This window comes from Brachybacterium horti (genome assembly GCF_054777615.1).
In genome coordinates this window covers 222,871-278,562 of record NZ_BAAHAM010000003.1, presented here as the reverse complement: position 1 = coordinate 278,562, position 55,692 = coordinate 222,871, and the positions used below count along the sequence as shown (strand labels likewise).

General features: G+C 73.8%; 50 protein-coding genes and 1 pseudogene (2 of these 51 cut by a window edge). 31 read left to right on the top strand and 20 right to left on the bottom strand.

Annotated features, from left to right (window positions below):
• From ACYVAP_RS10685 to ACYVAP_RS10665, 5 genes are all read left to right on the top strand, one after another.
• On the top strand, positions 1-469 hold the final stretch of the coding sequence (locus ACYVAP_RS10685) for an ABC transporter permease (protein ID WP_498860624.1). The gene continues 485 nt to the left of window position 1, outside the view; only the last 469 of its 954 coding nucleotides appear in the window; its start codon lies beyond the left edge, outside the window; it ends in the stop codon at positions 467-469.
• A complete protein-coding gene (locus tag ACYVAP_RS10680) occupies positions 466-2,298 on the top strand; it encodes an ABC transporter ATP-binding protein (protein WP_498860623.1) in 1,833 nt (610 codons plus the stop codon). The genes ACYVAP_RS10685 and ACYVAP_RS10680 overlap by 4 nt, the downstream gene beginning before the upstream one ends.
• A 162-nt stretch (positions 2,299-2,460) precedes the next feature.
• A complete protein-coding gene (gene typA, locus ACYVAP_RS10675; RefSeq protein ID WP_264450430.1) occupies positions 2,461-4,377 on the top strand; it encodes a translational GTPase TypA in 1,917 nt (638 codons plus the stop codon).
• Positions 4,374-4,826, top strand: coding sequence for a hypothetical protein (locus ACYVAP_RS10670; protein ID WP_498860622.1), 453 nt, complete (start codon positions 4,374-4,376; stop codon positions 4,824-4,826). Before typA ends, ACYVAP_RS10670 begins: the two co-directional genes overlap by 4 nt.
• A complete protein-coding gene (locus tag ACYVAP_RS10665; RefSeq protein WP_498860621.1) occupies positions 4,823-5,407 on the top strand; it encodes a CDP-alcohol phosphatidyltransferase family protein in 585 nt (194 codons plus the stop codon). Before ACYVAP_RS10670 ends, ACYVAP_RS10665 begins: the two co-directional genes overlap by 4 nt.
• Here the strand turns inward: ACYVAP_RS10665 and ACYVAP_RS10660 are convergent.
• Positions 5,346-5,606 carry an acetyltransferase gene (locus ACYVAP_RS10660; protein ID WP_498860620.1) on the bottom strand — a complete coding sequence of 87 codons (261 nt, stop codon included), beginning with the start codon at positions 5,604-5,606 and terminating at the stop codon, positions 5,346-5,348. The genes ACYVAP_RS10665 and ACYVAP_RS10660 overlap by 62 nt on opposite strands.
• A gap of 140 nt (positions 5,607-5,746) precedes the next feature.
• Here ACYVAP_RS10660 and fdxA point away from each other — a divergent pair, with 140 nt between their 5' ends.
• Genes fdxA through ACYVAP_RS10645 form a run of 3 tightly spaced genes read left to right on the top strand, consistent with a single transcriptional unit; the run spans position 5,747 to position 8,663 of the window.
• Entirely contained in the window at positions 5,747-6,076 is a 330-nt protein-coding gene (fdxA, locus tag ACYVAP_RS10655) for a ferredoxin (RefSeq protein WP_264450403.1), read from the top strand.
• A complete protein-coding gene (gene dapC / locus ACYVAP_RS10650) occupies positions 6,076-7,236 on the top strand; it encodes a succinyldiaminopimelate transaminase (protein WP_498860619.1) in 1,161 nt (386 codons plus the stop codon). The genes fdxA and dapC overlap by 1 nt, the downstream gene beginning before the upstream one ends.
• A gap of 29 nt (positions 7,237-7,265) precedes the next feature.
• Positions 7,266-8,663: a type II citrate synthase gene (locus tag ACYVAP_RS10645; RefSeq protein WP_498860618.1), complete on the top strand. Its 1,398-nt coding sequence runs from the start codon at positions 7,266-7,268 to the stop codon at positions 8,661-8,663.
• Between the two features lie 199 nt (positions 8,664-8,862).
• Here the strand turns inward: ACYVAP_RS10645 and ACYVAP_RS10640 are convergent, their stop codons facing one another.
• From ACYVAP_RS10640 to ACYVAP_RS10625, 4 genes and pseudogenes are all read right to left on the bottom strand, one after another.
• Positions 8,863-9,798: a hypothetical protein gene (locus ACYVAP_RS10640; protein ID WP_498860617.1), complete on the bottom strand. Its 936-nt coding sequence runs from the start codon at positions 9,796-9,798 to the stop codon at positions 8,863-8,865.
• Between the two features lies 1 nt (position 9,799).
• Positions 9,800-10,777, bottom strand: coding sequence for a 2,3,4,5-tetrahydropyridine-2,6-dicarboxylate N-succinyltransferase (gene dapD, locus ACYVAP_RS10635; protein ID WP_498860616.1), 978 nt, complete (start codon positions 10,775-10,777; stop codon positions 9,800-9,802).
• 124 nt (positions 10,778-10,901) lie between these two features.
• Positions 10,902-11,000, bottom strand: a pseudogene (locus ACYVAP_RS10630) (alpha/beta fold hydrolase); the annotation flags it as partial.
• Positions 11,001-11,047: 47 nt separating this feature from the next.
• Positions 11,048-11,761, bottom strand: a complete 714-nt coding sequence (locus tag ACYVAP_RS10625) for a winged helix-turn-helix domain-containing protein (RefSeq protein ID WP_498860615.1) — start codon at positions 11,759-11,761, stop codon at positions 11,048-11,050.
• Positions 11,762-11,913: 152 nt separating this feature from the next.
• Here ACYVAP_RS10625 and ACYVAP_RS10620 point away from each other — a divergent pair, with 152 nt between their 5' ends.
• Positions 11,914-12,183, top strand: coding sequence for a hypothetical protein (locus ACYVAP_RS10620; protein ID WP_498860614.1), 270 nt, complete (start codon positions 11,914-11,916; stop codon positions 12,181-12,183).
• 57 nt (positions 12,184-12,240) lie between these two features.
• Positions 12,241-13,620 (top strand): APC family permease, encoded by a 1,380-nt coding sequence (locus ACYVAP_RS10615; protein WP_498860613.1) that lies wholly within the window; start codon positions 12,241-12,243, stop codon positions 13,618-13,620.
• A gap of 10 nt (positions 13,621-13,630) precedes the next feature.
• Here the strand turns inward: ACYVAP_RS10615 and ACYVAP_RS10610 are convergent, their stop codons facing one another.
• The gene (locus ACYVAP_RS10610; protein WP_498860612.1) at positions 13,631-14,584 is read right to left on the bottom strand and encodes a hypothetical protein; all 954 of its coding nucleotides are present in this window, start codon (positions 14,582-14,584) and stop codon (positions 13,631-13,633) included.
• Positions 14,585-14,632: 48 nt separating this feature from the next.
• On the opposite strand from ACYVAP_RS10610, the gene ACYVAP_RS10605 reads away from it, so the two are divergent.
• The 6 genes from ACYVAP_RS10605 (at position 14,633) to ACYVAP_RS10580 (ending at position 20,054) form a co-directional block, all read left to right on the top strand.
• Positions 14,633-16,414, top strand: a complete 1,782-nt coding sequence (locus tag ACYVAP_RS10605; protein WP_498860611.1) for an FAD/NAD(P)-binding protein — start codon at positions 14,633-14,635, stop codon at positions 16,412-16,414.
• Entirely contained in the window at positions 16,411-17,547 is a 1,137-nt protein-coding gene (gene dapE, locus ACYVAP_RS10600; RefSeq protein WP_498860610.1) for a succinyl-diaminopimelate desuccinylase, read from the top strand. The genes ACYVAP_RS10605 and dapE overlap by 4 nt, the downstream gene beginning before the upstream one ends.
• Positions 17,548-17,557: 10 nt before the next feature.
• Positions 17,558-18,856 carry a polysaccharide deacetylase family protein gene (locus ACYVAP_RS10595; RefSeq protein WP_498860609.1) on the top strand — a complete coding sequence of 433 codons (1,299 nt, stop codon included), beginning with the start codon at positions 17,558-17,560 and terminating at the stop codon, positions 18,854-18,856.
• A 23-nt stretch (positions 18,857-18,879) separates the two neighbouring features.
• Positions 18,880-19,635, top strand: a complete 756-nt coding sequence (locus ACYVAP_RS10590) for an LOG family protein (RefSeq protein WP_498860608.1) — start codon at positions 18,880-18,882, stop codon at positions 19,633-19,635.
• On the top strand, positions 19,632-19,805 hold the full coding sequence (locus ACYVAP_RS10585; RefSeq protein ID WP_168198113.1) for a hypothetical protein: 174 nt from the start codon (positions 19,632-19,634) through the stop codon (positions 19,803-19,805). Before ACYVAP_RS10590 ends, ACYVAP_RS10585 begins: the two co-directional genes overlap by 4 nt.
• A gap of 78 nt (positions 19,806-19,883) precedes the next feature.
• Positions 19,884-20,054 carry a DUF3117 domain-containing protein gene (locus ACYVAP_RS10580; RefSeq protein WP_137771188.1) on the top strand — a complete coding sequence of 57 codons (171 nt, stop codon included), beginning with the start codon at positions 19,884-19,886 and terminating at the stop codon, positions 20,052-20,054.
• Positions 20,055-20,128: 74 nt separating this feature from the next.
• On the opposite strand, the gene ACYVAP_RS10575 is transcribed toward ACYVAP_RS10580, so the two are convergent.
• Positions 20,129-20,782 carry an O-methyltransferase gene (locus ACYVAP_RS10575; RefSeq protein ID WP_137771187.1) on the bottom strand — a complete coding sequence of 218 codons (654 nt, stop codon included), beginning with the start codon at positions 20,780-20,782 and terminating at the stop codon, positions 20,129-20,131.
• Positions 20,783-20,928: 146 nt separating this feature from the next.
• Here ACYVAP_RS10575 and ACYVAP_RS10570 point away from each other — a divergent pair, with 146 nt between their 5' ends.
• A complete protein-coding gene (locus ACYVAP_RS10570) occupies positions 20,929-21,339 on the top strand; it encodes a twin-arginine translocase TatA/TatE family subunit (RefSeq protein ID WP_259360330.1) in 411 nt (136 codons plus the stop codon).
• Positions 21,340-21,373: 34 nt separating this feature from the next.
• Here the strand turns inward: ACYVAP_RS10570 and ACYVAP_RS10565 are convergent, their stop codons facing one another.
• The 4 genes from ACYVAP_RS10565 to ACYVAP_RS10550 are packed head-to-tail and all read right to left on the bottom strand — an operon-like array spanning position 21,374 to position 25,982.
• Positions 21,374-22,522 carry a P-loop NTPase gene (locus ACYVAP_RS10565; protein ID WP_498860607.1) on the bottom strand — a complete coding sequence of 383 codons (1,149 nt, stop codon included), beginning with the start codon at positions 22,520-22,522 and terminating at the stop codon, positions 21,374-21,376.
• Positions 22,519-23,133 (bottom strand): DUF1003 domain-containing protein, encoded by a 615-nt coding sequence (locus ACYVAP_RS10560; RefSeq protein WP_498860606.1) that lies wholly within the window; start codon positions 23,131-23,133, stop codon positions 22,519-22,521. The genes ACYVAP_RS10565 and ACYVAP_RS10560 overlap by 4 nt, the downstream gene beginning before the upstream one ends.
• Before the next feature lie 3 nt (positions 23,134-23,136).
• Entirely contained in the window at positions 23,137-24,444 is a 1,308-nt protein-coding gene (locus ACYVAP_RS10555) for a magnesium transporter MgtE N-terminal domain-containing protein (RefSeq protein WP_137771183.1), read from the bottom strand.
• Positions 24,441-25,982: an aminopeptidase P family protein gene (locus tag ACYVAP_RS10550; protein ID WP_498860605.1), complete on the bottom strand. Its 1,542-nt coding sequence runs from the start codon at positions 25,980-25,982 to the stop codon at positions 24,441-24,443. The genes ACYVAP_RS10555 and ACYVAP_RS10550 overlap by 4 nt, the downstream gene beginning before the upstream one ends.
• A gap of 37 nt (positions 25,983-26,019) precedes the next feature.
• Here ACYVAP_RS10550 and ACYVAP_RS10545 point away from each other — a divergent pair, with 37 nt between their 5' ends.
• Together ACYVAP_RS10545 and ACYVAP_RS10540 are read left to right on the top strand one after the other, a co-directional pair.
• Positions 26,020-26,916, top strand: coding sequence for a PHP domain-containing protein (locus tag ACYVAP_RS10545; RefSeq protein WP_498860604.1), 897 nt, complete (start codon positions 26,020-26,022; stop codon positions 26,914-26,916).
• A complete protein-coding gene (locus ACYVAP_RS10540) occupies positions 26,898-27,527 on the top strand; it encodes a MarC family protein (protein ID WP_137771180.1) in 630 nt (209 codons plus the stop codon). Before ACYVAP_RS10545 ends, ACYVAP_RS10540 begins: the two co-directional genes overlap by 19 nt.
• A 95-nt stretch (positions 27,528-27,622) precedes the next feature.
• Here the strand turns inward: ACYVAP_RS10540 and ACYVAP_RS10535 are convergent, their stop codons facing one another.
• From ACYVAP_RS10535 to ACYVAP_RS10520, 4 genes are read right to left on the bottom strand one after another with little or no spacing between them, the layout of a single operon-like run.
• Positions 27,623-29,437, bottom strand: coding sequence for a DEAD/DEAH box helicase (locus ACYVAP_RS10535; RefSeq protein WP_498860603.1), 1,815 nt, complete (start codon positions 29,435-29,437; stop codon positions 27,623-27,625).
• 1 nt (position 29,438) lies between these two features.
• On the bottom strand, positions 29,439-31,073 hold the full coding sequence (locus ACYVAP_RS10530; RefSeq protein ID WP_498860602.1) for a metallophosphoesterase: 1,635 nt from the start codon (positions 31,071-31,073) through the stop codon (positions 29,439-29,441).
• A 13-nt stretch (positions 31,074-31,086) separates the two neighbouring features.
• Positions 31,087-31,308 (bottom strand): DUF3107 domain-containing protein, encoded by a 222-nt coding sequence (locus ACYVAP_RS10525; protein WP_264450158.1) that lies wholly within the window; start codon positions 31,306-31,308, stop codon positions 31,087-31,089.
• Between the two features lie 47 nt (positions 31,309-31,355).
• Positions 31,356-31,970, bottom strand: coding sequence for a TetR/AcrR family transcriptional regulator (locus tag ACYVAP_RS10520; RefSeq protein WP_264450160.1), 615 nt, complete (start codon positions 31,968-31,970; stop codon positions 31,356-31,358).
• Positions 31,971-32,059: 89 nt separating this feature from the next.
• Between ACYVAP_RS10520 and ACYVAP_RS10515 the strand changes: the two genes are divergently transcribed.
• Together ACYVAP_RS10515 and ACYVAP_RS10510 are read left to right on the top strand one after the other, a co-directional pair.
• Positions 32,060-35,239 carry a PD-(D/E)XK nuclease family protein gene (locus ACYVAP_RS10515; RefSeq protein ID WP_498860601.1) on the top strand — a complete coding sequence of 1,060 codons (3,180 nt, stop codon included), beginning with the start codon at positions 32,060-32,062 and terminating at the stop codon, positions 35,237-35,239.
• Positions 35,236-38,493 (top strand): ATP-dependent helicase, encoded by a 3,258-nt coding sequence (locus ACYVAP_RS10510; RefSeq protein WP_498860600.1) that lies wholly within the window; start codon positions 35,236-35,238, stop codon positions 38,491-38,493. The genes ACYVAP_RS10515 and ACYVAP_RS10510 overlap by 4 nt, the downstream gene beginning before the upstream one ends.
• A gap of 26 nt (positions 38,494-38,519) precedes the next feature.
• On the opposite strand, the gene ACYVAP_RS10505 is transcribed toward ACYVAP_RS10510, so the two are convergent.
• A complete protein-coding gene (locus tag ACYVAP_RS10505; protein ID WP_498860599.1) occupies positions 38,520-39,572 on the bottom strand; it encodes a protein kinase family protein in 1,053 nt (350 codons plus the stop codon).
• Positions 39,573-39,621: 49 nt separating this feature from the next.
• Here ACYVAP_RS10505 and nudC point away from each other — a divergent pair, with 49 nt between their 5' ends.
• The 3 genes from nudC (at position 39,622) to ACYVAP_RS10490 (ending at position 43,274) form a co-directional block, all read left to right on the top strand.
• Positions 39,622-40,545: an NAD(+) diphosphatase gene (gene nudC / locus ACYVAP_RS10500; RefSeq protein ID WP_137771174.1), complete on the top strand. Its 924-nt coding sequence runs from the start codon at positions 39,622-39,624 to the stop codon at positions 40,543-40,545.
• Positions 40,545-42,635, top strand: a complete 2,091-nt coding sequence (locus tag ACYVAP_RS10495) for an ATP-dependent DNA helicase UvrD2 (RefSeq protein WP_137771173.1) — start codon at positions 40,545-40,547, stop codon at positions 42,633-42,635. Before nudC ends, ACYVAP_RS10495 begins: the two co-directional genes overlap by 1 nt.
• Before the next feature lie 351 nt (positions 42,636-42,986).
• A complete protein-coding gene (locus tag ACYVAP_RS10490) occupies positions 42,987-43,274 on the top strand; it encodes a WhiB family transcriptional regulator (protein WP_137771172.1) in 288 nt (95 codons plus the stop codon).
• A 144-nt stretch (positions 43,275-43,418) separates the two neighbouring features.
• Here the strand turns inward: ACYVAP_RS10490 and ACYVAP_RS10485 are convergent, their stop codons facing one another.
• Entirely contained in the window at positions 43,419-43,577 is a 159-nt protein-coding gene (locus tag ACYVAP_RS10485; RefSeq protein ID WP_137771171.1) for a DUF5679 domain-containing protein, read from the bottom strand.
• Positions 43,578-44,060: 483 nt separating this feature from the next.
• Between ACYVAP_RS10485 and ACYVAP_RS10480 the strand changes: the two genes are divergently transcribed.
• Positions 44,061-44,675, top strand: coding sequence for a M48 family metallopeptidase (locus tag ACYVAP_RS10480; RefSeq protein ID WP_137771170.1), 615 nt, complete (start codon positions 44,061-44,063; stop codon positions 44,673-44,675).
• On the opposite strand, the gene ACYVAP_RS10475 is transcribed toward ACYVAP_RS10480, so the two are convergent.
• Positions 44,654-45,280 (bottom strand): NUDIX hydrolase, encoded by a 627-nt coding sequence (locus ACYVAP_RS10475; protein ID WP_498860598.1) that lies wholly within the window; start codon positions 45,278-45,280, stop codon positions 44,654-44,656. The genes ACYVAP_RS10480 and ACYVAP_RS10475 overlap by 22 nt on opposite strands.
• Entirely contained in the window at positions 45,270-46,733 is a 1,464-nt protein-coding gene (locus tag ACYVAP_RS10470; RefSeq protein WP_498860597.1) for a zinc-dependent metalloprotease, read from the bottom strand. The genes ACYVAP_RS10475 and ACYVAP_RS10470 overlap by 11 nt, the downstream gene beginning before the upstream one ends.
• Positions 46,734-46,816: 83 nt before the next feature.
• Here ACYVAP_RS10470 and ACYVAP_RS10465 point away from each other — a divergent pair, with 83 nt between their 5' ends.
• The 5 genes from ACYVAP_RS10465 (at position 46,817) to ACYVAP_RS10445 (ending at position 54,559) form a co-directional block, all read left to right on the top strand.
• The gene (locus ACYVAP_RS10465) at positions 46,817-47,893 is read left to right on the top strand and encodes a YlbL family protein (protein WP_498860596.1); all 1,077 of its coding nucleotides are present in this window, start codon (positions 46,817-46,819) and stop codon (positions 47,891-47,893) included.
• Between the two features lie 10 nt (positions 47,894-47,903).
• Positions 47,904-48,590 carry an HAD family hydrolase gene (locus ACYVAP_RS10460; RefSeq protein WP_137771167.1) on the top strand — a complete coding sequence of 229 codons (687 nt, stop codon included), beginning with the start codon at positions 47,904-47,906 and terminating at the stop codon, positions 48,588-48,590.
• Between the two features lie 142 nt (positions 48,591-48,732).
• Positions 48,733-50,415, top strand: coding sequence for an energy-dependent translational throttle protein EttA (gene ettA, locus ACYVAP_RS10455; RefSeq protein WP_137771166.1), 1,683 nt, complete (start codon positions 48,733-48,735; stop codon positions 50,413-50,415).
• A gap of 224 nt (positions 50,416-50,639) precedes the next feature.
• Entirely contained in the window at positions 50,640-53,207 is a 2,568-nt protein-coding gene (glgP, locus tag ACYVAP_RS10450) for a glycosyltransferase family protein (RefSeq protein ID WP_498860595.1), read from the top strand.
• Between the two features lie 35 nt (positions 53,208-53,242).
• Positions 53,243-54,559: a type 2 periplasmic-binding domain-containing protein gene (locus ACYVAP_RS10445; RefSeq protein ID WP_498860594.1), complete on the top strand. Its 1,317-nt coding sequence runs from the start codon at positions 53,243-53,245 to the stop codon at positions 54,557-54,559.
• A gap of 79 nt (positions 54,560-54,638) precedes the next feature.
• On the opposite strand, the gene ACYVAP_RS10440 is transcribed toward ACYVAP_RS10445, so the two are convergent.
• Positions 54,639-55,586: an acyl-CoA thioesterase gene (locus tag ACYVAP_RS10440; protein WP_264450179.1), complete on the bottom strand. Its 948-nt coding sequence runs from the start codon at positions 55,584-55,586 to the stop codon at positions 54,639-54,641.
• A 41-nt stretch (positions 55,587-55,627) separates the two neighbouring features.
• Between ACYVAP_RS10440 and ACYVAP_RS10435 the strand changes: the two genes are divergently transcribed.
• A protein-coding gene (locus tag ACYVAP_RS10435) for an acyl-CoA thioesterase (RefSeq protein ID WP_498860593.1) crosses the window boundary here: on the top strand, positions 55,628-55,692 show its beginning. The gene runs 415 nt beyond the window's last position; only the first 65 of its 480 coding nucleotides appear in the window; the start codon lies at positions 55,628-55,630; its stop codon lies off the right edge, out of view.

Sequence of the window (55,692 nt, the reverse complement as noted above, 5' to 3'; positions counted from 1 at the left end):
CGTGCTCGGCGCGATCGTGGCCTTCACCGCCCTGAGCAACGGCGTCGGCACGATGACCATCGCCCTGGTCCTCGCGATCTTCGGCTGGACGAACATCGCCCGCATCACCCGCGGCGCGGTCATCTCCGTGAAGAACCAGGACTTCGTCACCGCCTCGACCGCCCTCGGCGCGAGCCGGCTCGGCATCCTCGCCAAGCACGTGCTCCCCAACGCGATCGCCCCGGTGATCGTGACCGCCACCGTGAACCTCGGCGTCTTCATCGTCGCCCAGTCCACGCTGGCCTACCTGGGCCTCGGCACCGGGACCGTCTCCTGGGGCGGGGACATCTCCGACGCCCAGCCGGCGCTGCGCACGAACCCGATGATGCTGTTCTACCCGTCCCTCGCGCTCGCGATCTGCGTGCTGAGCTTCATCATGCTCGGCGACGCGGTGCGTGACGCGCTGGACCCCAAGGCGAGGAAGCGATGAGCACGACCACCTCCCCCCGCACGGACGGCGGCGCCGTCGGCGCCGCGCAGCCCCTGCTCGAGATCCGTGATCTCGAGATCACCTTCCAGACCTCCGCGGGCCCCGTGAAGGGTGTCCGCAAGGCGGATCTCGAGGTGTACCCCGGCGAGACCGTCGCGATCGTCGGCGAGTCCGGCTCCGGCAAGTCGACGACCGCGATGAGCATCGCGCACCTGCTGCCCAAGAACGGCGGCATCACCCGAGGCCAGGTCATCTTCGAGGGGCGCGACATCACGCACGTCTCGGAGAAGCAGATCCGGGCCCTGCGCGGCGATCAGCTGGGCCTGGTCCCGCAGGACCCGATGAGCAACCTCAACCCGCTGTGGAAGGTCGGCTCGCAGATCACCGAGGCGCTCGCCGCGAACGGCGTCGCCACGGGCGCCGCCGCGAAGCAGCGCGCCGTGGAGCTCCTCGAGGAGGCGGGCCTGCCGGACGCGAAGCGCCGCGCCGGCCAGTACCCCCACGAGTACTCCGGCGGCATGAAGCAGCGCGCGCTCATCGCGATGGGTCTCGCCGCCCGCCCCAAGCTGCTCATCGCCGACGAGCCGACCTCCGCGCTCGACGTCACGGTGCAGCAGCAGATCCTCGACCACCTCGACACCCTCACGGGCGAGCTGGGCGTCGCGGTGCTGCTGATCACCCACGACCTGGGACTTGCCGCCGAGCGCGCCCAGCACCTCGTGGTCATGTACAAGGGGCAGGTCGTCGAGTCCGGTCCCGCCCTCGAGATCCTGCAGTCCCCGCAGCATCCGTACACCAAGCGCCTCATCGCGGCCGCGCCGAGCCTCGCCTCGCGCCGCCTGGTCTCCGCGACCGAGCGCGAGGAGGTGCGCGAGCAGGCGCAGGAGCACGCCGTCGGTCAGTCCTCGGAGCAGGCGCGCGGTCCGATCATCGAGGCCCGCAACCTGACCAAGGTGTTCCCGATCCGCGGCAGCGTCCCGTGGCGCACCACGCCGTTCACCGCCGTGGACGACATCTCCTTCTCCCTCGAGCGCGGCACCACCACCGCGATCGTCGGCGAGTCCGGCTCGGGCAAGTCGACCGTCGCGCAGATGGTGCTGAAGCTCCTCCAGCCCACCTCGGGCCGGGTGCTCTTCGAGGGCAAGGACGTCACCACCTACAAGGGGTCCGCGCTGAAGACGCTGCGCCGCCGCGTGCAGCCGATCTTCCAGAACCCCTACGGGACGCTCGACCCGATGTACTCGATCTTCAGCACGATCGAGGAGCCGATGCGCCTGCACGGCATCGGCGACGCGAAGAGCCGCGAGGCGAAGGTCCGCGACCTGCTCGACAAGGTCGCGCTGCCGGCGGCGATGATGCGCCGCTTCCCCAACGAGCTCTCCGGCGGCCAGCGCCAGCGCGTGGCGATCGCCCGCGCCCTCGCGCTGGACCCCGAGGTCGTCGTGTGCGACGAGGCGGTCTCCGCCCTCGACGTGCTCGTCCAGGACCAGGTGCTGCACCTGCTCAACGACCTCCAGGCCGAGCTCGGGCTGTCCTACCTCTTCATCACCCACGACCTCGCCGTGGTCCGCCAGATCGCGGACCGCACCCTGGTCATGGAGAAGGGGAAGCTCGTGGAGCAGGGGACGACCGACGAGGTCTTCCACTCCCCGCAGCAGGACTACACCCGGCGCCTGCTCGCCGCGATCCCCGGCGGCTCCATCCCGCTCGCGGGAGCGGAGACGATCGACGTCGAGGCGCCCGCCGGGCCGGCCGACGAGACCGGCGCGGAGCACGGCGACGGCCCGGAGGACATCATCGATCCCTTCTCCCAGGCCGGTCACGTCTGAGCCTTCAGCGCGGAGGGCGTCAAAGCTCTCATCCCTGACCCCTGAGGAATCCTGGGCCGGACCGTTAGAATCGGTCCGGCCCAGGAGCATGTCGTGCGGGGGACCCGCGACGTGAGCAGCTGGACCGTGCCCCGCACCTCCGTCAGAGACGAGCTCCCGCGCATGACCCTCCAGCACCGCAACGACCTGCGAAACGTCGCCATCGTCGCCCACGTCGACCACGGCAAGACCACCCTGGTCGACGCCATGCTCACCCAGGGCGGCGCCTTCGGCGACCACGACAAGCACGACGAGCGGGCGATGGACTCCGGCGAGCTCGAGCGCGAGAAGGGCATCACGATCCTCGCGAAGAACACCGCCATCCGCTACACCGGCCCCTCGGCCGAGGCGATCGGCGAGCCGGACGGCATCATCATCAACGTCATCGACACCCCCGGCCACGCCGACTTCGGCGGCGAGGTCGAGCGCGGCTTGTCGATGGTGGACGGCGTGGTGCTCCTCGTCGACGCCTCCGAGGGCCCGCTCCCGCAGACCCGCTTCGTGCTCCGCAAGGCGCTCGCGGCGAAGCTCCCCGTGATCCTCGTGGTCAACAAGGTGGACCGCCCCGATGCCCGCATCGACGAGGTCGTCGGCGAGGCCACCGACCTCCTCCTGGGCCTCGCCGAGGACCTCGCCGACGAGGTCCCCGACCTCGACCTCGACGCGCTCCTGGACGTGCCCGTCGTCTACGCCTCCGGCAAGGCCGGCCGCGCGAGCCTCACGAAGCCGGCCGACGGCGAGCTGCCCGACTCCGAGAACGTCGAGCCGCTGTTCAAGACGATCCTCGAGTCGATCCCCGCCCCGAGCTACGACGACGAGATGCCGCTGCAGGCCCACGTCACCAACCTCGACGCCTCCCCGTTCCTGGGCCGCCTCGCGCTGTTGCGCGTGAAGAACGGCGAGCTCACCAAGGGCCAGCAGGTCGCCTGGTGCACCCAGCACGGCACCACGAAGACCGTGAAGATCACCGAGCTGCTCGAGACCAAGGGCCTCGCCCGCGAGCAGATGACCCGCACCGCCCGCCCCGGTGACATCGTCGCCGTCGCCGGCATCCCCGAGATCATGATCGGCGAGACCCTCGCCGACGTCGAGGACCCGCAGCCGCTGCCGCTGATCACCGTCGACGAGCCGGCGATCTCCATGACCATCGGCATCAACACCTCCCCGCTCGCCGGCAAGAACGGCAAGGGCCACAAGCTCACCGCCCGCCAGGTGAAGGACCGCCTGGACCAGGAGCTCGTGGGCAACGTGTCCCTGCGCGTGGTCCCCACGGACCGCCCGGACTCCTGGGAGGTCCAGGGCCGCGGCGAGCTCGCGCTCGCGATCCTCGTCGAGCAGATGCGCCGCGAGGGCTTCGAGCTCACCGTCGGCAAGCCGACCGTGCTGACCCGCGAGATCGACGGCAAGACCCACGAGCCCGTCGAGCGGATGACGATCGACGTGCCCGACGAGTTCCTCGGCACCGTCACGCAGCTCATGGCGAGCCGCAAGGGCCGTATGGAGACCATGAGCAACCACGGCTCCGGCTGGGTGCGCATGGAGTTCGTGGTTCCCTCGCGCGGCCTCATCGGCTTCCGCACCCGCTTCATGACGGAGACCCGCGGCAACGGCATCGCCTCCTCCTACGCCGACGGCTACGAGCCGTGGATGGGCGCGATCGAGTTCCGGGCGACCGGCTCGCTCGTCGCGGACCGCCCGGGCGTCGTGACCCCCTACGCGATGATCAACCTCCAGGAGCGCGGTTCCTTCTTCGTGGAGCCCACGAGCGAGGTCTACGAGGGCCAGGTCGTCGGCGAGAACTCCCGCAACGAGGACATGGACGTCAACATCACGAAGGAGAAGAAGCTGACGAACATGCGTGCCGCCAGCGCCGACTCCTTCGAGAACCTCGTGCCGCCGCGCAAGCTCACGCTCGAGGAGTCCCTCGAGTTCACGGGCGAGGACGAGTGCGTCGAGGTCACCCCGGAGATCGTGCGGATCCGCAAGGTGATCCTCAACGCCGGGGAGCGGGCCCGCTCCCGTTCGCGCGCGAAGAAGTGAACATCCGTCGCACCGTCGGGCACGCGGCCTTCGCCGTGCTACCCACGGTGCTGTCGGTGCTCGTCCTGGTCACCGTGCACCGCCTGACGCTGGACCTGTTCGGGATCACGATCCCGGCCGGCCTGCTGCTGTGCACGGTGTACCAGGTGATGACCTGCGCGTTCCTCTGGGCCGTCACCGGGTCCCGGCTGCCGCTCGCGGTCTCCGGGGCGCTCTGGGGCATCGTCGCCACGCCGTTCCTCGGCAACGGGGCCGGTGGGGGAGTGCTCCTGCCCGGGGTGATCGGTGACCAGGCGCAGTACTCCGGCTGGATCGTGCAGGGTCTCGGCATGGGGATCCCGTTCCTCGCGGCGGGCCTGCTGAGCCTCCCCGCGGTGCGCCGCCTCGAGCAGGCGCGCACCCGTGCCCGGGAGGCCCGCGCCCGCGCGGAGGAGGCGCAGCGGTCATGAGCGCGGACGCGGCGGATCGCGGCTGGGCCACGCTGCCCAACGCCGTGACCCTGTTGCGGCTCGTCCTGCTCGCCCCCGTGTGCGTGCTGCTCGCGCGCGGCCCGGACACCCTCGCCGTGGTCCTGCTGCTGGTGTGGGCGAGCACCGACTGGGTCGACGGCCTGCTCGCCCGCACGCTCGGGCAGACCAGCCGGGTGGGGGAGATCATCGACCCGATCGCGGACCGGATCGGGCTGGTCGCGATCGTGCTGACGCTCGCCCTCGCCGGTCTGCTCCCGTGGGCGGCGCTCGTCGTGATCCTGCTCGTGGACCTCGCCGTCACGGCGCTCGCCTCGGGCGCCGCGCTCGGCGGCCGGATCCGCGTCTCCTGGCTCGGGAAGATCCGCACGGCGGTGCTCATGACCTCCGTGTTCCTGCTGGCCGCGGCCGCCGCGTGGGCCCCGGGGCTCGTGGGCGCCGTGCAGGTGCTGCTGTGGGTCGGCGTCGCGGTGCACGTGGTGAGCGGGGCCGGCTACGTGCTCAGCGCCCGCCGCTCCCGTCACGGCGCTCCGGCGGAGGCGGGACCTCCTTCGCGGCGATGACCAGGGGGCGCGGCACCCGCATCTCGCCGCGCCGGGTCATGACGGTCACCGCGCGCTCGTCCGTCGCGGTGATCGTGCCGAGCGCGTCGCTCATCCGCTCGCCGCGCGGAGCGGTCGCCGGATCGATTGCGTGGCGAAGTGTGACACGCCGTCCCACCTCGAGGAACGGTGCCCATCCGGGGCGGGTATCGCTGGTCATCCCCCGAACTTAGCGCCCGCCCCTCGGTGGCCGCGGTGTTCGACGGGTCACGTCTGCGCGGCATCCGGCGGTCGAGGCGCCGCCGCCCGCCCCGTCGGTGCGATGATGGTCCGGTCACCCCGTGGAAGGAAGCCGCCCTCATGACGTACGTCATCGCCCTGCCCTGCGTCGACGTCAAGGACCGTGCCTGCGTGGACGAGTGCCCCGTGGACTGCATCTACGAGGGGTCCCGCTCGCTGTACATCCAGCCCGACGAATGCGTGGACTGCGGCGCCTGCGAGCCCGTGTGCCCCGTCGAGGCGATCTACTACGAGGACGACCTCCCCGACCAGTGGGCGGAGTTCTACAAGGCCAACGTCGAGTTCTTCGACGAGCTCGGCGCCCCCGGCGGTGCCGCCAAGATGGGCGTGATCGACAAGGACCACGCGATCATCGAGGCGCTCCCGCCGCAGTCCGGCGCCGAGGGCTGATGCGCTCCCCGCGCCGCCCCCTCGCCGCCCGCCTCCCCGCCTTCCCGTGGGACGCGATCGCCGGGGCCAAGGAGCGCGCCGCCGCCCACGAGGACGGCATCGTCGACCTCTCGGTGGGCACGCCCGTGGACCCGACGCCCGTCTCCGTGCAGCAGGCGCTCGCCGCCGCCGCGGACAGCCACGGCTACCCGACGACCGTCGGCACCCCCGCGCTGCGCGCGGCGCTCGTGGACTTCGTGCGCCGGCACCGCGGCGCCCCCGGGACGATCGACGTGGACGGCGTGCTGCCCACCGTCGGCTCGAAGGAGCTCGTCGCGCACCTGCCGTTCCAGCTGGGCATCGGGCCGGAGGAGATCGTCGCCTTCCCTGCGATCGCCTACCCCACCTACGACATGGGCGCCCGGTTCGTGGGGGCGCAGTCCCTGCCGCTGGACCTCGTCGCCCTCGCCGAGCACGGCGACGCCGCGCTGCCGGACCCGGCCGCCGTCCCGCGGATCCGGCTGCTGTGGCTGAACTCGCCCTCGAACCCCACGGGCGACGTGCTGACGGTCCCGCAGATGGCCTCGCTCGTCACCTGGGCCCGGGAGCGGGGGATCGTCGTCGCCTCCGACGAGTGCTACGCCCTGCTGCCGTGGACCGTCGACGAGGTCCCCTCCGTGCTGGACCCGCGGGTGAACGGCGGCTCGCTCGACGGCGTGCTGTGCGTCTACTCGCTGTCCAAGCAGTCCAACCTCGCGGGCTACCGCGCGGCCTTCGTCGCGGGCGACCCCGCCCTCGTGGGGGAGCTGCTGGCGATCCGCAAGCAGGCCGGGATGATGATCCCCGGGCCCGTGCAGGCGGCGATGGCCACGGCGCTCGGCGACGACGACGCGGTGGCGGCCCAGCGTGAGATCTACCGCGCACGCCGCGAGATCCTCGCCCCGGCCCTGCGCGCCGCGGGCGGCGAGATCAGCGGCTCCCAGGCCGGCCTCTACCTGTGGACCTCCTTCGGGGAGGACGCGATGGTCACGGTCGAGCGTCTGGCAGGTGCCGGTGTGCTGGTCGCCCCGGGGATGTTCTATGGTGAGGGGGGCGGCTCCACCGTGCGCGTCGCGCTCACCGCGACGGACGAGCGGATCGCCGCCGCCGCCGGGCGCCTCGAGCACCTCGAGCGCCCCTGAAGGATCCGACAACGCACAACGGAGAGCCCATGGATCACGCGACGCCGACCTCACGCCTCGCCTACGGCGACCACACCCTCGACCTCCCCGTCGTCGACGCCGTGGAGGGGAACCCGGGCATCGCGATCGGTCCGCTGCGCAAGGAGACGGGGGCGGTCACCTTCGACCCCGGCTTCATGAACACCGCCAACACCACCTCGGCGATCACCTACATCGACGGCGACGAGGGCGTGCTGCGCTACCGCGGCTACCCGATCGAGCAGCTCGCGGAGAAGTCGACCTTCCTCGAGGTCGCCTACCTGCTCATCAACGGTGAGCTGCCCACCCAGGGCCAGCTGGAGAACTGGACCACGCAGGTGGAGCACCGCTCCATGCTCGACGAGCGCTTCAAGCGCATGTTCGAGGCGTACCCGCGCGACGCGCACCCGATGGCCGTGCTGCAGGCCGGCGTCTCCGCGCTGTCCACCTTCTACCAGGACTCGCTGGACCCGTTCGACGAGGAGCAGGTGCGCCTGTCCTCGGTGCGGCTGCTCGCGAAGGTGCCGACCATGGCCGCCTACGCGCACCGCATCGCGCAGGGCCACGCGCTGCTCTACCCGGACAACCGCCTCTCGCTGATCGAGAACTTCCTCCGCCTGACCTTCGGCTTCCCGGTCCAGGAGTACGTCGCGGACCCGGTCATCGCACGGGCGATGGAGCAGCTGCTGATCCTCCACGCCGACCACGAGCAGAACTGCTCGACGTCGGCCGTTCGGCTCGTCGGCTCCGCGCAGGCGAACCTGTTCACCTCGATCTCCGCGGGCATCGGCGCGCTCTCGGGCCCCGCCCACGGCGGCGCGAACGCCGCGGTGATGGACATGCTCGACACCATCAGCGCCGAGGGCATGGACCCCAAGGTGTTCATGGAGAAGGTGAAGAAGCGCGAGGACGGCATCCGCCTCATGGGCTTCGGTCACCGCGTCTACAAGAACTACGACCCGCGCGCGAAGTTCGTGAAGACCATCGCGGACGACGTCCTCGAGCGCCTCGGCGTGCAGGACGAGCGCCTCGAGCTCGCCATGAAGCTCGAGGAGATCGCCCTCAAGGACGACTACTTCATCGAGCGCAAGCTCTACCCGAACGTCGACTTCTACACGGGCATCATCTACAAGGCGATCGGCTTCCCGACGGAGATGTTCACCGTGCTCTTCGCGATCGGCCGGCTGCCCGGCTGGATCGCCCAGTGGCAGGAGATGGTGCACGACCCGGACACGAAGATCGGCCGCCCGCGCCAGATCTACACCGGTGAGCCGCGCCGCGAGTACGTCGACATGGCCGCCCGCACCGGCACGACCGAGCTGCGCCTCGAGCAGCTCCACGAGGAGCTCGCCGCGCAGCACCGCGAGCACCAGAAGAAGCTCGCCAAGGAGCGCCGCTTCGACCACTGAGGCCGGGTGGGCGGCGGCATCGCACCGCGCCCGCTGAGCGCCCATGCGAGAGGGGCCGGGGACGCACGTCCCCGGCCCCTCTCGCGTTCCCGGTCCGTGAGGTTCCGGCGTCACGGCTCAGCGGGACGACGGCGCCGTCGGCCGGGACCCGCACGTCGATCTCGACGGGGCTCCTGCGGGTCCTGTCATGTCAGGACCGTCAGCCCCCGGAGACCAGGATGACGACGCGGCCGTCGGCGGCGTCCTCCGCGGTGCCCCAGGAGGTCGCGTCCTTCCCGCGGGCGGAGCGGTCCCAGACCCGGCCGGCGTGCTCGACCCGCACGACGGCGTCGTCGGCGGCGCGCGCGACCGCCCAGTTCGCGACCGCCCAGCCGAGGGCCTCGTCGCCCCCGGTGTCGACGACGAGCGCGGTCGCTCCCGCGCCGGAGGGGACCTCGGCGCTCACGGAGCTCGCGGAGGACAGCGAGGTCGAGATCGTCCCGGCTCCGGTGAGCCGCGGGAACTGCCGCTCCAGCTCCCCGCGGACGGTCTCGGGGGAGGCGGTGCCGGTCGCGTCGTCGAGGGTGCACACGAGGTTCGCCTGGGAGCGGCCGGTGAGGGCGGAGGCGTAGATCCGTCCCTCGGTCTCGTGGTCGCGGTAGGCCTCGGGGTGCCCGCTGCGCTGGACCTTCTGGGCGACGTCGTTGATGTCGCCGCTCTCGTAGTCCGCGACCTTCTCGAGCGCGTCGTAGAAGGCGTTCGTGGAGTGGATCGGGTCGAGGATCTCCGCCTCGGTGCCCCATCCCTGGGAGGGGCGCTGCTGGAAGAGCCCCAGCGAGTCCCGGTCGCCGTGCTCGATGTTCCGCAGCTGCGACTCCTGGTAGGCGGTCGCGAGGGCGATCGACGCAGCGCGCGGCGGCATGCCCCGGTCCACGGCGATCGCGCTGATCAGGGCCGCGTTGGCGACCCTCTCGGTGGAGTATCGGTGGCTCGTGCCGAGGCCCGTGGCGACGCACGTGCCCGCATGCGCGGGGGAGCCGTATCGCTGCAGCGCGACGTAGGAGCCGCCGGCGATGCCGCCGAACAGCAGCAGCATCACCAGCGGGACCACGAGGCCGCGCCACGGCGAGCGGCGCGGGGAGCGGCCTCGTGCCATGTCAGTTCGCGTGTAGGGCGGCGTTGAGGGAGACCGTCTGCCCGGCGCGGGCGACGGCCTCGACGGCGCCGGTGAGGGAGTTGCGGCGGAAGAGCAGGTTGCTCACGCCGGAGAGCTCGCGCGCCTTGACCACGTGCGGGGCGTCCGCGTCCTTCTCGCCCACGAGCGTGACCTTGGTGCCGGCGGTGATGTAGAGGCCCGCCTCGACGACACAGTCGTCGCCGAGCGCGATGCCCACGCCGGCCTCCGCGCCCACGAGCGACCGCCTGCCGATGCGCACGCGCTCGGTGCCGCCGCCGGAGAGGGTGCCCATCGTGGAGGCGCCGCCGCCCACGTCGGAGCCGTCCTCGACGATGACGCCCTGGGAGATGCGGCCCTCGACCATGGAGGTGCCGAGGGTGCCCGCGTTGAAGTTCACGAAGCCCTCGTGCATGACGGTCGTGCCCTCGGCGAGGTGGGCGCCCAGCCGCACGCGGTCTGCGTCGCCGATGCGTACGCCGGCGGGGAGCACGTAGTCGACCATGCGGGGGAACTTGTCGACGCTGAGCACGGTGGGGGTGCGGCCGGCGGCGCGCAGGCGCAGGCGGGTCTCCTCGAAGCCGGTGACGGCGCAGGGGCCCTCGGTGGTCCACACGACGTTGGTCAGCGCGCCGAACAGCCCGTCGAGGTTCTGGGCGTTCGGCTCGACGAGGCGGTGCGAGAGCAGGTGGAGGCGCAGGTAGGCGTCGGAGGCGTCGGCCGGGGCGGCGGCGAGCTCGATCGCGCGCACCACGACCTCCTGGGTCGTGCCGCGCACGCCGTCCACGGCGGCGGCGGCCGCGAGCTGCGCGTGCAGCGGCTCCGCGGTCGGGTCCGCGGGGGCCTCGCCGAGCTGCGGGGCGGGGTACCAGGTGTCGAGGGTGGAGCCGTCGGCGGCGAGGGTCGCGAGGCCGATGCCCCAGGCGTGGGTGGCGGGCTCGGGCGTCGTCGTGGAAGTCATGGGGCCGAGTCTACGGAGCGACCTCGCCTGCGGGCTGTGAGGTCTGCAGGGCGGTGATGATCGTCGCGGCGAGATCGACAGGTCTCGTGAGCTGCGGCCAGTGCTCCGTGGGCAGGTCCACGATCAGCGCGTGCGTGCAGTGCCCGGCGGCCTCGAGCGGGCCGGTCACCTCCGCCCAGGAGTCGCCGTCGAGCCAGAAGCCGGGAACGAGGATGATGTCCATGGCCCCGGCGTGCGCTGTGGCGAGGACAGGACGTGTGCGCGAACGGGTCAGCCCCTCGACGGGCGGGGTGCGTGGGCGAGTGCGAAGAGCAGCTGGAAGGTCTCGAGGGGATCGTCCGGGTCCTGGTCGGTCTCGAGGTCGACGCCCTCGGCGTCACGGTTCATGTCCTTGAACCGGAGGATGGCCTCGTCGACGGTGCCGACGAGCTCCCGCGCCTGGGCCCGCGTCAGGCGGACGGTCGTGCCGAACAGCGAGCCGTCCCCGGGTCGGGCGAGCGGGTTCTCCTGGTGGTGGGCCATCTCCGCGATCCACGCCGAGCGCATCCAGTCGAACATGGCGAGGCTCGTGGCGCGGGAGGCGTCGAGGTAGGCCGGGTCGGTCGCGGCGGGGTCGTTCGCCGGAGCCGTGCGGAAGTCGTTCGTCGCGAGCTTCCAGACGCGGTCGCGGCGGTCCCGTGCCGCCTCCGGCGCCTCGACGACGACTCCGCCGCGCGCGAGGGTGCGCAGGTGGTAGCTCACGGAGTTCGGCGGGATGCCGAGGTCGGCGGCGAGGTCCGCGGCGCGCGCGGTGCCTCGTCGTCCGAGGGCCTCGGTGAGGGAGATGCGCAGCGGGTGGGCCATGGCCCGCAGCTGCTCGCGGGTCGCGTGCTCGGGTGCCGTCGGGGGGTCCGGCGGGGTGGGGGGCTCCGGGGCGACGGGCCGGGTCGGCGGAACGGGCGCGTCGGGTGCGCCGGTGGGGGCCGACGGGTCCGTGGAGCTCATGGGCACCTCCGTGGGGTGGTCGGGACAGGAGCGTCCGATGCCCGCACTCTACTCACCGTCTGTTGCGCAAGAACTATTGCGCAAAGAATGGTGCGGGACTATGGTCCGGAGGAGCGGGCGACCACCGCGCCGCCTCACGGAAGGAGAGGGCCATGGAGCGGACCCTGCGGACCTCGATCCCGGGACCGGGCGCCGACCTCACGGCTCCGGTGCCCGGCCTCCCGCTCGTCGTCGAGGAGGGGACGCCGGCCCGCCCGCCCGATCAGGCACCGCCGAGCACGGCGTTCGGCATCGTGCTGACGGCCCTGCGCGGCGGCCCCGGGGGCGCGGCGTCCCGCCGCCGCCGGCGTGCGCACCGCGAGCGCCAGGCGGCCGAGCAGGCGGAGCGCCTGCTGCGCGTCGGGCTCCACCGCCTGCGCTGAGCGCATTCCCCTCGAGGCTCGCGACGGGTCACCGGCGCGGAGCAGAATGGCCGCACCATGACTGCAGACCCCACCCCCGCACCCGCCGTCCCTGCCGCCGGGCAGTCGGCCCTGCGCCGCGAGATCGGCTTCGGCCAGCTCGTCGCCTACGGCCTCGTCTTCATCGGCCCCGCCGCGGCGGTGGGGGTCTTCGGGACCCTCGACGCCCACTCCGGCGGCGTCGTCCCCGTCGTCTACCTCGTCGCGACGCTCGCGATGGCGCTGACCGCCTCGAGCTACGTCGTCATGTCCCGCGCCGTGCCGCGGGCAGGATCCGTCTTCGCCTACGCGAGCGAGGGGATCGGCCCGCGCGTGGGGCACATGGCCGGCTGGATGATGCTGCTGGACTACCTGCTCATCCCCTCCGTCGCGTATCTCTTCTCGGGGATCGCGCTGAACTCGCTGATCCCCGCCGTGCCGATCTGGGTGTTCGTGCTCGCCGCGGTGGTCCTCACGACCGCGCTGAACCTCTCCGGCGTCAAGGTCACCGCCCGCGTCTCGATGGCCGTCGTGATCGTCGAGGTGGTCGTGCTGCTGATCGTCCTCGCCGCCGCGGCCGGGGTGCTCGCCACCGCCGGGCCCGTGCGCGGCTGGCTCGAGCCGTTCACGGGCGGCGCGGCCGGGATCTCCGTCGCCGCGGTGCTCGGCGCCGTCTCGATCGCGGTGCTGTCCTTCCTGGGCTTCGACGCGCTCGCGACCTTCGCGGAGGAGACCCGCGGGGACTCCCGGGCGATCGGCCGCGCGACCCTCGTGTGCCTCGTGATCATCGGCGTGCTGTTCATGGCGCAGACCTACGTGGGCGCCCTGCTCAGCCCCACGAGCGCCGAGGAGCTCGCCGCGCACCCCGAGCTGCAGGGCGACGCCTACTACGCGATGGTCGACTCCGCGCTCGGCTCCACGCTCCACGGTGCGCTCGCCGTCGCGAAGGCCGTGGGTGCCGCGTTCTCCGCCCTCGTGGGGCAGGCCGCCGCCTCCCGCGTGCTCATGGACATGGGCCGCTCCGGCTCGCTCCCGAAGGGCCTCGCGCGGGTCTCGCCGCGCACCGGCGCGCCGCTCGTGGGGACGCTCGTCGCCGCGGGCGGCAACGTCGCCGTCGCCCTGTGGGCGGCGACCCGGGCCGACGGCCTCGACCACGTCGTCTCCGTGGTCGACGTCGGCGCGCTGACCGGCTTCGTGGTCCTCCACGTCTCGGTGATCGGGTTCTTCGCGGTGCGGCGCCGGGGAGGGGGAGTCGACCCGCTGCGCCACGTCGTGATCCCCGTGCTCGGGGCGCTCGTGCTGCTCGCCGTGCTCGTGAGCGCCTCCGCGATCGCGCTGATCGTCGGCGGCCTGTGGGCGGTGATCGGGCTCGTGATCCTGCTCGTGCGGGGCGTCGGCCGCCGACGAGAGCCCGCCTGAGCGGGTCCGCTCAGACCGCCTCGTCACCGCCCGGCTCCCCGGCGGGGGGATCCTCGTCGAACCAGCCCTCGGCCCGCCACTCGATCGCCTGGCCCCGGCGCAGCAGCAGCTCGGTGCGCCGGGAGCGGAGGGCGCCGAGAGCGACCACCACGACCAGACCCACCGCTCCCGCGACGAGCAGGGTGAGCGTCGGGGCGAGGCCCAGCAGGCCCTCGCGCAGCAGCAGGTCCACGAGCAGCAGCGCGGCGCCCACGAACACCGAGAGCACCGAGGCGACCAGGAGCGCGCCGAGACCCAGCGAGATCGCGAGCTCGGTCGGGGCGGAGGCCCGCTGCAGGGGGTGGCGCACGGGCACGCCCCGGCCCAGCTGCCCGGGCCGGGCGACCGCCCAGTCGAGCATCGCCCTCGAGCGACGGTGCACGGCGAGCGAGGCCGCGACCGCCGCGACCACGAGCGCGAGGGCCGCAACCGCGAGCAGCGGCCCGATCCGCACGGCGAGCTCCGCGGGCGGTGCCGGGTCCCGCAGGACCGTCACCGCCGCGAGGACCACGAGCAGCAGCAGGGCGGTGACGGCCACGCCCTCGAGGACCCGCAGCCCCGTCTGCCGCGCGGCGTCCTCCGCGTGCGCGGCCGCGTCGATCTCGTCGCCGACGGGCTCCGCGCCCTCCTCGAGCACCACCCGCCGCTCCTCGGCGAGACGCGCCACGAACACGTCGAGGTCGCCGACGGCCCGCAGGCTCGGGGCGTACCGCTCGCGCTGAGCAGGGGAGAGCCAGGCGGCGAGCACGGTCGCGTCCGCCGCCGCGCGGTCCCGCGGCTGGGCGTCGGAGGCCGCCTCCGCGCGCAGCCGCGCCGTCTGCCGGCGCATGGCCGCGCCGAGCTCCGGCCCGCCGGCCGCGTGCCTGAGGTGCCGGGCCGATCCCGTCGGCCCCGTCGGATGCGTCGACCCCGTCGTCCCGCTCATGCGTCACATCGTCGCAGACCATCCGCCGATCCGCGCGATACTGGGCGGATGACCGCGAGCTCCGATTCCCCCGCCCCGCTCAGGACGGTGGCCGTCGTCGGCGCCGGGCCCCGGGGCACGGCGATCGTCGAGCGCCTCGTCGCCGCCTCGACGCTGCCCGACTGGCAGGGCCGCCTCACCGTCCACCTCATCGACCCGCACGTGGGCCTCGGCGGGGCGGTGTGGCGCCACGACCAGTCCGAGGTGCTGCTGATGAACACCGCGACCTGCCAGACCACGATGTACCCGGACCCGTCCTGCCACCCGCGGCTTCCCGTGCCCCGCAGCGAGACGCTCGCCGATCACCTCGCCGGCGAGGGCCTCGCCCCCGCGGACATCGCCTCCCGCGCCGCGCACGGCCGCTACCTCGCCCACGTGCTCGACACCGCCCAGGCCGACGCCGACCCCGCCCGGCTGCGGATCGTGCGCCACACGGCGGAGGCCGTCGACGTGACCGGTGCGCCCGACGGCCCCCAGCGGGTGCGCCTCGACGACGGTCGCGTGCTCGCCGCCGACGCCGTCGCCCTCCCGCTCGGCCACCTCTCCACGGCGCTCGGCCCCCGCTCCCAGCAGTACGCCGACGCCGCCGACCGCCACGGCCTCGTGCACGTGGGCCCCGCGAACCCGCTCGAGGTGGACTACCGGCGGCTGCTGGGCCGCGAGGCGATCGCCGTCGCCGGCATGGGCCTGAACTTCTACGACATGATCGGCATGCTCACCGAGACCGCGGGCGGCCGCTTCGTGCCCGATCCGGACTCCGCGGCGGGGCTCCGGTACGAGCGCGGCGGCGACGAGCCGCTGCTCGTCGTCGGCTCCCGCTCCGGCATGGTCTACCGGCCCAAGCCCGACCTCCGCCCCGCGCTGCCCGAGCCGTACACCCCGCAGGTGCTCACCTCCGAGCGCGTCCTCGAGCTCGCCGTCCGCAGCGCCGGCGTGGACCACGAGCGCGACGTCATGCCGCTCATCCTCGCCGAGCTGCGCCGCGCCCTCCAGGGCATCGGGGAGGACGAGCTCTCGACCGACGAGGCCCTCATCCACCTGCTGTTCCCCTTCGGCCGCCGCGGCGGGGTCACCGACGACGCGCACCGACGCACCCGGGACGCGCTCCGCGGGGCGCTCGCCGCGGCCGCCCGCCCCGACCCCGTCTGGCTGCTCGTCTTCCGCGTGCTCGTCGCGATGCGGGTGCAGGTCAACCGGCTCATCGACCTCGGCGCCTATACGACCGAGAGCCTGCGCCGCGACATCGACGGGCACCTGCGCAACGCCTTCGCCTCCTGGGCCTCCGGCCCGCCCGTGCTGCGCGTGCGCCAGCTCGTCGCCCTCGAGGAGACCGGGCTCGTGCGCTTCCTCGGTCCGCGCATGCACGTCGACATCGACGAGGAGGCCGGGCGCTTCGCGGTGCGCGGCGGTGAGAACCCGCCCGTGCTGTGCGACGGCGTGTTCGAGGCGCACCTGCCGCCCGTGGACCTGCCCGCCTATCGCAGCCCGCTCCTGGGCGCGTGGCGCGAGCGCGGCGAGGTGCGCAAGGACTCCTGGGCCTCGCGCGGCAGCGGCACCCGCGTGCTCACCGGCTCGATCGAGGTGGACGGCCTGTACTGCCCGATCGCCGTGGACGGCACCGTCCACGAGCGGCGCCTGCTCACCGGGGTGCCCGTCTCCACCGCGCAGCCGGGATCCGCGATCACCGCCGCTCCCGGCACCTCCCCGCAGCTGCTGCAGCACGCCGAGGCGGTCGCCCTGCGCCTCGCCGCGCACGCCGGCGCGCTCGAGGAGCCGCTCGTGGCACGATGACGGGCATGCCCGTCACCCCCGCCGCTCCCGCCCCCGTCCTCGACCCCTTCGCCGACATCGTCGACCTCACGGCCGCGATCGTCGACGTCCCCAGCGTCTCCGGCGACGAGAGGGCCCTCGCCGACGCCGTCGAGCAGGCGCTGCGCACGCACGCCCCGCACCTCGAGGTGATCCGCGACGGCGACACGGTCATCGCCCGCACCGACCGGGGCCTCGACCGCCGGGTGCTGCTCGCCGGCCACCTCGACACCGTCCCGATCGCGGACAACCTCCCCTCCCACCGACGGGAGCGGGACGGCCGCGAGGAGCTCGTGGGCCGCGGCAGCTGCGACATGAAGGGCGGGGTCGCCGTGCTGCTCGCCCTCGCCGTGCGCGCCGACGCCGCCCCCGTCGACCTCACCTGGGTCTTCTACGACCACGAGGAGGTCGCCGCGGCGGACAACTCCCTTACCCGCCTCGCCGCCGAGCGCCCCGAGCTGCTGCAGGCGGACTTCGCGATCCTCGGCGAGCCCACCTCCGCGGGCGTCGAGGGCGGCTGCAAGGGCACGATGAAGCTCGAGGTCACCGCCCGCGGCATCGCCGCCCACTCCGCGCGCGACTGGGTGGGCGACAACGCCATCCACCACCTCGCCCCCGTTCTCGGCCGGCTCGCCGGCTACGAGGCCCGCCGCGCGGTGATCGACGGCCTCGAGTACCGCGAGTGCCTCAACGTCGTCGCGATCTCCGGAGGCATCGCCGGGAACGTCATCCCCGACCGCGCGAGCGCGACCCTCAACTACCGCTTCGCCCCGGACACGAGCGTCGCGCAGGCGGAGGCCCACGTGCGCGAGGTGCTCTCCGGACTCGACGTCACCATCGAGGTGACCGATGCCGCCGCCGGCGCGCTGCCGGGGCTGGACACCCCCGCCGCCCGCGACTTCCTCGCCGCGATCGGGGAGGGGACGAGCGTCGCCGCGAAGCAGGGCTGGACCGACGTCGCCCGCTTCTCGGCGCTCGGCACGCCCGCCGTGAACTTCGGTCCCGGGGACCCGCTGCTCGCCCACACCGACGACGAGCACGTGCCCACTGCGGACCTCCGACACGCCCTCGCCGGGCTCGCGCGATTCCTCGGCACGGAGGTGCCCACCGCGTAGCGTGACGGGCATGAGAGCGCTGACCCGCCGCACGCTGACGACCTCTCTGATGGTGGCCGCGCTCGCCGGCTGCACCGACGGCTCCGGATCGGACCCCGGCTCCGGGTCCGACGCCGGCGGGGCCTCGGACTCCACGGCGGCGCCCGCCGCGGGCGGCGCCGCCCCCGATCCCGCGGCGAAGCTCGCCACCGCGACCCGCCAGGCCGACCAGTTCGACTACGACGCCGCCCTGGACACCGTGGACGGGGTCGACGGGAAGGACGCCGAGGACCTCCGCACCCGCTGCCACGAGGAGAAGGACGCCCTCGTCCCGTGGCCCGAGGGCGAGCCCGTCAGCCACCTCTTCTTCCACAGCCTGATCGTGGACCCCTCCCGCGCCTTCGACGGCGACGACAAGGAGCAGGGCTACGACGACTACATGTGCACGATCCCCGAGTTCACCGCCGTCATCGAGAGGATGCACGAGGACGGCTACGTCCTCATCAGCCCCCACGACCTCGCCGAGCCCGCCGAGGACGGCACCATGCGGCCGCGCGAGCTGCTGCTCCCCGAGGGCCGCACCCCGCTCGTGCTCTCGCAGGACGACGTCTCCTACTACGAGTACATGGACGGCGACGGCTTCGCCGCGGACCTCCACCTCGACGCCGACGGCGCCGTCCGCAGCCGCTACGTCGACGCCGACGGGACCGAGCACGAGGGCGCCTACGACATGGTCCCCCTGCTCGACGACTACCTCGAGCAGAACCCCGGCTTCTCCTACCGCGGCCGCAAGGGCATCATCGCGCTCACCGGCTACAACGGGATCCTCGGCTACCGCTCCTCGCCCCGCGAGTACGGCGAGGACCCCGACGCGCTCTCCGCGGCGCGGGACGCCGCCGCCGAGGTCGCGGGCGCGCTCACCGACTCCGGCTGGGAGATCGCGAGCCACACCTGGGGCCACATCGACATGGGGGAGAAGCCGCTCGAGAAGGTCGACGCGGACCTGCAGCGCTGGGACGAGGAGGTGGGCACCCTCGTGGGGGAGACGGACCTGCTCATCTACCCCTTCGGCGCTGACATCGCCGGCCCCGAGCAGTACGAGGAGGGCGACGTCCGCTACCGGCGCCTCCGCGACCATGGCTTCGCCTACTTCTTCACCGTCGACGGCTCCACCCTCGCCTGGCAGCAGCGCCACGGCGAGTACTTCCGCCAGGCGCGGATGAACATCGACGGCATCCGGCTGCGGGCCACGGCGGCGGGGGAGGAGCACGTGCTGGATCCCCTGCTCGACGCCGGCGCGATCCTGGATCCCGCCCGCCCCGGCCTCTAGGGTCCAGCCGCTACCCTCGGCCCATGAGCGCATCCGACGAGAACGCCCACCGCAAGGGCCCCATCACGCTGCGCGGGCGACAGCGTCCCGACCGCACCACCGACCAGCGCCTGCTCGAGGACTCGGGTCCGGGGGACTGGGTGCACGGCGACCCCTGGCGGGTGCTGCGCATCCAGTCCGAGTTCGTCGAGGGGTTCGGCGCGCTCGCCGAGCTCGGCCCCGCGGTCTCGATCTTCGGCTCCGCGCGCGTCGCGCCGGACCACCCGGACTACCGCTGCACCGGGGAAATCGCGCGCGGCCTCGTGGAGATGGGCTACGCCGTGATCACCGGCGGCGGGCCCGGGATCATGGAGGCCGGCAACCGCGGCGCCCGCGAGGCCGGCGGGGTGAGCGTGGGGCTCGGCATCGAGCTGCCCCACGAGCAGGGGATGAACGCCTATGTCGACCTCGGCGTCGACTTCCGCTACTTCTTCGCCCGCAAGACGATGTTCGTGAAGTACTCGAGCGGCTTCGTCGTCATGCCCGGCGGACTGGGCACCCTCGACGAGCTGTTCGAGGCCCTCTGCCTCATGCAGACCCACAAGATCTCGATGTTCCCCGTGGTGCTCGTGGGCCGCGCCTACTGGCAGGGCCTCATCGACTGGATCTCCACGACGCTCGTGGAGCGCGGCATGATCGCCCCGACCGACCCCGACCTGCTGCGGGTCGTGGACACGGCGGAGGAGGCGCTCGCCGTGCTGCGGGAGGCCTCCCGCCGCGAGGAGGAGTCCGGCCGATGACCGCCGCGAGCCCCATGGTGATCCTGCTGCTGCTCGTCGCGATCGGCGTCGCGGTGGCCTTCGTGGGCATCGCGACCGGCCGGTTCGGGGGCGGGATCGCCCTCCCGCCGAGGCCCCCGCGGCGCTCCCGACGGGCGCGGCGCACGACCAGTGGTCAGGACCTGAGATAATAGCCACCGTACCCGCGCTGCCCGAGGTCCCGTCCGGGGGATCGTACGAGAGGCAGCGACAGCACAAGGAGGCACGCCATGGCTGCTATGAAGCCGCGCACCGGTGACGGTCCGCTCGAGGTCGTCGAGGAGAGCCGCAGCATCATCATGCGCGTTCCGCTCGAGGGGGGCGGTCGCCTGGTCGTCGAGATCGCCGCGTCCGAGGCGGTCGAGCTGCGTGATGCGCTCGAGGGCGTCATCAAGGAGTGATCCCTGACGAAGGGGCCCCGCACCATCCGGTGCGGGGCCCCTTCGTCATGCCCGGCGGTGGGCGGTGAGGCGGCTCAGGGGCGCAGCACCGCGGCGAGCACGCCGTCGCCGCTGCCGGTGAGCGCGGTGACGAGATCCTCCGCCTCGGTGACGGCCTTCAGCAGCTCGCGCACCGCGCGGGTGCTCGCGTCGCGCGCGGCGGGATCCGCGACGCGGTCGTGGAACAGCGCGTGGGGGATGACGAGCACGCCGCCCGGGCGCAGCAGTCGGCGGGCGTGCTCGAGCAGGTCCAGGGCGTGCGGGGCGTGCGCGGGGAACGAGACGAGGTCGTAGGCGTGGTCGGTGAGACGGCCGACGACGTCCCGCGGGGCGCCGGCGATCGTGCGCACGCGCGGCCCGCGGATCCTCGCCTCCGCGAAGGACTCGCGCGCGGCGCGCTGGTTCTCGACCTCGGGATCGATCGTGGTGAGCACCCCGTCCGGGTGCATCCCCGCGAGGAGGTAGAGGGAGCCGACGCCGGCCCCGGTGCCGATCTCCACCGCGGAGCGCGCCTGCACCGCGGCCGCGAGCACGCGCATCAGCGCGCCGGCCCCCGGCAGGACGGGTGTCGCCCCGAGCTCCGCACCGCGCTCGCGGGCCCGCTCGAGGACCCCGGCATCGGCGAACAGCCCCGCCTCGTCGACGAACTCCTCGCCGTGGGCCCAGCTGGCCACCTTTCCCGACGCCATCGCGCTTCCTTCCCCGTGTCCGGACAGTCGCCTAAGGGTACGACAGGCACGGCCGGCACCCAGCCTCCGCACCCTCTCCCTCTGCCATAATGGGCCGGCAGGACACGTGCACGACCGTGCGCGCGAGGATCAGGACAGGTGACGACGTGACGTTCTTCGGGATCGGCGGCTGGGAGTTCATCGTCATCCTGCTCATCTTCGTGCTGATCGTCGGTCCGCAGCGCCTGCCCGAGTACACGCGCAACGTCGTGCGCTGGGTGCGCCAGGCCCGCCGCTGGGTCGAGGACTCGCGGGCGACGGTCGAGGACGAGATGGGCATCGCCATCGACGACCTCCGCAAGTACGACCCGCGTCAGTACGATCCGCGTCGCATCATCCGCGAGGCCTGGGGCGACACGAGCCCCGAGGACCTGCTCCCGTCCAAGGAGGCCCTCGCGATCGGCACCGGGGCGGCCGCCGCCGGTGCGGGCGCCAAGCGCAAGCCCTCCGGCAGCGCCAAGAAGTCCGCCAAGGACGCGGCCCCGCAGGGCACCCCCTGGGACCCCGAGGCCACCTGATCCGCGGCTGAGCCCGCCCCTCGGGGCGGGAGCCTCATCGCCGCGAGACCGAGAGCGGCAGCTTCATCCCCGTCAGGCCGCGCGGCCGGTGCGTGAGCGCGCGCGCGACGTCCCGCAGCGCGATCGCCGCCGGGTTCTCGGGATCGGAGACCACGAGCGGCAGGCCCGTGTCCGCGCCGTGCCGCAGCGCCGGCTCGAGCGGGATCCGGCCCAGCACCGGCACCGGATGCTCCACGGCGCCCGCGAGGGTCGCCGCCACGCGGTCCCCGCCCCCGGAGCCGAAGACGTCCATGACCGTGCCGTCGGGCAGGGTCAGCCCCGCCATGTTCTCGACGACCCCGGCGATCTCCTGCTCCGTGGAGGTGGCGAGCGAGCCCACCCGCTCCGCGACCGCGGCCGCGGACTGCTGCGGGGTCGTCACGACGACCATCTGCGCGCTCGGCAGGAGCTGCGCCACGGAGATCGCGACGTCGCCCGTCCCGGGCGGGAGGTCCAGCAGGAGCACGTCGAGGTCGCCCCAGAAGACGTCCGAGGCGAACTGCTCGATCGCCCGGTGCATCTTCGGGCCGCGCCACACGACGGCCTGCCCCTCGGGGACGAACATGCCGATGCTCATGACGGCGACGCCGTGCGCCTGCGGCGGCATGAGGAGGTCGGAGACCTTCGTCGGCTGCTCGGTGATGCCGAACATGCCGGGCATCGAGAAGCCGTGGATGTCCGCGTCGATGACGCCCACCCGCAGGCCGTCCGCCGCCATCGCGGCGGCGAGGTTCGCGGTGACCGTCGACTTGCCGACGCCGCCCTTGCCCGAGGAGATCGCGAGGATCCGCGTGAGCGAGCCGGGCTGGTTGAAGGGGATCTGACGGCGGCCCTGGCGCAGGCGGGCCGTGAGCTCGCGGCGCTGCTCCTCCGTCATCGCGGAGGTCGAGACCTCCACCCGGGTCAGGCCCGGCACGGTCGCGGTCGCCTCCGCGGCGTCCCGTTCGATGCGGTCCCGCATGGGGCAGCCCTCGATGGTCACGAGGACCTTCACGGTCGCCGCGCCGTCGGCGTCGACCTGCACGTCCTCGACCATGCCGAGCTCCGTGATGGGCCGGTGGATCTCCGGGTCGATGACGTGCGCGAGGGCCTCGTGGATGAGGGCGACGCGCTCGTCACCGCCCGTGGTGTCGGTGGTGCTCATCGCTGCTCCTTCTCCGTCGCGGGCTCTCCGGCCCCGCGGCCCGTGCCCGGTCCGTCCGTGGTGCCGAGCGCCGCGGCGATCTCCTCGCGGACGATCCCGCGCATGCGCTCCAGCTCGTCCTCCCGGGAGTCCTCCTCGAGCTCCTCGAGCAGGTCCCGCAGCTCGCCGCGCACGAAGTCGCGGGTCGCGACGTCGTTCAGGGCGAGGCGCAGGCCCGCGATCTCCCGGGTGATGAAGTCCGTCGTCGCATGGTTGCGCTCGTTGGACTGGCGGTCCTGCTCCGCCTGCACGCGGTCGCGGTCGTCCTGACGGTTCTGCGCGAGCAGCAGCAGCGGCGCCGCGTAGGACGCCTGCAGCGACAGGATCAGCGTGAGCAGGGTGAAGTTCATGGCCCGCGGGTCGAACTGCGCGGACTCCGGCATGACGGAGTTCCAGGTCAGCCAGACGGCGCAGATGACGGTCATCCCGACCAGGAAGGCGGGGGTGCCCATCGCGCGGGCGAAGGTCTCGGCCATGCGGCCGAAGGTGTCCCCGGAGAAGGGGCTGCGCGGCAGGAGACGACGGTTCCGGGGTGCCGGGTCGTCGAGGGCGGGAGCGTTCTTCTCCGCCATGGCTCACCCCTTCCTGGTGGCGCGGGCGATCTCGCTGAGGTCGATCTGTCCCGTGGTGGTCATCGGCTCGTCCTGCTCGCGCCAGTCGTCCGGGAGGACGTGGTCCAGCACGTCGTCCACGGTGACCGCGCCCAGCAGGCGGGCGTCGGCGTCGACCACCGGGATCGAGACGAGGTTGTAGGTCGCCATCTCGCGGGTGACCTGCGACAGCTGCATGGTGGGCGGCACCGTGACGGTGTCCTGCGCGATGAGGTCGCCCACGAGGCGGTCGGGGGGTTCTCGCAGCAGCAGCTGGAAGTGCACGATGCCCAGCAGGCGGCCGGTCGGCGTCTCGAGCGGGGAGCGGCACACGTGCACGGTCGAGGCGAGCGCGGGGTGCAGCTCCTCGCGGCTGATCATCGCCAGGCAGTGGGCGACCGGGGTCTCGGGGGAGACGATCAGCGGCTCGGTGGTCATCATGCCGCCCGCGGTGTACTCGTCGTACGCGAGCAGGCGGCGCACGTCCTCAGCCTCCTCGGGCTCCATGAGGCTCAGCAGCTGCGAGGCGACGGACTCGGGGAGCTCCTGGACGAGGTCCGCGGCATCGTCGGGGTCCATGACGTCCAGGACGTCCGCGGCGCGCTTCGCGTCGAGACCGGTGACGACCTCGACGCGGGTGTCCTCGGGCAGCTCCTCGAGGACGTCCGCGAGGCGCTCGTCCGGCAGCTCGTCCGCGAGCTCGACGCGACGCTTGGAGTCCATCTCCTGGAGGATCTCGGCGAGGTTCGCGGGGTTGAGGTCCTGGTAGGAGGCCGCGAGCAGGTGCGCGGACTGCTCCGCCTGGGTCCCGTACAGGCCCGTCACCTCGGAGGGGCGCACGGTCACCGTCTCGCCGCGCGAGACGAGCCGCGAGAGGGACCCGCCGCGGCGGCGGCGCACGTGCAGGCGGGACAGCTCCCAGTCCTGGTGGCGGTTGCGGTCCAGCGCGACGTCCTCGACGGTGCCGGTGCCGGTGCCGTCGAGCAGGGTGACCTCGCGGTCCAGCATGTCGCCGATCACCAGCAGCTCACCGGGGCGCTTCTCGAAGCGGCGCACGTTGATGACGCCGGAGGAGATGACCTGCCCCGGCGAGATCGAGGTGACCCGGGTGGCGGGCAGGAACACGCGCCGCTTCCCGGGCACCTCGACCACGAAGCCGACGGCCCGCGCCTCCCCGCGCGGCTGCGGCATCACCACGACGTCGCGCACCTTCGCCACCGAGTCCCCGATGGGGTCGAAGACGGTGGTGCCGGCGAGGCGGGCCGCGTAGAAGCGCTGGAGGTTGGTGCTCACGCGTTCACACTAGCGATCCAGGCCTCGACCTGGTCGGCTCCGCGGGGTGCGTTGATGGAGAGGTTCTCCACTCCGTCCTCGGTGACGAGGACGTCGTCCTCGATGCGCACGCCGATGCCGCGCAGCTCCTCGGGGACGAGCAGGTCGTTCTCCTTGAAGTACAGCCCCGGCTCGATCGTGAAGACCATGCCGGGAACGAGCTCCGCGTCGAGGTACATCTCGCGCCGCGCCTGCGCGCAGTCGTGGACGTCCATGCCGAGGTGGTGGCTCGTGCCGTGCACCATCCAGCGGCGGTGCCACTGGCCCTCGGGGGAGAGGGACTCCTCGGCGGTGCCGGGGAGCAGGCCCCACTCCTCGAGCGTCGCGGCGACGACCTCCATGGCCCGCGCGTGCAGGTCCCGGAAGCGGATGCCGGGGCGGGCGATCGCGAAGACCGCGTCGGAGGCCTCGAGCACGGCCTCGTACACCTTCCGCTGGGCGGGGGAGAAGGTGCCGGAGACCGGGAGGGTGCGGGTGACGTCGGCCGTGTAGAGCGAGTCGACCTCGACGCCGGCGTCGACGAGCACGAGCTCGTCCCCGCGCACGGCGCCGTCGTTGCGGATCCAGTGCAGGGTGCACGCGTGGTCGCCGGCCGCGGCGATCGTGTCGTAGCCGACCCCGTTGCCCGCGGCGCGCGCGTTCGCCGCGAACACGCCTTCGATGATCCGCTCGCCGCGGGGGTGGCCCACCGTCTCGGGGAGGTGGCGCACGACGTCCTCGAAGCCGCGGAGGGTCGCGTCGACCGCCTCGCGCATCCGCTCGATCTCGAAGGCGTCCTTCACGAGGCGCTGCTCGCTCGCGGCCTCGCGGAGGCGGTCGTTCTCCGCCTCGAGCTCGGTGCCGCCGGGCAGGCCGTTCTGCGAGCGGATCTCGGAGACCATCGTCTCCACGCCCGCGTCGACCCCGGGCATGACGGCGAGGGACAGCTGGGCGCCGACGTCCTTGGCGAGGTGGTCGCGCAGCTCGTCGATGTGCCGCACCTCCACGCCCATGCGCTGGCCGGCCTCGGCGATCGTGAGCCGGCGCCCCACCCACATCTCGCCGTAGCGGGAGTCGGAGAAGAACTCGGCGGAGTCGAAGCCCGCGCGGGGACGGAAGAAGTAGGTCGCCACGGAGCGCTGCGGGTCCTGCGGATCGGGCTCGACGACGAGCACGCTGTCGGGCTCCTCGTCGGTGCCGAGACCCGAGTAGTACGCGAAGGCCGTGTCCGGGCGGAACGGGTAGTCGGTGTCGTTCGAGCGCACCTTCAGCACGCCGGCGGGCAGCACCAGGCGGGTCGACGGGACGGCGGCGACGAGCGCGTCGCGCCGGGCCGGGGTGAAGGCGGCCGACGGGAGCGGCTCCGCCTCCGGCACGGTCTCGTCCCAGCCGGAGGCGATGAAGCGTCGGAACACGTCGTTGGTGGGGCGCTGCGAGCGCGAGTCACCGCGCGAGGCCAGGTCGTCGGCGGAGGGCCCCGCCGCGGGGCCGGATTCGATCTCAGGGTTCTGGGTGTTCACCCCAGGATCGTCCCACACGCCCGACTACGCTGGGGCCATGAGCGATGCTGCTGATCCCGTGCACGACCGCATCGACCTGCATGCGCACTCGACCTGGTCCGACGGCACCCGCGACGTCGGGGAGCTGTTCGAGGACGCGAGGGAAGCAGGTGTGACCGCACTGGCGCTGACCGACCACGACACCACGGCGGGCTGGGCGGAGCTGCCCGACGCCGTGAGGGCGACGGGCGTCGCCGCGGTGCCCGGGATCGAGGTCTCCGCGGAGCACGAGGGACTCAGCGTGCACGTGCTGGCCCTGCTCGTCGACCCCGATCCGGGCTCAGGGCTCGCCGGTGAGATGGCGCGCGCCTGCCGGTCCCGCGCGGAGCGCGCCCGCTCCATGGTCGAGCTCCTGGGACGCGACGTGCCCATCAGCTGGGACCTGGTCCAGGAGCAGGTGGCCGACGAGACCACGGTGATCGGCCGGCCCCACATCGCCGACGCGCTGGTCTCCGCCGGTGTCGTCCCGGACCGCTCCGCGGCCTTCGCGGAGCTGCTGGCCCCCTCGGGGCCCTACTACGTGCCCTACTACGCCCCGTCGCCGACGGCCGTCGTGGAGCTGATCCACGCGGCCGGCGGTGTCGCGGTGATCGCGCACCCCGCCTCGTCGAGCCGCGACGGTGGGCTGCCGCGCGGGCTGCTCGAGGACATGATCGGGGCGGGCCTGGACGGCATCGAGGTGGACCACCGCGAGCACGACGAGGCAGAGCGCACCGCGCTGCTCGAGCTGGCGGACCACCACGGGCTCCTGGTCACCGGCGGCAGCGACTACCATGGCGCGGGCAAACCCAACCGGCTCGGGGAGAACCTCACGCAGTCGGACGTCCTGGCCGCGATCACCCGTCGCGCCACGAGCACCACCGAGGTCATCCGTCCATGGACCTGGTCGACCTGAGCTTCCTCACGGGAGTCTTCGTCACCCTCTTCGTCATCATCGACCCCCCGGGGACGATCCCGATCTTCCTGTCGCTGACGAGCAGCATGACCGCGAAGCAGCGGTCCCGCGCCGCGCTCGTCGCCGTGGGCGTCGCGATGCTCATCATCAGCACCTTCGCCCTGTTCGGCCGGTTCATCCTCGACTACATGCACATCTCGCTGCCGGCGCTGCAGTTCTCCGGCGGCCTGCTGCTGCTCATCATCGCGCTGCAGCTCCTCGCCGGGAAGGAGGGGGAGATGGCCGCGAGCGAGGGCGTGAATGTGGCCCTCGTGCCGCTGGGCACCCCGCTCCTGGGCGGTCCGGGCGCGATCGTCGCGATGATGCTCTTCGTGGACCAGACCGGCGGCGAGGGCCCCCGCATCGCAGCGCTCGTCATCGCGCTCGCCCTCATGGCCGTGGTCATGTACTCGGTGATGCGCTTCTCCGGGATCATCGCCCGCATGCTCGGCAAGGGCGGCGTCACCCTCGTCACCCGCATCTCCGGTGTGCTGCTCGCGGCGATCTCCACGCAGATGATCTTCGACGCCGTGCACTCGTTCATCGAGAGCTGGGGCGTGCTCGGCGCCTGAGGGCCCGCGACCGGACTGCCCGCGACCGGACGAGGGAGGGCCCGGACCACGCTCGCGCGTGATCCGGGCCCTCCCTCGCTGTCCGGTGCCGGGGCTCAGCCCTCGGCGGGAGCCTGGCCCTGCTCGCCACCGGTGCTCGCGCCGCCGTTGCCGCCGCGACCGCGACCGCGGCCGCCGCGCGAGCGACGACGCCGGGGACGATCACCCTGCTCGCCGGAGCCGCCCTCGTGACGGGTGCCCTCGGACGAGGCGCCGGTCGAGCCGGTGCCGCCCTCGGTGACCTCGCCGTTCACCCGGCGCGTGCGGGTGCGGGTGCGCTCGCGGCGCGGACGCTCGCCGCCCTCGGACGGGGCGTCGGAGGAGGCGGGGGCGTCGGTGCGTGCGGGACGGTCCCCGTCCTCGCGGCGGGAGCGGCCTCCCTCGGCCCGGCCGCCGCGACCGCCGCGCTCGCCACGGCCACCGCGACCGCCGCGCTCGGAGCGACCGCCCCGGTCGCCGCGGCCGCCGCGATCACGATCGCGCGGACCCTCGGGGCCGCCGAGGTCCTCGATCTGCTCCGCGTCGAGGCCCGCGCGGGTGCGGGCCTCCTTGGGCAGGGTGCCCTTCGTGCCCGCGGGGATGTCGAGATCGCTGAAGAGGTGGTCCGAGGTGGAGTAGGTCTCGACGGCCTCGGTGGACTCGAGCCCCAGCTGGCGTGCGATGAGGGCCCAGCGCGCGAGGTCCTCCCAGTCCACGAAGGTGACGGCGGTGCCCTTCTTGCCCGCGCGACCGGTGCGACCGGTGCGGTGCAGGTAGGTCTTGTCGTCGTCGGGGCAGTTCCAGTTGACGACGTGCGTGACGTCGTCCACGTCGATGCCGCGGGCGGCGACGTCGGTCGCGACGAGCACGTCGACCTTGCCGTTGCGGAACGCGCGCAGGGCCTGCTCGCGCGCGCCCTGGCCCAGGTCGCCGTGCAGCGGAGCGGCCGCGAAGCCGCGGTCCGCGAGATCGCCGGCGACCTTGTCGGCCTGACGCTTGGTGCGCATGAAGATGATCGTCAGGCCGCGGCCGCGGGCCTGCAGGATCCGCGCCATGACCTCGATCTTGTCGAGCTGGTGCGCACGGTAGACGACCTGCTTGATGTCCGCCTTGGTGCGGGAGACGTCGCCCGGGTCGTGGGCGCGGATGTGCGTGGGCCGACTCATGAAGCGGCGGGCGAGGGCCATGATCGGCCCCGGCATCGTCGCGGAGAAGAGCATCGTCTGGCGCTGCTCCGGCACGGCGCGCAGCAGCTTCTCGATGTCCTCGAGGAAGCCCAGGTCGAGCATCTCGTCCGCCTCGTCGAGCACCGCGGTGCGCACGTGCGAGAGGTCGAGGTACTTCTGGCGCATGAGGTCGATGAGGCGACCCGGGGTCCCGACGACGACCTCGACGCCCTTCTCGAGGGCCTCGATCTGCGGCTCGTACGCGCGGCCGCCGTAGACGGTGAGGATGCGCAACGGGCGCTTCGCGGAGGCGGCGATGAGATCCTCCGCCACCTGCACGGCGAGCTCACGGGTGGGCAGGACCACGAGGGCCTGCGGCTTGCCGATCGGGCGGTCGTCGGGGTTGGGCTCGCCGGGGGCGACGGTGCGCTGCAGCAGCGGCAGGCCGAAGCCGAGGGTCTTGCCCGTGCCGGTCTTCGCCTGGCCGATGATGTCGCGGCCCTTGAGCGCGACCGGCAGGGTGAGGGACTGGATCGGGAAGGGATGGATGATCCCCTTCGCGGCGAGCGCCTCGACGATGTCGCTGCGGACGTCGAAGTCGGCGAAGGTCTGTGCGGGTTCGCCGGAGCTCTGCTCGACGGCGGGGGAGGCCGACACGGCCTCGTCGGTGGTCAGTGTGGTTTCGGGCACCGTTGGACTCTCTGATATACGGATGTGCCCGGCCATCCTATCCTTCGCCGGAATCGCTCGGCCCGGGGAGCGGGCTGGACGGGTCCGTCGGCGTGACGCGCTCCTCGTCCGGGAGCCCCTCGCCGGGGGCGACCTCCTGCTCCGTGGGGACGGGTGTGGCGGGGGTCTCCGCATCCGCGGGGACCTCGAGCTCCGGGGTCTCGGCGGGCATCCGCGTGCGGTGGATCGCGACGGAGACCATGCCCAGGCCGCCCATCGTCACGTCGTCGTAGGAGACCAGCCGGCCCGTGGCCGCGTCGAAGCGCAGCAGCCGCGCCGTGAGGTCGAGCGGCTCCCCGCCCTCGAGGACGGGGCGCACACCGCCCGAGGCGAGCGCGCCGCCCGTGGAGCCGACCGTCAGCCAGTCGGTGCCGGAGCCGTCGCGGTCCAGCTCGACCTTCGAGGTGTGCATGTGCCCGGAGAGGACGAGCGGCACCCGGCCCTCGAGGCCCGCGGGCTGGGTGGGGTCGTGGAGCAGGGCGAGGTCCACCGGGTCCTCGGGATGGGACGCGTCCCAGTCCTCGACGGTGTCGCCCAGCTGGAAGGCGGCTCCGGAGACGGCGTCCTTGCCCGCGGTCCAGCCGCCCTTGTCGGAGTCGTCGTCCGCCGCGAAGCGCGGGTCGCCGATCCCCGCGATCGTCAGGCCCGCCACCTCCGTGACCTGGTTGTCGAGCACGGTCGCGTTCGGCTGGGCGGCGATCACCGCGGAGGTCGCGGCGCCGTCGTGGTTGCCGGAGACGAACACGTAGGGCACGTCGAGCGTGCCGATCCGGGCGACCATGTCGTTCTCCCACGGCGTGCCCCAGGAGATGATGTCGCCGGTGTCGATCACGAGGTCGAGGTCGAACTGGTCGTCGAGCTGGGCGATGACGTCGAAGGCCTGCGGGTTGTCGTGGATGTCGGAGACGTGCAGGACGGTCACGAGATCGGCGTCGGCCCCGGCCGAGGGCAGCGAGTCCGCGGCGATGTACAGCGCGGAGACCTGCCCCACGAACTCCGCGAGCGTCGCCCGGTAGTCCTCGTAGTCGGCGAGGGTGCCCGCGCCGATGTCCGCGACGTTCGCGGCCTCGGAGAGCAGCCCCTCGAAGGTGGGCTGGTACAGCGCCTGCGGCCGGAAGGTCACCACGGTCGCCGCGACGGACAGCGCGACGAGCCCCGCCGCGGAGCCGCCGGCGACCAGGGAGCGGCGCGCCCGGCGGAACGTCAGGGCGACGGCGAGCGCCGCACCGCCCGCGGCGAAGAGGGCGTTCAGCAGCGCGTTGATCACGGCGGCCCGAGTGAGGTCCTCGGGCGCCGTGCGGGCGAGGTCGCTCAGCCCGCTCGCGGAGGAGACCAGCTGCTCGGCCGCGGCCACGTCGACCCCCTGCACGCGCGCCTCGATGCGCACGGGCGCCGTGTGGGTGTCGAAGTGGACCTCGCCGACCGGCGGCAGCAGGATCACGGTGTCCGAGGCGAGGGAGGGGATCAGGTGCACGGACGCGGTCAGCGGCCCCACCTGGGTGGTCGTGGCGGGGACGAGCAGCACCCCGATCACGGCGCCGAGCACGGCCACGACGAGCGTCGCCGCCCGTCGCCGGATCCGCGGGGAGCGGAGCAGACGACGGGCGGCGACGAGGCGGGCCGGTGCGGTCACGCAGGGGGCGACGTCAGCCGAGGAAGCCCACGCGACGGGGCTCCTCGGTGGAGACCTCCGCGTAGGCGAGCTTCGCGCCGGGGACCAGCACGAGGCGGCCCTTGGCGTCGCGCAGCGTGACGGGGGAGCCGTCCTGGACGGCGGAGGCGAGCGAGCTCAGGACGTCCTCCGAGGACTCCTCGGACTCGATGACGATCTCTCGCGGGGAATGCTGGATGCCGATGCGGATCTCCATGACCTGCGCCTTTCTGTGTCCGACGGATGCGCCGTCACTCTATCGGCTCACTCGGCGGGAGCGGGGGCGTCTTCGCGCAGGGCGAATCCGGTCAGGCCGTCCACGACGAGCGCGGTCGTGGTGCGGAGCAGGTCCTCGCGGCTGTCCGCGTCCTCCGCCTCATGGGCGAGGCGCGCGGTGGACTGGGCGATCGCGATCATCGTGCGGCCGATGACCCGGGCGTGCGCGGGGGTGACGTCCCGGTAGGCGATGAGCACCCCGGCCACCTCGAGCGCGAGCGCGTCCAGGAGGCCGGCGACCTGCTGCTCGATGTCCTCGGAGACGTCGCCGCGCCCCGTGAACAGTCGCAGCGTGTTCTCGACCTCGACCATCTCGGTGAAGCGTCGCAGCCCTTCCTCGACCCGGGCCTGCGGCGGGCCGGGGACGTCCCGCAGCGAGCGGGCGACCTCGAGGAGCGACGCGCCGAGCACGTCGATGACCTCCTTGTAGAGCGTCTCCTTGGAGGTGAAGTGCTGGTAGAGCACGGGCTTCGTGACCCCGGCCGCGGCGGCGATGTCGTCCATCGAGGTGCCCTGGTAGCCGCGGGCGCGGAACACCTCGGTCGCGATCCCCAGCAGCTGCGCGCGCCGCTCCCGTCGGGGCATGCGGACGGTGGGCGCCATGGCTGTCCTCCAGGACCGGGGAGAGATGATCCGCCACACTCTAGCCCCGTGTCCCGTTCGTCCGCCTCATGGGGTGGAATGGGGGAGCCATGACCAGCACCGCACCCGCCCTCCGCCTCCTCGGCCCCGATCTCGACGCGCTGCCCGCCCTGCACACCCCGGCCACGCTCCGGGCTCCTCAGCGGGAGGCGCTCGAGCGGTTCGGGGCGGGCGCCGACGTCCTCGTCCACGGAGCGCCCCGCGCGGGTCGCACCGCGCTCGCGCTCGCCGCCGCGGCGACGGGGGATCCGGTGCTGCTGCTCGCGCCGCGCCGCGCGGCCGCCGCCCGGCTGCGGGACGCGCTCGCCGTGCACGGGGCAAGGGAGGCGCGGGTCATGACCCCCGCCGCGCTCGGCTTCGCCCTCGTGCGCTCGGACGCCACCCGTCGCGGGCTCGGGGAGCCGACCCTCGTCACGGGCGCGGACCAGGACGCCCTGCTCGCCGAGCTGATCGCCCAGCGCACCGACTGGCATCTCGAGGTCGACCCCGCGGCCCGCACCCTGCCCGGCTTCCGGACCGAGCTGCGTGACCTCGTCACGCGGGCCACCGAGCTGGGGCTGGGACCCGACGACCTCGAGGAGCTCGGGCGGCGGCGCGGGCGGCCCGCCTGGCGCGACGCGGCCGCCCTGCTGCGCGACTACCTCGGCGTCCTCGACCTCGAGGCGGCGACCGCGCTGGACGCGGGGCCGCGCCTGGACAGCGGCGGCCTCGTGCGCCGCGGTGCCCGGCTCGTGGCCGCCGGGGCCGTCGAGCTCCCTGCCCCGAGGGTCGTCGTCGACGACGCCCAGGACCTCACGAGCGCGGGCATCGCGCTGGTCCTCGCGCTCGCGGGCGCCGGGGCGCGGGTGCTCGTCACCGCGTGCGCCGACGAGGCGGTCGACACCTTCCGCGGCGCGCTGCCCGACGCGGCGGCCCGCCTCGCCGAGGCCCTCGGCCGGCCCTTCACGGAGGTGGTCCTCGACGGGGGAGGCGTGGACGGCGCCGTCCCCGCCGGGCCGGCGCTCGCCGTGGACTCCCTGCGGTCCCGGCTGCCGCTCGCCGGGGCCCCGGGCGCGCTGCGCCGCCCGCGGGACCTCGAGGGCTCGCACGACGGCCTCGCCGTGCTGCGGGCGCGCTCCCCGCTCGATGAGGCCCGGCTGCTCGCCTCGGCCCTGCGCGACCTCCACCACCGCGAGGAGATCCCCTACGACGACATGGCGGTCGTGTGCCGCTCGGGGAGCGCCGTCGCGGACGTCGCCGATCTGCTCGCCCGCAGCGGCCTCCCGGTGCGCACGCCCCGCCGGCCGCGGCCGCTGCGCGAGGAGGCCGTGGTCGCGGACCTCCTGCGCATCGTCGAGCTGGGGCTGGACGAGCTGTCCCGGGAGCCCGATCCGCTCGAGGCGCTCGAGCTGCTGCGCGGGCCCTTCGGCGATGCGGACCAGCTGCGCCTGCGCCGCATCCGGCGGCTCCTGCTCGCGGCCCGCCCCGAGGAGGACGAGACGCCGAGTGAGCAGCTGCTCGCTCGGGCCCTCGTCGCCGAGGAGGTCCCCGGGCTGCCGGCCGCCGAGGCGCGCGACCGCGCCGCGGCGCCGGTGCACCGCGTGCGCGCCATGATCGCGGCCGTCCGCTCGCGCGCCGAGGAGGGCGCCCAGGAGGTGCTGTGGTCCGCGTGGGACGCCTCCGCGCTCGCCGGCGGCTGGCGGCGAGCGGCCCTCGGCGCCGCGGAGGACGCCGACGGCGCCCGTGCCCGCCTCGCCTCCGGCCGCCTCGACGCCCTGCTCGAGCTGTTCGCCGCCGCCGAGCGCCTCGCGGACCGCCGGCCGGGCGCCGGGGCCCTCGACCTCGTCGAGCAGATCCGCGGCCAGGCCGTGGTCGAGGACACCCTCGCCGCCTCCGCGGCGCCCCGCGGACGCCTCGCCGTGCTCACCCCGGCGCAGCTCGCCGGGGAGGACCGCGACACGATCGTCCTCGCGCGGCTCCAGGAGGGGGCCTGGCCGAACCTGCGCCTGCGCTCGACGCTGTTCGGCGCGGCCGAGCTCTCCCTCGTCGGCGCCGCCCGGCCCGGGCAGGAGCCGCCCCCGGACCCGGACACGCTGCACGCCGCCCAGCGCGCGCAGGTCGTCGCCGACGAGGTGCGCCTCGCGGTGAGCGCCCTCTCCCGGGCCCGGACCCGCGTGCTCGTCACCGCCGTCGAGGACGGGGAGACGAGCCCCTCGGCGCTGCTCGAGGCGCTCGAGGCGCTCGGCCTCCCCGCCTGGACGGACGCGGAGACCCTCCGGCAGGACCCCGGACCCGCCCCCGATGCGCGCACCCTCGTCGCGACCCTGCGACGTCGCCTGCGGGAGGCCGACGACGCCTCTGGTCCCGACCTGGATGCCGCGGTCGCGCTGCGCGCCCTCGGCGAGGCCGGGGCGCCCGGCGCGGACCCCACCGCCTGGTACCACCAGCGCCCCTCGAGCGAGGAGGCGCTGCAGGAGCCCGGGACCGCCGTGCCGCTGTCCCCCTCCGCCCTCGAGCGCGCCCACGCCTGCCCTCGCGCCTGGCTGTTCGAGCGGGCCGGCGGCTCCCGCGCCTCCGGCCCCGCCCAGGTCCTCGGCACCGCCGTGCACCGCCTCGCCCAGGAGGACCCGCGCGGCGAGGCGGGGGAAGAGGACCTCCTCGCCCGCCTGCACACGCTGCTGCGCGGCGTCCCCGGGCTCGACACGTGGTCCGGCCGACGCCGCGTGCGCCGGGCCGAGGACGCCGCCCGGCTCCTCGCCGAGCACCTTCGCACGGCCGCCGCGCCCCCGCTCGCGATCGAGGCACCCTTCGAGGTCGAGCTCGCGGGCGAGCACCCCGTGCGCCTGCGCGGCACCGTCGACCGCATCGAGGGGGACGCGACCGGGCTGCGCGTCGTCGACCTCAAGACCGGCGCCCCGAAGACGAAGGCCGCGGCCGCGGAGGACCTCCAGCTCGCCGCCTACCAGACGGCCGTGCAGGAGGGCGCCTTCGCCGAGGCGCTCGGGGAGGACGCGGGCGAGCGCCTGGGCGGGGCGGAGCTCGTCTACCTCGGCGGCGGGGGCCGCCGGGCCGCCGTCCGCGGCCAGGGCGCGCTCACCGCCGCCGAGGACCCGGAGTGGTTCGCGCGCGCCGTCGCGCTCGTCGCCGAGGAGGTCTCGGGGGCCCGGGTCGTCGCCCGCCGCAACCCGCACTGCACGCACTGCGCGGTGCGCGCCTCGTGCCCGCTCCAGCCCGAGGGGGAGCAGCTGTGACCGCCGCGCCCGCCGTTCGCCTGCCCGCGCTCGAGCTCGCCGCCCTGCTCGACCAGCCGCCGCCCACCGAGGAGCAGCGCGCCGTCATCGAGGCGCCGCTCGCGCCGATGCTCGTCGTCGCCGGCGCCGGATCCGGGAAGACGGAGACCATGGCCTCCCGCGTCGTCTGGCTCATCGCCAACGGGATCGTCGAGCCCCGCCACGTGCTCGGGCTCACCTTCACCCGCAAGGCCGCCGGGGAGCTCTCCCATCGGATCGGGGCGCGGCTCTCCGCGCTCGCCGACGCGCTGCGCGCCGAGGGGCTCGCCCTCCCGCCGGGGCTCGAGCGCGGGGCGGACGAGCTCGTGGGTCAGCAGCCGACGGTCGCGACCTACAACGGCTTCGCCCTCGACCTCGTGCGCGAGCACGCGCTCGCCGTCGGCCTCGACCCGGAGCTGACGATGATGTCCGCCTCCGCGTCCTGGCAGCTCGCGCACACCCTCGTCGAGTCCGCGGACGACTCCCTCGACCTCGACGCCTCCCCGGCGACGCTCACCGCCGCGCTCATCTCGCTGACCTCCTCCCTCTCCGACCATCTCGTGGCGCCCGAGCAGCTGCGCGAGCACCTCGCCCGGGTCCGGGACCACCTCGCGGGGATCCCGCTCCAGGCCGAGGGACGGCGCCGGGTGACGCCGAAGAAGGTCGCCGGCGTGCTCGACGCGCTCGAGCAGCGCCTCGCCCTGATCCCCCTGCTCGAGCGCTTCGCCGAGGTCCGCCACCAGCGCGCCGCCCTCGACTTCGCCGACCAGATCGGGATCGCGGCGAGGATCGCGGCGGAGGTCCCCGCCGCGGCGGAGGACGCCCGACGCCGCCACCGCGTGGTCCTGCTCGACGAGTTCCAGGACACCTCGGTGGCGCAGCTGCGCATGCTCACCGACCTCTTCGGCCCCGGGCACGCCGCCTGCGCGGTGGGCGATCCGCAGCAGGCGATCTACGGCTGGCGCGGTGCCTCCGCCGCCTCGCTCGCCGGCTTCGCCCGCTCCTTCGCGGCGCCGGGCGCCCCCGTGCTCCAGCGCTCCCTGTCCACGTCCTGGCGCAACGACGAGGCCCCGCTCGCCGTCGCCAACCGGCTCGCCGGACCGCTGCGCGCGGCCGGTGCCGGGGTCGACATCCCCGAGCTGCGCTCGCGCCCCGGCGCGGGGGAGGGCGCGGTCGAGGTGCACGAGGCGGCCGACGAGTCCACCGAGGCGGCCGCGATCGCCGCCTGGGTGCTCGAGCGGCGCGCCGAGGCCGGCCCGGACGAGGACGTGCCGAGCGCCGCGGTGCTCGTGCGGGCCCGTCGGCAGATCCCCGCGCTCGTCGCGGGTCTCGAGGCCGCGGGTCTCGAGGCGGCCGTCGTGGGGCTCGGCGGGCTCCTGCACCGGCCCGAGGTCGCGGACGTCCGCGCCCTGCTCACGTGCGCCCACGACCCCTCGCGCGGCGACGCGCTGATGCGCCTGCTCACCGGACCGCGCGTGAGCCTGGGCGCCCGGGACCTCGCGGTCCTGGGCCGCTGGCGCGACCACCTCGCACGCCGCGCGGGAGGAGGACCGGGCGCCGCCGACGAGGCCGTCCAGGTGTCCCTCGTGGACGCCCTCGACGACCTCCCGCCCCACGGCTGGGAGGACCCGCAGGGCCGGGAGCTGGGGGAGGAGGGCCGGGCACGGCTGGTGCGTCTGCAGGCCGTGCTGCGCACCGTGCGCCGGCTGCTCCCGCTGCCGCTGCCGGACCTCGTCACCGCGGCCGTCCGCGCGCTCGACGTGGACCTCGCGCTGCTCGAGCGGGACGCCGACCCGGCCGTGCTGCGCGACCTCGAGGCGCTGCGCGACCACGCCGCCGCCTTCGAGTCCGGGGCGCAGCAGGGCGGTCTCGGCGCCTACCTCGACCTCCTCGAGATCAGCGAGGACGAGGAGGCGGGGCTGTCCGTCTCCGCCGCCGCGCAGACGGAGCCGCCGCCCGGCGCGGTCACGGTCGTGACCATGCATTCCGCGAAGGGTCTCGAATGGGACCTCGTCGCGGTCGCCGGGCTCACCGAGGGGTCCGTGCCCTCCTACGACCTGCGCCGCGCGCGCACCGACGAGGAGGGGCGGGTGCGCGTGCCCGCGAGCGGCTGGCTGGGTCCGCTCGCCGACGCCGCCGTCCCCACCGCCCTGCGCGGCGACGCCGAAACGCTCCCCGAGCTGCGGTGGGCCGAGGCGGACACCCAGGTCGACGCCGAGGAGCTCGTGGACGAGTACCAGCTCGCCCAGGGGGAGGAGTCGCTGCGGGAGGACCGCCGGCTCATGTACGTCGCGGTGACCCGGGCGCGGCGCCGGCTGCTGCTGACCTCCGCCGCCTGGCGGCAGGACGCGAGCCGGCCCCGGCCCCGCTCCCGCTATCTCGCCGAGATCGCGGACCTCGTGCCGACGGCCTTCCGCCGGGTCGAGGAGGTCCCCGAGGAGAACCCGCTGGTCTCCTCCCGGCGCACCGCGCTGTTCCCCGCCGACCCGGGGCCCGAGGAGGCCGCCCGCGATCGTGCGGCCCGGCTCGTCGCGGAGGCGGGCGCCGCCGATCGGGAGATCGCGGACCCGGCGCTCGCGACCCTCGTGGAGCGGGCCCTCGCCGACCTCGCCGAGCATCGCGCGCGCCCCGAGGTGCACTCCCCGGCCCGGCTGTCCGCCTCGCAGGTCGTCGCGCAGGCGCAGGACCCGACGGGCGCCGCGCTGGACCTGCTGCGCCCGCTCCCGCGCCGGCCTTCCGCCGCCGCCTCGCGGGGCACCGCCTTCCACGCCTGGCTCGAGCACCGCTTCGACGCGGGGACGCTCCTGGACCTCGAGGACCTCGCCGATCTCGCGGACCACGACGACGAGGGGCCGGCGGGCTCCGCCGCCGCGCTGCGGGACGCCTTCGCCGTCTCGGAGTGGGCCGACCGCACCCCGATCGCCGTGGAGCACCCCGTGACCACGCGGATCGGCGAGGTGGCGGTGCGCGGCGTGATCGACGCCGTCTTCCCCGATCCGGACGGCGGGGACGGCGTGATGATCGTGGACTGGAAGACGGGGCAGGTGCCGCCCCCGGCGCGGCTGCGGGCGCTCTCGCTGCAGCTCACGCTGTACCGCCTGGCCTGGCACGAGGCGACGGGCACGCCGCTGTCACGGATCCGCACCGCCTTCCACTACGTGGCCGCGGGCGTCACGCACGAGGTGACGCGTCATCCCTCGCGTGCGGCGGTCGAGAGCAGGCTCCGCGGCGACTGAGGCCGGGCGCGGGGCCCGTCACCCGGTCAGAGCCCGGGACGCTCGGAGGTCCCGGGGTGCTCGACGTCCTCGGGGGCGGCGGACCGCTGCTCGGGCGCGGGGTCCTGGCCCGGGGCGACGGGCTCGCGCCGATCGGCGTGGAGCTCCTCGTAGGTGCGCTCCGCCTCGTCGCGCGCGAGCTGCGCGAGGTCGTGGTCGAGGTCGGAGATCATGACCCGGGCGTCCTGGACGATCTCCTGGTCCTCGGTGTCCAGCCCGTGCAGGAGCCACTCGCACAGGGCGAACTCGCCGATCGCCTGCGCGCGCTCGACCAGGCGCGGGTGCACCTCGGTGGGGAGCTCCTCGCGGTAGGCGGCGTACAGCTCGTCGAAGCGCTCGGTGTCGAGGGAGGAGATGAGCCAGGCGAGATCCGTGGCGGGATCGGCGACCTTCGCCCGGTGCCACGAGAGCACGGCGCTGATGCGGTCCTCCGCGGCGAACAGCGACTCCTCGGAGAGGTCCGCGTGGATGAACTGGGGCGTGAAGTCCCACAGGTCGGCGTCGGCCAGCAGGGACTCCCAGCGCTGGGAGACCGCGGCGGGGAGGTGGCCGCCCTCACGGGCGCGGCGCACGCGGTCCGCGTGCTCGGAGAGCAGGGCGGCCGCGGTGAAGCTCTCGACCCCGGCCGCCTCCGCCGCGTAGCGGGGCACGGTGTGGATGCGGGCGAGCACCTGGCCCAGGGAACGGGCGAGGCCGGGGGAGTCCTGCAGCTCGTCGAGCATGAGCGGGTGCCCGGCGGGGGCGGCGCTCACCGCGGCGCGGCCGCCCTCGGCGAGCTTGACGAAACCGAGCACGGGCGGGACGACGCCGCGCAGGGGGGTGCCGGTCAGGGCGTCCGCGACGGTGAGATCGCGGTCCAGTCGCACCCCTGCGGCGGTCGACGCCGGGGAGCGGACCACCACGCGCTGGGAGTCCTCACCGACGACGCCCGCGACGTCGAGCTCCTCGGCGGGCGTGGCGATCGGCGTGGTCAGCGCGGGCACCAGGCCCGGGACCGCAGCAGCGGCGAGGGCGGCCAGGGAGAAGGAGTTGCGATGCACTCGTCCACCGTACCCGCCCGGCCTCCGTGGTCCGCGTAGGCTCGAGGCCATGCCGACGCTCCGTGGACCGCACCTGCGCACACCCCTCACCCTCCTGGACCCCGACCGCAGCGCGCTCGAGCGCTCGGACCCCTCGATCCTCGAGCCGGGGGAGGACGCGCGCTACGTCGTGACCCGTGCCGGAGCGGCCGCGATGAGCGAGGACGAGGACGGCCTGCTGCACGTCGTGCTCGAGACCGACGACCCCCGCGGCGGCACCGTCCAGCCGCTCGTGCTGCTGGGTCGCCGTGACGGCCGGCGCGTGCTGGGCGTCGAGATCGCCGAGCCGAGCCCCGAGCTCGACGACCCCGGCCGTGATCTCCGCGACCTCCGTCACGTCGCCTCCGATCTCGCCGAGGACGACGCCGATCTCGCCCTCGCCGCGACCTCGATGGGTGCCTGGCACCGCTCCATGCGCCACTGCCCGCTGTGCGGGGCGCTGCTCTCCGCGGAGATGGGCGGCTGGGTGCTGCGCTGCACGGAGGACGGCAGCGAGCACTTCCCGCGCACCGATCCCGCCGTGATCATGTCCGTCCGCGACGGCGCCGGCCGCCTGCTGCTCGCCCGCAACGCCCACTTCCCCACGGGCTTCCACTCCGTGCTCGCCGGCTTCGTCGAGCCGGGGGAGACGCTCGAGGGCGCGGTCGCGCGCGAGGTCGCCGAGGAGGTCGGGCTCGACGTCGCCGAGGTGCAGTACGTGGGCAGCCAGCCCTGGCCCTTCCCCCGCTCGCTCATGCTCGGCTACCGCGCCTGGATCCGCGGCACGGACACCCTCACCCTGGCCGACGGCGAGATCGCCGAGGCCCGCTGGTTCACCCGGGAGGAGCTGCGCGCCGCGGTCGAGGACGGCTCCGTGGGCATCCCCGGCACGGCGTCCCTGGGCCGCGCCCTCATCGACGACTGGCTGGACGAGGCGGAGGACCCGCGCGCCTGATGGACGAGACCACCCCTCCCACCGCCGAGCAGCTCCTGGAGGCGCTGGACCCCGAGCAGCGAGAGGTCGCCACGAGCTTCGGCGCGCCGCTGTGCGTGCTCGCCGGCGCCGGCACGGGCAAGACCCGTGCGATCACGCACCGCATCGCCCACGGCGTCGCGACCGGCCGCATGGACCCCAAGCACGTGCTCGCCGTGACCTTCACCGCGAAGGCCGCCGCGGAGATGCGCTCGCGGCTGCGCGACCTCGGCGTCCCCGCCGTGCAGGCCCGCACCTTCCACTCGGCGGCGCTGCGCCAGCTGCGCCACTTCTGGCCGCGCGTGGTGGGCGGCCCCATGCCGGAGCTCATGCCGCAGAAGTACGCGGGCATCGGCGAGGCCTGCCAGCGCCTGCACATGAGCGTGGACCGCGCGGCGCTGCGCGACATCGTCGCCGAGGTCGAGTGGTCCCGCGTGTCGATGCTGACCCCCGAGTCCTACCCGGCCGCCGCGGAGGCCGCCCAGCGGCCCGGGGTCGCCGGCTTCGACTCCCGCTCGATCTCCCGCATCCTCACCCAGTACGAGGAGGTGAAGAAGGAGCGCGGCGTGCTCGACTTCGAGGACGTCCTGCTGCACATGGTCGGCTTCCTCACCGAGCGGGCCGACGTCGCCCGCGAGGTGCGCTCCCAGTACCGCCATCTCGTCGTCGACGAGTACCAGGACGTCTCGACGCTCCAGCACGCGCTGCTGCGGCTGTGGCTCGGCAGCTCCGACGACCTCTGCGTGGTGGGCGACGCCGCGCAGACGATCTACACGTTCGCCGGGGCGCGCGCCTCGTTCCTGCTGGACTTCGGCAAGGAGTTCCCGCGCGCCCGCACCATCCGCCTCGAGCGCAACTACCGCTCGACCCCGCAGATCGTGCGGGTCGCGAACACGGTGCTCGACGGGGCGCGCGGCCGCACCCGCGCCTCCCGGCTGACCCTCGTCGCGCAGCGGCCCGCCGGCCCCCCGCCGGTGGTCGAGCACTTCGCGGACGACGACGCCGAGGCGCAGGGCACGGCGGCACGCATCGCGGAGCTGATCGAGGAGGGGCGCAGCGCCTCCGACATGGCGGTGCTCTTCCGCACCAACAGCCAGTCCGAGGCCCTCGAGCAGGCGCTCACCGCCCGCGGCATCGGCTACCTCGTGCGCGGCGGCGACCGGTTCTTCGACCGGCAGGAGGTGCGGCGCGCGATGGTCACCCTGCGGGCCGCGACCCGCGTCGAGCAGCTCGAGCCGGACCGCGCGGTGCGGGACGTGCTCACCCAGCTGGGCTGGTCCCCGAACCCGCCCGAGGGGACGGGGGCGCTCCGCGAGCGCTGGGACTCCCTGCAGGCGCTCGTCGGCCTCGCGGACACCGTCCTCGCCCGGCCCGGCGCCGGGCTGCCCGAGGTGGTCCGGGAGCTCGAGGAGCGGGCCGAGGCGCAGTCCGCGCCGGTGGTCGACGGCGTCACCCTCGCCTCCGTGCACGCGGCGAAGGGCCTGGAGTGGCCGGTCGTGCACCTGGTCGGGGCGAGCGACGGCCTGCTGCCGATCTCCATGGCCCGCACGGCGATGGAGATCGAGGAGGAGCGACGGCTCTTCTACGTGGCGCTCACCCGCGCCCGCGACCTCCTGACGATCAGCTGGGCCGCCGCGCGCACGCCGGGGGCCCGCGGGTCCCGCAAGCCCTCACGCTTCCTCGACGGCATCATCGCCGCCCCCGCGGAGCCAGCGGGCGGGGGAGGGGCGACCGCGCGCCGCACGGGGCGCCGCGGCGCGACCGTGTACAGCGAGTGCACGGTGTGCGGCGAGGCGCTGGTCTCCGCACGCGAGCAGCGGGTGGGCCGCCACGGCGGCTGCCCCGCCGGCGCGGGGGAGAAGGTGCGCGACGCGCTCCGCACGTGGCGCGCGCAGCGGGCACGGGAGCAGGGCAGCCCGCCCTTCGCGGTGCTCACCGACGCCGCGCTCGAGGCGATCGCCGAGCGGAACCCCCGCACCGCCCGTGAGCTGCTGGCCGTGCCGGGGCTCGGGGCGACGGCGATCCAGCGCCACGGGGAGGCCATCCTGGCCGTCCTCGATGACATGCGCTGACATGCGCTGACATGCGCTGACGGGCTGCCGCAGACGGACGAAAACCCAGGTCAAAAAAAGATTGGCCCCGTCCTGCGGGGTGTGTAGACTCGCCGTCGTCCATCGTTGATCGTCGTGAACCGGGAGACCGGGCCGCGCGCAGAGAGAGAGGGAGGTGTCGTCGTGATCGATTATGCAGATCTCATCGGAGGAAGCTCCGTGCCCACCGGCGGCACTGCCCGCCTGCGCACGCTCTCCCCCGTGGTGCCCACGCGCAGCTGACGAGAACGCTCTCTCGCTGCCGGGGCCGCCACCACCGCCGCCCCTCGGAGCCCACCGGCTCCCCACGACGATTCCTGAAGCAGCGAGACGATGACCTCCTCCACCTTCACCACCGCATTCCCGTTCCCGACCGCTCTCGCAGCGGATCTCCTGCCCTGCCATGAGCCGGAGGCGGCCGACCTCTTCTTCTCGGAGCGGCCCGCCGATCTCGAGCAGGCGAAGGTCCTGTGCACCGGCTGCCCGCTCCTCGAGGAGTGCCGTCGCGGCGCTCTCGAGCGCTCCGAGCCCTGGGGCGTCTGGGGCGGGGCCATCTTCGACGCGGGCCGCATCATCGCCGTCAAGCGCGGCCGTGGGCGTCCCCGCAAGAACGCCGCCTGAGCCGATGCGCGCGACGCACCGACCGGGCGCGCGCACCGACCCCCGACGCCTCCGACGTCGCGCATGTCGTGGCACACCGCCCGAGAGCACCGACGGGGCGGGACACCAGCTGGTGTCCCGCCCCGTCCGGCGTCGTGGTCGCGATCAGGCCTTGCCGAGGATCCGGTTCAGCTTGGTGCCGCACACGGGGCACACGGCCTTCGCCATGCGCCGACCGTTGGAGACGACGACGTTGCCCTCGGCCTCTCGCTTCTCCCGGCACTTGACGCAGTAGAACTCTCCGGCGTAGGTCTCGTCGGCCATACCCGCTCCTTGAAATCGGTGATTCGGTGGAGGCGATCCGCTCAAGGGGACCGCCGGCCGTTCACTGTAACGCTCCGTGGGGCGGCCCGTCGCACGCTTCGGGTTCAAGGGGCTCCCGGAGGAGCGGAGGAAGTGCGTGCGACGGGCCCGCGTCGGGTCCGAAGGAGTCCGACATCGGCCCTTCGAGCCGTGGGGCCCCGGGGGCGCTCAGCACCACGCGCACCTTCCCCGTGTGCGTCCTGCTAGTTATCCCGGGGCCCCACGTCCTGCTGAACGTATCCCCACCGGGCGCCGTCGGTCAAAGCTGCGTCGGGGATGGATTGTGGACAAGTGCCCACGGGCTGTGGACGACACGTGGGCGGTGGTGCGCCTGCTGTGGAGGAGAGGCGGGATATCCCCTGGAAAGGCCTGTGACCTGCAGATCTCGAGCGCACAGCTGTGGACGGAGAAAAGATCCCACACTCACGTGACAGGCTGTGCGCCATGCCCCGTCGCGCCTCCGCCGTCCCTGCCCCGTACCGCGTCGACGCCCGCGGACCGCGGGGGGAGGAGGTCTGGGTGCGCCGCTCGGCGCAGCGCCGGCGCAGCGTCGAGATCCGCCTGCGCGAGGGTCGCCTCGTCGTCGCGATCCCGTCCACCTACAGCGCGGCCCAGGAGCGGGAGGCGGTCGAGGGGCTGCTGGTGCGGTACGGGGCGAAGATGGAGGCCCATGCCCCCAGAGCCCGCAGTGACGAGGACCTCGTCGCGCTCGCGCGGGAGCTCTCGGCCGACCACCTGGAAGGGCGCGCCCGTCCGCGCTCGATCACGTGGACCTCGCGGCAGAACCAGCGCTGGGGATCCTGCACCCCCTCAACGGGGACGATCCGTCTCTCCGACCGTCTCCAGGGCATGCCGGACTGGGTGGTGCGGGCCGTGGTCATGCACGAGCTCGTGCATCTCCTGGAGCCGGGGCACGGCCCCGCCTTCCAGGCGCTCCTGCACCGCTACCCGCTCGCCGAGCGGGCGGACGGCTTCCTGCGCGGCTACGCCTGGGCGCTCGACGAGGCCGGCGGGGAGCAGGGTCTCGGGGACCCCGATCAGGACGACGTCGAGAGATAGCGCGCGATCGCCGCGAGCTTCTCCGGCATGTCCTCGACGGTCCCCTCGGGGAGCTCCGCCACTGAGCGCTCGGGGCCGGTGCCGAGCAGCGGCCAGGGCACCCAGCGCACCTCCGGCGACTCGTCGCTCGGACGCAGGGTCAGCTCCGCCGCGGGCGCTGCGGCGCGGAAGAGGTGCTGCACGTCCCAGTGCTCCCGGCAGCTCCCGAAGGCGGCCGAGAGCGCATGGCGGTGCAGCACCGCGGGCCCGGGGCCCACGCGCTCCAGATCGTCCAGGCCGATCTCCTCGGCGACCTCGCGCCGCGCGGCGGCCTCGAGGGAGGGGTCGCCCGCCTCGAGGTGACCGCCGGGCTGCACCCAGAAGCGGCCCTTGCGATGCCAGACGAGCGCCACGTGCTCCGCCGGCGCGTCGATCACCACGGCGCTCGCCGTCAGGTGCCGCGGGCCGCCGTCGCGCCACAGGGCATCGGGCTCGGCGCGGAGCACCGAGAGATAGTCGGCCGCGCCGTCGATGCCCGCGTCACGGGCCGCCGCGAGCTCGAGGAGCGCCCGGTCCCGCAGGCCGTCGACGCTGCTCGGGCCGGCGGGCGCCGGCTCAGCGCCCATCGCCGGAGGCGTCGGTGCCGCCCTCCTCCTCGCGCAGCAGCTTCTCGAGCTCCGCGTCGAAGTCCGCGGGCATCTCCACGGCCTCCGCGCCGTCGCCGGCGCCCTCGGGGGCCGGCCGCGGCGCCTGCGGCGTCCCGGAGAGCACCTCGGAGCCCGGCAGCAGGTCCGGGTGCGCCCACTTTGCCTCGCGGCCCTCGATGCCCTCCGTCGCGAGGACGCTCTCCCACCAGCTGAGCGCCTCGCGCACGCGGCGGGGACGCAGCTCGATGCCGACGGTGCTCGCGAGCATCTGCTCGGCCGGGGAGCCGGAGGCACGGCGGCGCCGCAGGACCTCGCGCAGCGCGTCCAGCTGGGGCAGCTTGCCCTCGAGCGCGCGGGAGGTCACGTGGTCGACCCACGCCTCGATGAGCGCGAGGGTCGTCGCGAGCTCCTCGAGCGCTCGCTCCTGGGCGGCCCGGCGGGTGAAGACGAAGAGGTCCTCGGGGCGCCGGGACTGCAGCGACTCGGGGTCGGAGAGGTCGAGCTCCCGCACCGCCTCGTCGAGCGCGTCGAGGTCGAGGGTGATCCCGCGGGCGTAGTCGTCGATCGCGGAGAACAGCGCCTTCCCGAGCCAGGGGGCGGCCGCGAACAGGGCCGTGTGCGCGATCTCCCGGGCGGCGAGGAAGATCCGTGCCGCGGGCGCGTCCAGCGAGTTCTCGCCCACGAGATCGGCGACGTTCGCGGCCACGAGGGCCGGCTCGCCGTCGCGGCCCAGAGGCAGCGAGAGGTCGGTGGTGCCCATCGCCTCACGGGCGAGGGTGCCGATCGCCTGGCCGTACTGGACGGCGAAGAGCGTTCCGCCGATCCGCTCCATCATCCCGGCCGGATCCGCGCCGCCCGGCAGCTCCGCCTCGCCCATCTGGGCGGTCTGCGCGGCGATCGCCTCGCCGATCGCGCCGGCCATGTACGCCGCGACGGGCTCCACGAGTGAGCGCCAGCGGGGGAGCGTGCGATGCAGCCAGGTGCCGCGGCTGAACACGGCGAGCTCCGCCGCGGGCACGTCGATCGCGAGCACGGGGTCCAGCCACAGCCGTGCCACCTGCGCGGCCTCCCGCAGCTCCTGCACCTGGGCGGGGGTGGGATCGGGATCCCCCGGCGAGCCCGTGGGCGCGGGAGCCCCGGGCGCTCCGGGGATCTGGAGAGAGCCCACCGCGGCGCGCCGCGCGAGGTCCTCCGCCATCGTCCAGTTCACGGGGCCCTCCCCGGAGCCCATGAACATCTGCTGCATCTGCGCCGCGGCGGCGCGCAGCTGCGCCGGGTCCTGCGGCAGGTTCGCCTGCGCCGCGATCGCGCCGAGGTCGAGGCCGTCCAGCGCGCCCTCCGGCAGCGCGTCGCCGAAGGTCTCCTTCAGCAGGCGCCTCAGGGCTTCCTCGTCCATGTCGCCGGACCCTCCCGGCATCGGGTTCTGGCTCATCGCCACCTCCAGAGGTTCGTCGCCGCCCAGCGTACCGAGCACAGCCTGGGGGTGGTGTGCGCGCGGTGCGGCACAATGTCCCGGTGAGCTCTCCCGCCCCCTCCACCCTGCACCGCCCGGTCCTGGCAGGGGTGAGCCTCGCCTCCCTGTGCGTCATGATCCTGGGGGCCTCGCTGCTGCCGGTCCCGTACGTCATCGAGAGCCCGGGCCCGGCGATCGACGTCCTCGGCGACTACGAGGACGAGAAGATCCTCACGATCGACGGCGGCGACGAGCACCCCACCTATCCCACCGACGGCGAGCTCATGATGACCACGGTCTCCGTCGACGGCGGCCCCGGCTACCGGGTCACCGCCGCGGAGGTCCTGGTCGCCTGGTTCGACGGCACCCGCTCGGTGCTGCCGCGCGAGCTGCTCTACCCCGAGGACCAGAGCGCCGAGGAGAGCAGCCTCGAGACCTCCGTGCAGATGAGCACCTCCCAGCAGGACGCCGTCGCCGTGGCCCTCGACGAGCTCGACATCCCCTACGAGGACACGGTCATCGTCGCCGGCGTCGAGACGGGCGCCCCCGCGGACGGCGTCCTCGAGCCCGGCGACCGCGTGCTCCGCATCAACGGGGAGTCCGCCTCGGACACCGCGGGCTTCCAGGCGCTCGCCGCCGCGACGCCCGCCGGCCAGGACGTCGAGATGACCGTCGAGCGCGAGGGGGAGGAGCAGACGCTCCAGGTGCCCACCGAGCAGGCCGACGGGAAGCCCCGCATGGGCATCGTCCTCGGCGCCGGCCACGACTTCCCGATCGACGTCGGCATCTCCGTCGGCGACGTCGGCGGTCCCAGCGCCGGCACCATGTTCGCGCTCTCGGTGTACGACGAGCTCACCCCCGGCGCGCTCACCGGCGGCAAGGACATCGCGGGCACCGGCACGATCGACGCGGAGGGCGCCGTCGGCGCGATCGGCGGCATCCGCCAGAAGATGGTCGGCGCCCACGACGCCGGCGCCGACTACTTCCTCGCCCCGGCGGAGAACTGCGACGAGGTCACGGGGCACGTCCCCGACGGCCTCGCCGTCGTCAAGGTCTCCACCTTCGAGGAGGCCCGCCATGCGGTCGAGACGATCGGCACCACCGGCAGCACCGACGACCTGCCCACCTGCAGCTCCTGAGGAGGACCCCATGGCCCGCAAGCGCCGCACCCCCGCCCGCCCCACCGTCGTGCTCGACTTCGGCGGTGTGCTGAGCGCGGGGCACGACCCCGTGCCGGACCTGCATGAGCTGCTCGGCGGCGACGCCGCGACCCTCGGCGAGTCCCTCTGGTCCCACCGCCCCGACTACGACCGCGGCACCGTCGACGCCGCGACCTACTGGGGGAGCGTGGCCGCCGCGAGCGGGATCGAGACCCTGAGCGCCGAGGAGGTCGCCGAGCTGCAGGCGGCCGACGACCGCTACTTCCTGCGCCTGGACCCCGAGTCCCGCGCGCTCCTGCACGACCTCGCCCGCAACGAGGTGCGCCTCGTGCTGCTCTCCAACGCCTCGGTGGGCTTCGGCGAGGCCGTGCGCCGCACCGACTGGTTCGAGGCCTTCTCGTTCGCCGTGATCTCGGGGGAGGAGAAGGTCGTCAAGCCCGAGCGCGAGATCTACGAGATCCTGCTCGAGGTGCTCGCGCACGAGAACGGCGGGGTGGCGCGGCCCGGGGACGTCGTGTTCTTCGACGACCGCGAGGACAACGTCGAGGCGGCCCGCGCCCTCGGCATCGACGCGCACCTGTGGCCGCGCAACGGCGACCCCCGCCCCGAGGGCGTCGAGCACGGCGCGGTCCAGGCGCGGCGCGTGCTCGCCGAGCGCGGCATCCCGCTGGACTGACACGACCCTCCCCGCTGCTGCGGGCGGTCTGGGTGAGCCGGGGACGGGCTCCGGGTAGAGTCGGGGATCGCCCGTCCCGTGCGGCGCCCCGCTGTGGCGCGCCGGTGCGGACCCCCGACCCCTCTTCGAGAAGGAACCTCAGGTGGCAGAGTTCATCTACACGATGTACAAGGCCCGGAAGGCCGTGGGAGACAAGGTCATCCTCGATGACGTCACCATGAGCTTCTACCCCGGCGCCAAGATCGGCATGGTGGGCCCCAACGGCGCCGGCAAGTCGACGATCCTCAAGATCATGGCCGGTCTCGACCAGCCCTCCAACGGCGAGGCCCGCCTCAGCCCCGGCTACAGCGTCGGCATCCTGCTCCAGGAGCCGCCGCTGGACGAGACCAAGACCGTCCTGGAGAACGTCCAGGAGGGCATGGGCGACCTCTACCGCAAGGTGCAGCGCTTCAACGCCATCGGCGAGGAGATGGCCCTGCCGGACGCGGACTTCGACGCGCTCATGGAGGAGATGGGGAAGCTCCAGACCGAGATCGACGCGGCGAACGGCTGGGACCTCGACTCCCAGCTCGAGCAGGCGATGGACGCCCTGCGCTGCCCGCCCGGCGACGAGCAGGTCACCCATCTCTCCGGCGGTGAGCGCCGCCGCGTGGCGCTGTGCAAGCTCCTCCTGGAGAAGCCGGACCTGCTCCTCCTCGACGAGCCCACCAACCACCTCGACGCGGAGAGCGTGCTCTGGCTCGAGCAGCACCTCCAGCAGTACGAGGGCGCCGTCATCGCCGTGACCCACGACCGGTACTTCCTGGACCACGTGGCCCAGTGGATCGCCGAGGTCGACCGCGGCCACCTCTACCCCTACGAGGGCAACTACTCCACCTACCTGGAGAAGAAGGAGGAGCGCCTCGCCGTCCAGGGCAAGAAGGACGCGAAGCTCGCCAAGCGCCTCAAGGAGGAGCTCGAGTGGGTGCGCTCCTCGGCCAAGGGTCGCCAGGCGAAGTCCAAGGCGCGACTGGCCCGCTACGAGGAGATGGCCGCGGAGGCCGAGCGCACCCGCAAGCTCGACTTCGAGGAGATCACCATCCCGCCGGGCCCGCGGCTCGGCAACCAGGTCATCGACGGCAAGGACCTCAAGAAGGGCTTCGGGGAGCGCGTGCTCATCGACGGCCTCTCGTTCTCCCTGCCGCCCAACGGCATCGTCGGCGTCATCGGCCCGAACGGCGTCGGCAAGACGACGCTGTTCAAGACGATCGTGGGGCTCGAGGAGCTCGACGGCGGCGAGCTGAAGGTGGGCCAGAGCGTCCAGATCAGCTACGTCGACCAGAACCGCGAGAACATCGATCCGGAGAAGAACCTCTGGGAGGTCGTCTCCGACGGGCTCGACTTCATCCAGGTCGGCAAGGTCGAGATCCCCTCGCGCGCCTACGTCAGCCAGTTCGGCTTCAAGGGCCCGGACCAGCAGAAGAAGGCCGGCGTGCTCTCCGGCGGCGAGCGGAACCGCCTGAACCTCGCGCTCACCCTCAAGCAGGGCGGCAACGTCCTCCTGCTCGACGAGCCGACGAACGACCTCGACGTGCAGACCCTCGGCTCGCTCGAGAACGCGCTGCTCGAGTTCCCCGGCTGCGCCGTCGTCGTCTCCCACGACCGCTGGTTCCTGGACCGGGTCGCGACGCACATCCTGGCCTACGAGGGCACCGAGGAGAACCCGTCGAACTGGTACTGGTACGAGGGCAACTTCGAGGCGTACGAGAAGAACAAGGTCGAGCGCCTGGGCGAGGACGCGGCGCGTCCCCACCGCGTGACGCACCGTCGCCTCACCCGCGACTGAGCGGGTGCCGGGGCATGACCGCCCCGGCGACCCTCCCGACCTGACGCGGCCCCGTCGCGACCGGCTCCGGCCGGCCGTGGCGGGGCCGTCGCCGTCGACCGTGCCCGCAGGCTGAAAGAACTTGCAGAAAACGGGGGGAACCTCCGAGCTTCGGGGTGAAGTGCCAGGTCAGGGGCTTGCGGCAGAGACGCAAGAATCGGCGTCCCCTCGGGTATCGTGGTGCCATGAAGCCGATCTCGACGATCACGGTGTCCTCGGACCTGCCCGCCGCCCTCTCGCCGCTGCGGGAGCTCGCCATGAACCTCCGCTGGACCTGGCGCCGCCAGACCGCGGACCTCTTCCGCACGCTCGACCCGGCGGCCTTCGCCGCGAGCGACGGCAACCCGATCGCCATGCTCCCGACCGTCCCCGCCTCGCGCCTCGCCGAGGCCGCCCGAGACGAGTCCTTCCTCTCCCGCATGCGCGGAGAGATCGGCGACCTGCGCACCTACCTCGACTCGGGCCGCTGGTTCCAGCGCACCGCGGGCAGCACGGGCGGCGGCGCCGGCGCGCCGACCTCCGTCGCCTACTTCTCCATGGAGTTCGGCATCACCCCGACCCTGCCGATCTACTCCGGCGGCCTCGGCATCCTCGCCGGTGACCACCTGAAGTCCGCCTCGGACCTCGGGGTGCCGCTCACCGCGATCGGCCTGCTCTACCAGTGGGGCTACTTCTCGCAGTCGCTGGACCGCGAGGGCTGGCAGCAGGAGGAGTACAAGCTCAACGACCCCGCCTCCCTGCCCGTGCAGGAGGTGCGCGGCGAGGACGGTGAGCAGCTCACCGTCTCCGTGACCCTGCCCGGCGGCCGCGAGGTCGCCATCGCCGTGTGGGTGGCGCAGGTGGGTCGGGTGCCGCTGCTGCTCCTGGACACGAACGTCGCGTCGAACGACGAGGACCTGCGGGCCATCACCGACCGCCTCTACGGCGGCGACCACGAGCACCGGATCGTGCAGGAGATCGTGCTCGGGATCGGCGGCGTGCGCGCCGTCGAGGCCTACTCGCGCCTCACCGGCGCCCCTGCGCCCACCGTCTTCCATCTCAACGAGGGCCATGCCGGCTTCTCCGGCCTCGAGCGCGTGGGCACGCTCATGCAGGGCGGCGCCTCCTTCGCCGAGGCCCACGCCGAGGTGCGCGCCGGCACGGTCTTCACCACCCACACCCCGGTGCCCGCGGGCATCGACCGCTTCGACACGGATGAGCTGCGCCGCTACCTCGACGCCGACGAGTCCGGTCTCTCCCGGCTGATTCCCGCGCTGCCCGTCGAGGCCGCGCTCGCGCTCGGCACCGAGGAGGGCGGCGAGGTGTTCAACATGGCGCACCTCGGCTTCCGCATCGCGCAGCGCGCGAACGGCGTCGCGAAGCTCCACGGCGCCGTCTCCCGGGCGATGTTCCAGGAGCTCTACCCCGGCTTCGACGTCCCCGAGGTGCCGATCACCTCGGTCACCAACGGCGTGCACCGCCGCACCTGGACCTCCCCGGTGATGGACGACCTCTACAAGAAGGCCCTCGGCGACGTGGACGTCTCCGCGCTCTCCGACTGGAGCGCGCTCGCCGCCCTCACCGACCACGAGCTCACCGGCGCCCGGGACCGCCTCCGCAGCGACCTCGTGGACATGGCCCGCAAGCACGTGAAGCGGGCCTGGCTGCGCCGCGGCGCAGACGAGGCGGAGCTCGGCTGGACCGAGCACATCCTCGACCCGCAGGCGCTCACCATCGGCTTCGCCCGCCGGGTGTCCACCTACAAGCGCCTGACGCTCATGCTCTCGGACCCCGAGCGCCTGCGCCGCATCCTGCTGGACCCCGAGCGGCCCGTGCAGTTCGTCATCGCCGGGAAGTCCCACCCGGCGGACCGCCCCGGCAAGGAGTTCCTCCAGCAGCTCGTGCGCTTCGCCGACGAGGCCGGCGTGCGCCACCGGATCGTGTTCCTGCCGGATTACGACATCCGCATGGCCTCCGTGCTCATCGCGGGCGCCGACGTCTGGCTGAACAACCCGATCCGCCCCGAGGAGGCCTCCGGCACCTCCGGCATGAAGGCCGTCCTCAACGGCGGGCTCACCTTCTCCGTCTCCGACGGCTGGTGGGACGAGATGAAGGACGACGAGGCCGGCTGGACCATCCCCACCGCCCAGGTCGCCGACCAGCACGAGCGCGACCGCCTCGAGGCGAACGCGCTCTACGAGATCCTCGAGAACCGGATCGTCCCGCTGTTCCACGAGCGGGACGAGCGCGGACTCCAGCACGGCTGGATGGAGACGGTGCGCACCTCGCTCGTGCGGATCGCGCCGCAGATCACCGCGGCGCGCATGGTGCGCGACTACGTGACCGATCTCTACACGCCGGCGGCCCGGGCCGCCGCGCGCTTCGCGCAGGACCCCTCGACCGCCTCCTCCTTCACCGCCTGGAAGGAGCGCGTGGGCGCCGCGTGGTCGCAGGTCGCGGTGCAGGACGTGCGGCTCGAGGGCGTCGAGGGCGGCCGGGTCGCGACCGGCGGCGAGGTGAGGCTCTCCGCGGAGGTGCAGCGCGGCGGGCTCGAGGAGCAGGACCTGCTCGTCGAGGCCGTGCTGGGCCCGGTGGACGAGAAGGGTGAGATCATCGGCGGACAGCTCATCCCGCTGCGGCGTGGGGAGGACGGCCGCTGGGCCGCCCGCTTCGCGCTCACGGTCCCCGGTGAGATCGGATGCACCGTGCGCGCCACGCCGCAGCATCTGGTGCTCGCCTCCCGGGCCGAGCTCGGGCTGGTCGCCACCGCCTGAGCCGCCGCAGCACCCCGACGGAAGGACCCCGCCCCGTGCTCACCCGCCGCCAGCTCCTGCACACCGCCGCCGCTGCGACAGGGGTGGCCGGGGCGGGCGTCCTCTCCGCCTGCTCGAAGCCCGAGGAGTCCGCGGAGCTCGCCGACGGCGACGCCCTGCGCATGCGGGTCTGGGACGACGCCGCCGCCTCCGCCTATCGCACGGCGCTCGCCGCCTTCACGGAGGACACGGGCCTCGAGGTGGAGGTCGAGGTGCTCGCCTGGGACGAGTACTGGAAGCAGGTGCCGCTCGACGCCGCGGCCGGCTCCCTGCCGGACGTGCTGTGGATGAACACCGCGAACCTCGCCCAGCTCGTCGACGCCGAGTCGCTCGTGGACGTCGGCGCGGTCGTCGGCAAGGACGTCTCCTCCTGGGAGACCGCCGCGACGGACCAGTACCGCCGGGCGGACACGCTCTGGGGCGTCCCGCAGCTCTACGACCGCAGCGTCCTGATCGCCAACCGCGATCTCCTGGACCCGACGGGCGCGGACCCGGCCGAGCTCGAGGCGGATCCCGCGGCGAAGAGCGACTCGCTGCGCGACGCCGCCCGGGCCGTCGCCGGGGGCGGGGCGAGCGACGACGGCGGCGGCGGCTCCGGTCGGATCGGCTTCAGCGCCCAGCCGGACCGCAGCGGCGTGCTCGGACCGTTCCTCGCGGGCGCGGGCGGCACCTGGCAGGACGAGGACGGGGCCTTCGACTTCGCCTCCGACGAGGGCGTCGCCGTCGTGCAGTACCTCGCCGACATGGCTGCGGACGGTCTCGCCCCCGCGGGCGCGGAGACGACGACGGACACCGCCTTCTGCCGCGACCTCTTCACCCAGGGCCGCCTGGCCCTGCTGCAGACCGGCACCTACGATCTCGCGGCCGTGAGCGACGGCGTCCAGGGCACCTTCGGGTGGACGGTGCACGAGGTCGTCGCCGGCACCGACGGCGCCCGGCCGCTCGTGCACACGGTCGCGGCGGTCGGCGCGGTCACGAAGGACGACGACCGCACCGCGGCGATCGCGAAGCTGCTGCGGTTCCTCGGGGGCGCGGACGCCCAGCGGCCCCTCGTCGAGGCGCGCCTCGGGGTGCCCGCGCACCGCGACCTGCGCTCGGCCTGGTCCGACGCCTGGGCGGAGCTGAAGGTCGACGTCTCCGAGATCGCGGAGCTCCCCGATGCGATCGCGACACCGGAGGTCGGCGTGCGCTCGGCGGACGGCACCGGCGCCGCGCTCGAGATCATCGCGACGATCTTCACCGGCGAGGCGACCGCCGCGGAGGCGCTCCCGAAGGCGCAGAAGGCCGCGACGGAGGCCGTCGGCCAGGGCTGAGCCGGCACCCCCCGGGAGCCGGCCGGGACGGCGGTCGGATCCGGTCAGACCAGATCAGATCAGGTCGGGTCGGGTCATGTCAGGGCCGCTGCTTGACCCGGATCATGCCCTCCTGGGTCACGGTCGCCACGAGATCGCCCTCGCGGTCGAACACCTGCCCGTGGGTGAGCCCGCGGCCGCCCGATGCGCTCGGGGAGCGCTGCACGTACAGCAGCCACTCGTCGGCCCGCACGTGGCGGTGCCACCAGATGGCGTGGTTGATCGTCGCCATCCGCAGGCCCGGCGTCACCCAGCTCAGGCCCTGCCGGCGCAGGATCGGCTCGAAGGGCGTGTAGTCGCTCGCGAAGGCGAGGATCGCGTCGTGCAGCAGCGGGGTCGCCGGCACCGGGGCGAGGGTGCGCATCCACACCATCTGCGTGTCCGTCGTGTGCGGGTCGCCCGCGCCGCGCGGGTCCGGGCCCAGGTAGATCGGGTCCGTGACGTGGCGGATGTCGATGGGGCGCTGGGTCGCCCAGTAGCGGGCGACGGGGTGGTCGATGCCCGCGAGCACCTCGGCCGTGGTGGGCAGGCCGTCGGGGGAGGGGGCCTCGGGGGCGCGCTCGGAGTGCTCGAGACCGTCCTGGTCCTCCTGGAAGGAAGCGGTCATCGCGAGGATCGTCCGCTCCTCCTCGCCGTCCTGCCGGCCGGGCTGGGTGGCGAGCACGCGCCGCACGGAGAAGGAGCCGCCGTCGCGGAGGTTCTCGACCTGGAAGCGGATCGGGTGCTCGGGGTCGCCGGGGGCGAGGAAGTAGGAGTACATCGAGTGGATGCGGCGTCCCTCGGGGACCGTGCGGCCCACCGCCGTGACCGCCTGCCCCATGACCTGGCCGCCGAACACGTGACCGCCCGGCTGTGGGTTCGAGCCGCCCTCGAAGGCGGCGACGGTCGACGGTGTCGCGGTGCGCTCGTCGAGCTCCGCGGGGCGCAGGTCCAGGAGGTCCAGGAGTCCCTGGGCGATCGTGGCGGGGGACGGGTCCGGGGTGCTCATGCGGGGAATCGTACTGGTCGCAGCCGCCTACGATGGCTCCCATGCATCTCGATCTCACCATCCCCGTGCGCTGGACCGACCTCGACGCCTACGGGCACGTGAACAA

What these genes read in the sequence shown, in the direction of transcription:
- ACYVAP_RS10680 (WP_498860623.1), top strand. Translation starts at nt 466, where the DNA reads ATGAGCACGACCACCTCCCCCCGCACGGACGGCGGCGCCGTCGGCGCC.
- typA (WP_264450430.1), top strand. Translation starts at nt 2,461, where the DNA reads ATGACCCTCCAGCACCGCAACGACCTGCGAAACGTCGCCATCGTCGCC.
- ACYVAP_RS10665 (WP_498860621.1), top strand. Translation starts at nt 4,823, where the DNA reads ATGAGCGCGGACGCGGCGGATCGCGGCTGGGCCACGCTGCCCAACGCC.
- ACYVAP_RS10660 (WP_498860620.1), bottom strand. Translation starts at nt 5,606, where the DNA reads ATGACCAGCGATACCCGCCCCGGATGGGCACCGTTCCTCGAGGTGGGA.
- fdxA (WP_264450403.1), top strand. Translation starts at nt 5,747, where the DNA reads ATGACGTACGTCATCGCCCTGCCCTGCGTCGACGTCAAGGACCGTGCC.
- dapC (WP_498860619.1), top strand. Translation starts at nt 6,076, where the DNA reads ATGCGCTCCCCGCGCCGCCCCCTCGCCGCCCGCCTCCCCGCCTTCCCG.
- ACYVAP_RS10645 (WP_498860618.1), top strand. Translation starts at nt 7,266, where the DNA reads ATGGATCACGCGACGCCGACCTCACGCCTCGCCTACGGCGACCACACC.
- ACYVAP_RS10640 (WP_498860617.1), bottom strand. Translation starts at nt 9,798, where the DNA reads ATGGCACGAGGCCGCTCCCCGCGCCGCTCGCCGTGGCGCGGCCTCGTG.
- dapD (WP_498860616.1), bottom strand. Translation starts at nt 10,777, where the DNA reads ATGACTTCCACGACGACGCCCGAGCCCGCCACCCACGCCTGGGGCATC.
- ACYVAP_RS10625 (WP_498860615.1), bottom strand. Translation starts at nt 11,761, where the DNA reads ATGAGCTCCACGGACCCGTCGGCCCCCACCGGCGCACCCGACGCGCCC.
- ACYVAP_RS10620 (WP_498860614.1), top strand. Translation starts at nt 11,914, where the DNA reads ATGGAGCGGACCCTGCGGACCTCGATCCCGGGACCGGGCGCCGACCTC.
- ACYVAP_RS10615 (WP_498860613.1), top strand. Translation starts at nt 12,241, where the DNA reads ATGACTGCAGACCCCACCCCCGCACCCGCCGTCCCTGCCGCCGGGCAG.
- ACYVAP_RS10610 (WP_498860612.1), bottom strand. Translation starts at nt 14,584, where the DNA reads ATGAGCGGGACGACGGGGTCGACGCATCCGACGGGGCCGACGGGATCG.
- ACYVAP_RS10605 (WP_498860611.1), top strand. Translation starts at nt 14,633, where the DNA reads ATGACCGCGAGCTCCGATTCCCCCGCCCCGCTCAGGACGGTGGCCGTC.
- dapE (WP_498860610.1), top strand. Translation starts at nt 16,411, where the DNA reads ATGACGGGCATGCCCGTCACCCCCGCCGCTCCCGCCCCCGTCCTCGAC.
- ACYVAP_RS10595 (WP_498860609.1), top strand. Translation starts at nt 17,558, where the DNA reads ATGAGAGCGCTGACCCGCCGCACGCTGACGACCTCTCTGATGGTGGCC.
- ACYVAP_RS10590 (WP_498860608.1), top strand. Translation starts at nt 18,880, where the DNA reads ATGAGCGCATCCGACGAGAACGCCCACCGCAAGGGCCCCATCACGCTG.
- ACYVAP_RS10585 (WP_168198113.1), top strand. Translation starts at nt 19,632, where the DNA reads ATGACCGCCGCGAGCCCCATGGTGATCCTGCTGCTGCTCGTCGCGATC.
- ACYVAP_RS10580 (WP_137771188.1), top strand. Translation starts at nt 19,884, where the DNA reads ATGGCTGCTATGAAGCCGCGCACCGGTGACGGTCCGCTCGAGGTCGTC.
- ACYVAP_RS10575 (WP_137771187.1), bottom strand. Translation starts at nt 20,782, where the DNA reads ATGGCGTCGGGAAAGGTGGCCAGCTGGGCCCACGGCGAGGAGTTCGTC.
- ACYVAP_RS10565 (WP_498860607.1), bottom strand. Translation starts at nt 22,522, where the DNA reads ATGAGCACCACCGACACCACGGGCGGTGACGAGCGCGTCGCCCTCATC.
- ACYVAP_RS10560 (WP_498860606.1), bottom strand. Translation starts at nt 23,133, where the DNA reads ATGGCGGAGAAGAACGCTCCCGCCCTCGACGACCCGGCACCCCGGAAC.
- ACYVAP_RS10545 (WP_498860604.1), top strand. Translation starts at nt 26,020, where the DNA reads ATGAGCGATGCTGCTGATCCCGTGCACGACCGCATCGACCTGCATGCG.
- ACYVAP_RS10540 (WP_137771180.1), top strand. Translation starts at nt 26,898, where the DNA reads ATGGACCTGGTCGACCTGAGCTTCCTCACGGGAGTCTTCGTCACCCTC.
- ACYVAP_RS10535 (WP_498860603.1), bottom strand. Translation starts at nt 29,437, where the DNA reads ATGGCCGGGCACATCCGTATATCAGAGAGTCCAACGGTGCCCGAAACC.
- ACYVAP_RS10525 (WP_264450158.1), bottom strand. Translation starts at nt 31,308, where the DNA reads ATGGAGATCCGCATCGGCATCCAGCATTCCCCGCGAGAGATCGTCATC.
- ACYVAP_RS10520 (WP_264450160.1), bottom strand. Translation starts at nt 31,970, where the DNA reads ATGGCGCCCACCGTCCGCATGCCCCGACGGGAGCGGCGCGCGCAGCTG.
- ACYVAP_RS10515 (WP_498860601.1), top strand. Translation starts at nt 32,060, where the DNA reads ATGACCAGCACCGCACCCGCCCTCCGCCTCCTCGGCCCCGATCTCGAC.
- nudC (WP_137771174.1), top strand. Translation starts at nt 39,622, where the DNA reads ATGCCGACGCTCCGTGGACCGCACCTGCGCACACCCCTCACCCTCCTG.
- ACYVAP_RS10495 (WP_137771173.1), top strand. Translation starts at nt 40,545, where the DNA reads ATGGACGAGACCACCCCTCCCACCGCCGAGCAGCTCCTGGAGGCGCTG.
- ACYVAP_RS10490 (WP_137771172.1), top strand. Translation starts at nt 42,987, where the DNA reads ATGACCTCCTCCACCTTCACCACCGCATTCCCGTTCCCGACCGCTCTC.
- ACYVAP_RS10485 (WP_137771171.1), bottom strand. Translation starts at nt 43,577, where the DNA reads ATGGCCGACGAGACCTACGCCGGAGAGTTCTACTGCGTCAAGTGCCGG.
- ACYVAP_RS10480 (WP_137771170.1), top strand. Translation starts at nt 44,061, where the DNA reads ATGCCCCGTCGCGCCTCCGCCGTCCCTGCCCCGTACCGCGTCGACGCC.
- ACYVAP_RS10475 (WP_498860598.1), bottom strand. Translation starts at nt 45,280, where the DNA reads ATGGGCGCTGAGCCGGCGCCCGCCGGCCCGAGCAGCGTCGACGGCCTG.
- ACYVAP_RS10470 (WP_498860597.1), bottom strand. Translation starts at nt 46,733, where the DNA reads ATGAGCCAGAACCCGATGCCGGGAGGGTCCGGCGACATGGACGAGGAA.
- ACYVAP_RS10460 (WP_137771167.1), top strand. Translation starts at nt 47,904, where the DNA reads ATGGCCCGCAAGCGCCGCACCCCCGCCCGCCCCACCGTCGTGCTCGAC.
- glgP (WP_498860595.1), top strand. Translation starts at nt 50,640, where the DNA reads ATGAAGCCGATCTCGACGATCACGGTGTCCTCGGACCTGCCCGCCGCC.
- ACYVAP_RS10440 (WP_264450179.1), bottom strand. Translation starts at nt 55,586, where the DNA reads ATGAGCACCCCGGACCCGTCCCCCGCCACGATCGCCCAGGGACTCCTG.